A 52,930-nucleotide genomic window follows, 5' to 3' on the forward strand; every position below is an offset into this window, starting at 1 on the left:
AATAACTTACATACTCACTAAACTAAGCATAATTTTTAATTCTTATAAGCATTATTCCATGCAATTTAGATACGATATTAATGGATTACGTGCAATAGCTGTACTTGCGGTTGTTCTATTTCACTTTAATCCTCATTGGCTTACAGGTGGGTTCGCTGGCGTAGATGTATTTTTTGTAATCTCGGGCTTTTTAATGACGTCCATTATTTTTAATGGGATCGAAAAAGATACTTTTAATCTTTTTAAATTTTATACCGCGCGAGCAAATCGTATCATTCCAGTGCTGGCTGTTATGTCAGTAGTTGTACTGGTATTCGGTTGGTTCTATTTATTACCTACTGATTATAAAGCGTTGGGAAAGCAAGTCGAAAAAAGCTTAATTTTTACCTCTAATATCTTATTTTCCGAAGGTGGAGGATATTTCGATACCAATGAAAAGACCAAATGGTTGCTGCATACATGGTCTTTATCGGTCGAATGGCAGTTCTATATTTTCTTTCCTATTATTCTATTGATTTTTAAAAAATATTTAAGCTGGATTAATCTTAAGCGTGTGGTTTTAGGTTTATTCTTACTGAGCTTTATATATTGTATTTATGCGACATATAAAGACAGTAAAACGGCTTATTTTTTATTAACCAGTCGTGCTTGGGAAATGTTATGTGGTGGTCTAGCTTTTTTATATCCCATCTCTATTCAAAAGACTAAATTTCGGATTGCTACTCAGGTTGTAGGTCTTTCACTAATAGTTGCCTCTTATTTCTTGATTTCAGAAAATATGGCGTGGCCAGGATATCTGGCCTTATTCCCTGTATTGGGGGCCTATCTTATTATTTTAAGTAATTATCAAAATAATATTCTGATTAATAATCCTATTTTTAGATATGTCGGTCAATGGTCTTATTCTATTTATGTGTGGCATTGGCCTATTGTGGTTTTGGGTGTATATCTTTCATTTAGCAATTGGTGGATATATGGAATCCCCCTGTCTATATTGCTAGGTTTTTTAAGCTATCAATTTATTGAAAAAAGAAAATCACCCACATTTAATTCATGGAAAGAAATTTTAAAAGTTAAACCTTTTTATATGTTTTTAATCATTGTGTGCTGTGGGTATATCGTCAAAAAAACAGATGGTATGGATTTTCATTACTCAAAAGAAATTTTAAATACACTTGCAGAAGTTGAAAATTCTAATCCCTATAAATGTGATTCAGGTTTAAGAGCGAGAGAGTTTGAAGAGTGTAAAATTGGCAATCAAAACAATGTTAAAGCAATTATTATTGGTGATAGTCATACAGACTCATTAACAACTGCAGTAGCTGCAACTCTCGATTTAAAGCAACAAGGTGTTGTATCAATCGCCACTTCAAGTTGTCCGTTCTTATTGAATATTAAATTCTATGATAGTAAAAATAACTGTTCAGCAATCAATCAAAAACGTTTCGCCTTAATCAAATCTAGAAAATATCAAGATGTACCTATTATCTTGATTTCCCGATTACCAAGTTATATCGAAGGGCAGAATGATCCTGATCGTATAGGCTTAGAAGGCACAGAACCTGCCATTTATTTTGGTAATAAGCAAAAGATGTCACGTGATGAGGTATATGCTTTGGTTTCAAAGGATATGACAGAAACTTTGTGCGAAATCTCCGCATTAAATCCAATCTATGTGATGCAGCCTATTCCTGAATTTCCATTAAATGTTCCAAAAACTGTTGCGAAAAATCAGCTATTGGGAATAAATACCCCAATTTCTTATTCCTATGAAAGCTATTTGAAAAGATCAGATAAGATTAGGCAGATAATCAAGAACAGTGCGCAAAAATGTGGAGTTAAAGTACTTGATCCAGCAAAAATACTGTGTAAAACAGGGCAATGTCTTTCAGAGTATAAAGGTCGACCAATCTATCGTGATGGAGATCATATGAGTGAGTATGGAAATAAATTACTTTCACCCATGTTTAAAGAAGTATTGAAAGATTAAATGTGGTTCTTAAATAATTTACCATTTTCATATGAGTATTTTTAATGCGATGTGAAAAGAGGATTTTTTATTGAATCGCTATCTTTAAGATCAAAATCAGCCATAAAAAAGCCACCGGATCGGTGGCTTTTAATCTTTACGAACTTATTTTGCTGCGGCTTGTTGTTCTGCCTGAATGGCAGTTAACGCAATGGTAAAGACAATATCATCCACCAATGCACCACGGGATAAATCGTTTACTGGTTTATTTAGACCTTGCAACATTGGGCCAACACTGACCACATTGGCCGAGCGTTGTACCGCTTTATAGGTGGTGTTGCCGGTATTTAAGTCTGGGAAGATAAACACGTTGGCACGACCGGCAACAGGGGAATCTGGTGCTTTAGACAGTCCCACACTTTCAACCGAAGCGGCATCGTATTGCAACGGGCCATCAATCAGTAAATCCGGACGACGCTGCTTGGCAATAGCGGTTGCCTGAGTTACTTTTTCGACATCTGCACCGGTGCCGGAGCTTCCTGTGGAGTAAGAGATCATGGCAATACGTGGCTCAATTCCAAAGGCTTTGGCTGAATCGGCAGATTGAATGGCAATTTCAGCCAACTCTTCTGCATTGGGATCTGGGTTAATCGCACAGTCGCCATAGACATAGACTTCATCCGGTAACAGCATGAAAAAGACTGACGAGACCAAAGAATATTCCGGTGCGGTCTTAATCAACTGAAAAGCAGGACGTACGGTATTGGCTGTGGTGTGGATTGCACCCGAGACCAAACCATCCACCTGATCAAGCGCCAACATCATGGTGCCCATAACCACAGTGTCTTGCAGTTGTTCTCGCGCTTGCAGTTCGTTAATTTTACCTTTACGCAGTTGTACCATCTTTTCCACATAATTAATGCGAATTAGATCAGGATCAATAATTTCTAAATCCGGCGGTAATTCAATGTTTCGTGCTTTGGCAATCTCAAGCACCACTTCAGGTTTGGCCAGTAAAACACACTGCGCAATACCACGTGATTGACAGATGGCTGCGGCTTGAATGGTGCGTGGCTCATCGCCTTCAGGCAGAACAATCCGTTTTTTTGCTGCAATTGATTTTTGAACCAGTTCATGGCGAAATGCAGAAGGTGATAAACGTGCTTTATACGAGCCATTTAACAGCAGCGCAATCCAATCGGAGTTAATATGACTTGAAACAAAACGAGTCACTTGTTCTGCGCGTTCTGTGTCATCAATTGGAATTTCATTGCTGAGACTCGACAGATTTTGTGCGGTTTCAAAAGTGGTTAATTCGGTATGTAAAATGGGTAAGCCATTTTTAATTGCAGTCTGACAGAACTCTAAAATCGCTGCATTGGGTTGATGCTTTTCAGTCAAGATCAGACCGGCAAGGGGAATGCCATTACTACTGGCTAAACTACTGGCCAACAGCACATCAATGCGATCTGAGGCACTGATAATCAGCTCACCGGCAACAAATTTATTCAACTCATGTTCAATATTAGAGGCAATTAAGCTGCTGTGTAATACACGGCGTTGTTTTGCTTCACCGCGGTTAATCCATTCACCTGAGATATGCACAGCCAAATCGGAAAAGCGCGGTACGCTTAACGTGTCACTAAATGGCACTAGACCAATAATTGGAAGTTTGGTTGAACCAATATGTGGATGGGTTTTTTGAATCGCGCTGGTAAATGTTTCAGTTTCACTAACTAAGCGTAAATTTGGATCGAAGGTCAGTGGAATCTGCGCGGACTCAGCAGGTAAGCCTTTGGTGCGCATAAACAAGACACCGGCCATACGCGTAGCTGATGTCCCACCAAAATAGCGCAGCTGATTTTCGATTTTTTCAGCGCTACGTTCCGGTGCGTTAATATCTGCATTGCTGACAATCAATACTTTAGCATCGAGTGCTTGCGCCAATGTGGCATTTAATTCATTGGCGAATGAATCACGGCTATTGGGGAATAAACCTTCAACAATAATCAGATCATGATGTTGGGCAATTTGACGATGTAAACGTACAGCATCTTCGAGTAACTCATCACTTTCGCCGCAGTTCATTTGTTGAATTAAGCGTGCATAAGAAATAGGTTCAACAGTTTGGCTTTTAGACAGATGACGATACAGGGCAGTTGAGCGCTCTTCTTCTTGATGTGCTTCTTGAGAAAAAGGTTTCAGAAAACCGGCTTTGACGCCTTCGCATTCCAAAGCATAGACTAAACCTAAGCAGGCAGATGTAAGACCTACGCCTTCCCCAGTCGGGACCAGTAAAATTGTTTTCATAGCGTGATTATTCTAAAGAGAAAGATTTAATAATGTGTAGGATAAAAGAGGTGATGGCTTTAAGCCATCACTACAGCAGATTCAGACTTTTTTTCGGCTGCTTTAGTTACCTCACATTCCACCACATGTTCAGTTTCTTTGGCAATCCGACCTTCTTCATCGGTTGGAATGACCCAAATTTGTGGTCCTGTACCGCTATCAATACGACCTTCAGTACCGCGTTTTAGCTCATTGTTTTTGGCTAAACTTAAGTCAAAACCGAAGTGGGGTAAATAAGATAAAGTTTTCTCACGAATGTAGGCTGAATTTTCACCAATCCCGCCCGTAAAGAATAAACCGTCAAGATGTGGTAAGCCACAGCTGAGCGCCGCCAAAGATTTGGCCAAACGATAGCAGAAGACTTCAATGGCAATAGTGGCATCTTCATTGCCTTGTTCAGAGGCTTCAATCAGTGTACGCATGTCATTGGATAAATCAGATAAGCCCAATAAACCACTTTGGTTATTCAGCATTTTATCAATTTTATAGATATCCCAACCTAAATTGCTGGCCAAGAAACTATGAATACTTGGATCGACATCACCACTACGAGTGCCCATAACCACGCCTTCAAGTGGCGTCAGCCCCATTGAGGTATCTACACTCTCACCATTCCAAATCGCGCAAGTTGAGCTACCGTTACCTAAGTGCGCCGTCAGCCAACCGCCTTGTTTATAACTGCCGGCAAGTTCTGAACCACGTTCAGACACGTAAGCGTGACTGGTGCCATGGAAGCCATAACGCCGTACATTGTGTTCGGTATAGAGGAATTTAGGCAATGCATAACGATAAGCATGTGCCGGCATGGTTTGATGGAATGCCGTATCAAATACAGCCACTTGCGGTAATTCTGGAAATAAACGCATGGTGGCATCAATACCGACCAAATGCGCTGGATTGTGTAATGGCGCAAGCGGTGTGGCTTCGCGGATGCGTTCAATAATCTCGGGGGTAAGTAATTCTGCTTTGGTGAGCGTTCCGCCATGTACCACACGATGACCAATAGCCTGTGGGTTATAATGCGATAAACGTTCTAAAATGGTTTCTAATGCTTTTTCATGGTCAGCAAACGGAATGGCCAATTCTAGCTCTGCACCGCCTGTGGTAATGCCTTTGATGCGTGCTTCTGCTGAGCCTAAATTTTCTGCCAACCCAAAGATTCGTGCTTCGCGGCGTTCAGAAACCAGTGCATATTTAATGGATGAAGATCCGCAGTTAATTACTAATACTGATGTAGACACGTTTTAATACCCGCATTCTAATTGAAATAAGTCGCCCGTAATGATCTTCATGCAGTGCGATTGGATGCAATCTGGATCTGTACTGACGTTTTAACATGTGTTTTTTTTCTGTCCAAGCTAGACTTTAGCCGATTAGACTTAAGCACTATCGACCCATTGGGCAATAATAATTAAAATTTATCGGTTGCTGATCTTCATTTTTTAAATAAATGGTGAGCAGCAAACAGCGTGTTATTTGTCTTAAATTACACCATAACACGGCTAATTCATATGCAGCAGTTTATCCGTGTTGTTTTATGCTTACTTTTGGTATTTTATTTCTGACCAACGCACGACCACATAGGCAATTAACGCCACCATAAAAAATAGCAGCATCATCCAAGCCAAGCCTTGTAATGTCTCAATAATGGTTCGATAAATTTCCAACACCCAACGCTCTTGGGTCAGTTCAATCACCACTTTTTTGTCATTGTCGCTATAACTCAGCGGCGTAATGTATTTTTCCATGTCATAAATACGAATTCCGGATGAGGTTCCGACCACCATGCCGGCAAATTTAGTGTATTTTGCCCATGCTGCATGAATGGGGTCGTGAATAATTCGTGCCAGAATTTGATTAATAGCGCTGGAAAAAACTTTCATGACCACAAAAGATACAATTAACGCCAATAGAAATGTGCAGATCATTAAGTAATAGAACATCGACTGCTCCCGTTATGTTTATTGTTTTGTTATTTAAGGATTCAAGGCAATTAAAAACAGTTGAGCTATATCGCACTGTTCAGCCTTAAGCCTAAGACTGAACAGCACATGTAGATTTGAATGAAAGTTTGGCTTATTGGCGAATTTGCCCATCCCCAAACACGATCCATTTTTGTGAGGTTAAACCTTCTAAACCGACTGGACCACGTGCATGAATCTTATCGGTAGAAATACCAATTTCAGCACCTAATCCATATTCAAAGCCATCTGCAAAACGACTCGAGGCATTTATCATTACCGAACTTGAGTCCACTTGAGCCAAAAACTGCCGCGCCAAGCTAAAGTTTTCAGTAATGATCACATCGGTATGATGCGAGCCATATTTATTAATATGCTCAATGGCTTCATTGATTCCACTGACCACTTTAATGGCTAAAATTGGGCCTAAATATTCGGTGTACCAATCTTCTTCACTGGCCGGTTTTACACTCGTACCAACTATGCGTTGTGTTTCGCGGCAGCCGCGCAGTTCCACTTGTTTTTCTGCATATAATTCTGCCATGCTCGGTAAAAAGTCTTCGGCAATTTTTTCATCCACCAACAAGGTTTCCATCGCATTGCATACACCATACCGATGGGTCTTGGCATTTAAGGCAATGGGTAACGCTTTTTGCAAATCAGCTTGTGCTTCAACAAAAACGTGACAGTTACCATCAAGATGTTTGATCACCGGAATACGTGCTTCATTGCTTACACGTTCAATCAGGCTTTTACCGCCACGAGGCACGATCACATCGACATATTCAGCCATGGTAATTAAATGTCCCACGGCAGCACGATCTGTGGTATTGATTACTTGAACCGAGTTTTCAGGTAAACCGGATACTTTGAGTCCGTGCTGAATGGCCTCGGCAATTGCGCTATTGGAGGCCAACGCTTCAGAGCCACCACGCAAAATAATGGCATTGCCGGATTTTAGCGCCAAGGATGCGGCCTCTAAGGTAACATTCGGGCGCGATTCATAAATCATCCCGACCACGCCCAAAGGCACGCGCATTTTACCCAGTTGAATACCGGATGGGCGATAGGCCAAATCGGTAATTTCTCCAATCGGATCGACCAAGTTCATGACATCTTTTAGGCCATGTAACATATCTTTAAAGCGTGCGGGCGTCAGCGCTAAGCGATCAAGCAGGGCACTGTCTAGATGGTTTTGCTGACCTTTGTGCATGTCCAATTGATTGGCAGCTAAAATAGCGGCTTCACGGTCTTGTAAAGCCGTGTAAATAGCGGATAAAGCATTATTTTTTGTTTGCGTAGAGGCGCTAGACAACACACGCGACGCTTGGCGTGCTTGTTGTCCGACCGTTTGCATATATTGTTCGATGGAATCTTGCATAGCGCGTTGATCACTTAAAAATTACACCTTCGATAGTATCAGTCTGGCACAGCACAATGAAGCATCTAGATAGAAAAATCTTGCAAACTTTTTAGTGGTTTATGGTTAAAAATATTTTGGACGTTAAAATTAGATAAGCGGTACGCGAATGAGTTGCTTGTCAAATCGTCCTCTGTATAAAATAAAAATAGGGACATTGACGTCTGATAATTAAAGTAAACAAGCCAGCCGCAGGTACGCAGCGATTCTATATTTATGTTTCTTGCACAATAACAATAAGGCAAGAATGGAGGAAGGGATATGCATTCCATGATGCAGATGGACGCACAGCAACCATTAATTAAGCCGCATCATCAGTTTTTTGATCTTTATCATAAACACAGTTTTAAACAACCAGCGCGTAGCAGTTGGCTGGATGGCTGGAAAATTGAGTATATGGCCATTGCTCAGCCGGAAACGCTGCATCACACACCGATAGTGATTATTGGTGGCGCGTTTCAAAACTTTAACTCTTATAAATACTGTGTCGAGCAATTGCTGAGTGCCGGGCCGATTATTTTAATTGATTTGCCTTCCATGGGCGCCAATCAACAAATTAGCAACCCTCAAACCGGCGTTTCTGCCGCGCACTTAGAGCTGTCAGATTTGGCAAAAATGCTGGGACAATGGCTAGATAGTGTTCACTTAAGTCAAGTTTCCGTGATGGGCATGTCATTAGGTTCGGTGGTGGCTTCAAGTTTTGCTGTGCAGCGCCCAGAATTGCTCGATCGCATGATTTTAATGGGCGTAATGCAAAAAACCCGTAAAAGTTGGCGCATGTTGCTTGAAGAATCTTTGCATTTAATGAAAGAGCAGCGCATGGATGAATTCGGCCAAGCGGTCATTTTATATTTGGTCAATCATGCCAAAATGGATAAAACGCGGATGTCGGCCACGGCAAAACGTTTGTTCTTTAAACAGATGGCACAATTTACTGCAACCGAACAAGAGCGCTATGAAATTAACTGTAATCGGTTGCTGCGCTTAACTGATGTGCCTATTCCAAGCTGTAAAGTACTGGTGGCGTGTGGGCAATATGACAGTTTTACCTTACCGTATGAAAACGCCAGTTTTGCTTTGCAATGTCCCGATATGGAATTTGCTCTTATTGCCAATGCTGACCATGTGCCGCAATTACAGCGCCGTAAAGAAACCATGAGTTTGTTTGCCAGCTTTTTACAAGGTCAATCGATTCAAGCATTAGACGGTATTATTGCCATGACACGCGCGCAGTTGTTGACTTTAGAGCGCCGCGGAGAAGCGCGAATTCAGGTTAAAAACAAGCAGACACGATTAAGTCATCGTTATTTAGATGTGCAGCTTGCGACACAGATTGTCGATTTAAATTATTTTGGTCTTTTATTACAATTTAGCGCAGATTTAGCCGTTCAAGCTGCGCAGTATCCACGTGATTTGGCGTTGCATTTACACGATGAAGAAGGCACATTTAAAATAGAGTGCCTGCTTTTTGAGCTGCACGCCACGCAAATCCATGCTTTGTTTAAACATGGCAGCTTTGAAATCGCTGAACGTTTAATGCGTTATATTCAAAGGCAGCAAGTCACTGAAACTGCTGCTTTAGAGGTAATCAACTAAAGCCAGATGTGGTAAATTAAAAACAGCGTCAATTGGCGCTGTTTTTTAATTGCGCGTGAATCATCCAGACCAAATCGCCCAAATGTTGTTCGCTTAAGCTTAAAGGCAAAGTGGAATGCGGTAAGTATTGCTGCGGTTGAACAACGCTTACCTTTTCAAAGCCCGCTTGTTTAAAAAAATCTTGTGCTTGCTGCGGCTGAGTGAAATGAAAACCAAAGGCACTTCTTGAAATCCATTTGAGTAATTTGCTGCTGCTCCAAATCAATTTGGCCAATTTGTGTTTAACCGGTTCTGGATAAATGTCAGTCAGATAATGGAGTTCTTTAAAGCCCTGACCATACACACAAATCGCCTGTAACAATTGCAATAACATAGCAGGATCAAAATAGTTAATTAAGCCTTCACTAATCAGCACCAATGGTCGTGCAGGATCAAAAACGTCAAAGGCCTGTTTAAAATCAGTGCTAAATAAATCGACCGATAAAACCGCTGGACTATGCGCATCAAGCTGTTGAAGTGCTTGGGTTTTAATGCGTGCCATATCGGGTAAATCGAGTTCTCGATACTCAATGGTGGGAAATTTCTGCCTAAAATTCCAGCCGCGCGGGGATAAGCCACTGGCAATTTCCAATACTTGTAGGTCTGGATGTTGCTCAATGAGCTGGGTTAGATGCTGATCAATCATGCGGTGGCGCTGTTTTAAAGTGCTGCGCATACTGCCACCGACACATTTTTCTGCCCAGCTTTCTAAGGGATGCAGCACTGTGGCCAATATTTTACCTTTTGAGGTGGCAAAAACCGCATGTGAGATGCCCATGCGATACCAAATATAGCCGGTATAATGGGCCGTAAATGAAATATGGCGATGCTGTGAAAGTGCTTGTGACATGTCATCCTGACCTTTTTTTGTTTTCAATATACAACTGATGGTTAATCACTAAGTGAGTGATGAAATTATTTTAAAATTATTATTCAAGTACGAAACAGTGCTTGCTTGACCTTATTTTTTAGGATGATAAAGAAAAAGGAACACCTTGAGGTGTTCCTTTGGTCGCATTAATGAAAGGATTGCTTAAATTGTTCGATTGTCTCACGAGTTGTATGCCACTCGGGGCCTAAGTCTAAGCTTTGTCCAATCTGTATAGCAGGGATTTTGCCGCGCATACGGGCTAAACGCTGTTGATTGGGCAGTGGTAAATCCGTAATCGCCTGCAAGGCGGTAGATGCTGCTGCACGGTCGTTACAGACCAAGCCCATATCACAACCGGCTTGCAGTGCAACTTGAATACGTACACCTGCATCACCGACCACACATGCCGCTTGCATGGTCAGGTCATCGGAAAACAACACGCCATCAAAGTTTAATTGTTGGCGTAAGACGTGTTGAATCCAATACGCGGAGAAACCGGCTGGATTGGGATCGACTTGATCATAAATCACATGGGCAGGCATTAAGGCATCGAGCTGTGGCATCAGTTGAATAAAGCTTTGCATGTCCTGTTGATAGATTTCCTCATAACTGCGTGAATCTATCGCGGCTGCCACGTGTGAATCTGCTTTGACTGAGCCATGACCAGGGAAATGTTTGCCGGTGTTGGCCATGCCCGCACGTTTCATGCCGTTTAAGAACTCGGCCGCCAAAGGCACAATATCTTGAATATTGTTGGCAAAGGCACGGTCGCCAATCACATCACTAACTGCATTTAAGTCCAGAACAGGGGCAAAGCTAAAATCAATACCCACTGCCAGCACTTCAATTGCCATCAGCCAGCCACATTGTTCAGCCAACCAGAGTGCTTGTTCTGGTTTATGTACATACAGCTCGCCCAAACGTCCCATAGCCGGCAGTGCAGTAAAACCCTGTTTTAAGCGTTGTACTCGACCACCTTCTTGGTCGACGGCAATTAAAATATCTGGTCGTATCCGGCGCATATGATCGGTTAAAGCACGAACTTGCTGCGGTGATTGTATATTTCGAGCAAATAAAATCATGCCACCCACTTGCGGTGCTTGCAATAGTTCAATATCTTCTTGAGTAAGTTCTGTGCCAGCAATGTCAAGCATCAATGCGCCAATCATATCGGTGTCCGTGTTAGATTTTTATAAAGAAAAAACAATACCCGAATTTTGCAATGATTTGCTACATTTTGACAGTATAGAATATGATAAAACTACACGACATACACATATTAAGTTGTTTAAGATTTTGAATATACTGCATTCATGTTGAAAAACGACGCTGTAATATTGGTCAAAGACCAAGGAAATACAAATAATTTATGAAACTTCAATCGTTAGCTTGTGCAGTTGCAATTGCAACTGGCGGATTTTTCTTTTCCCACGTCATGAATCAAGCCATTGCCGCAAATAATACTGTTGCCGTTGCTCAATCTATTCAGCCCACACAAGAACAAGCTTTGGTTTCGCGCCAGTTAGCGACGTTGGTGGATCGTCAACATTATTTAAATATGCGATTAGATGCAGATACCTCTAATCGAATTTTAGATTTCTATCTGGACAGTCTAGATGCCGATCACTCACTGTTTTTAGCCCCTGAAGTTGAAACGTATAAAAAGAACTATGGTGCAACTTTTGGCGCTGCGTTAAAGGCGGGTGATTTGTCTGGGCCGTATTTGATTCATGCACAATATCGTGAGCGCTTAAAACAGTTCTATAGCTTCATGTTGGCAGAATTGAAAAAGCCACAAAATTTAAAACAAAGTAATGTTTATATTGAAACTGATCGTGAAAAGGCCCCGTATTTTAAATCTACGCTTGAGCAACAACAGCATTGGAAAAATATGTTGGTGTCGCAGCTGATTAACTTAAATATTAGTAAAGAAGAAGAAGCAGCCAAACAAAAAGCCCTCAAAGCCGATCCAGCTTTGGCCAATGGACAAGATTTAACCAGCCCAGAAGATTTAACACCGGTACAGACGCTAACCAAGCGTTATACCCGTCAGCTTGAACGCATTACCCGTGTTAAAAGCGATGATGTGCTCGATAAAACCTTAAATGCCATGTTGCTGACCTATGATCCGCATAGCAATTACTTCCCACCGGTCGATGCAATGGAGTTAAACCGTCAAACCACGTTGCAATTAGAAGGCATCGGGGTGTCGATTCGTCCGGAGCGCGGCAATGAAGATTACACCAAGATTGAAATGATTGTAGAAGGTGGTCCGGCCAGTAAATCTGGTCAAATCAAATCTGGTGATCGTATTATTGGCGTGGCACAAGATGGCGATAAAATGGTCGACGTTGTTGGCTGGTCAAGCAATGAAGTAGTCGGTCTGATTCGCGGTAAACGTGGTACCAAAGTAAGTTTGCGTTTACTCGGTGCCGGTGCATCTATGGGGCAAGCGCGTACGGTCAGTTTGACCCGTGATGTGATTCAAGAAGAAGATGCGGGTGTGCGTTCACGTACAGTAGAGATTAAACGTGATGGTAAAAAACATAGCTTTGGGGTGATTGAAATCCCATCGTTTTATTTGAACTATCGTGCACGCCGCGCCGGTACGGATTATCGCTCGGTCTCGGAAGACACCAACAACGCCTTAAAAGCCTTGGCTGCGAAAAACGTAGAAGGAATTATTATTGATTTACGTAATAATCCGGGTGGCTCTTTAGAAGAAGTCGCACGCATGTTAGGTCAAGTGATTAAATCTGGCCCAGTGGTGCAAATTCGTGACGGTAACGGCAATGTCAGCGTCTTTGAAGATGATGATGGCGGTGCACAAACCTATGCTGGCCCACTTGCCGTGATGGTGAACTTGGCATCGGCGTCTGCTAGTGAAATTTACTCGGCTGCCATTCAAGACTATGAGCGCGGGATTGTGATTGGCAGTACCACCACCGGTAAGGGCACAGCACAAGTACAACTGGATACATTGGCGTATGGTCAAGCGACGTTAACGCAGCGTAAATTCTATCGTGTAACGGGTGGCAGTACGCAAAATAAAGGCGTGGTCCCTGATATTAAGTTGGTGGATATCTATAACGAAGATTTTGGCGAACGTAAGGCCAAGAATGCGTTGAAATGGGACACCATTCCGACTGCGCCGTTTAAGCGTGAAGGTGTCGTACAGCAATATGTGCAACCGCTGGCACAAATGTCACAACAACGTGTGACTGCCGATGCGCAATTTAAATATTTGGAACAGCGTAAAGCGATTGCCAAAAAAACCGATGAGCAAAAACGCGTGGTGTTGAATATTGATCTGCGTAAAGCAGAGCTAAATGCCTTAGAGCAAAAAACGCTACAGGCTGAGAACCAGCGCCGTGCTGTCATGGGGCAAAAGCCGTATCCAAACTGGGAAAGCTACCAAGCTTCGCTTGATGCATTGATTGAAGAGCGTTCAAAAATGAAAGTAGCGAAACGTCCTGTTTTGCCAGAAGAAGAAGCTTTTGTAACTGAATCGGCCAATGTTTTGTTGGACTATTCTAAATTACAGTCCGCGAAACCTGCGGCTCAATAAGCTGTTTGAAATCAGCGCACATACGCCGTCATTAAAAAAAACCAGTCAGACGCTCTGACTGGTTTTTTTATATCTCACTGTTTTAATTGTTGAAGTTAAAGCAGCGCTAAAGTGGGCTGAGGTACGTGTACTCAATTGGGTGAGTTCAAGATGACTATAGATTTATCCTCATAAATTTTAAGATGGCTGTGGCGCTATTGATCCAAAGCATCGCGATTCTTGCATAAGCTTTGTGACGATTGATCAAGTTTAGTTCATTTCAAAAGTTGGATGATCTGCTACAATATCGGCAAATTTTATATTGATCAGTTCTGATCTTTTTACGCTGCCTTTCTGCAGTAGGTATCTTTCATGAGTTTTAAAGACGAATTAGTCAAACAGGTAAAGGCGCGTAGAACTTTTGCCATTATTTCCCACCCCGATGCGGGTAAAACCACCATGACAGAAAAATTGCTGTTATGGGGTAAAGCCATTCAGGTGGCGGGTATGGTAAAAAGCCGCAAGTCAGACCGCTCGGCAACTTCTGACTGGATGGAAATGGAAAAAGAACGTGGTATTTCAATTACCACGTCAGTGATGCAATTTCCTTATAATAAGCACGTCATTAACTTACTCGACACCCCCGGACACGAAGATTTCTCCGAAGATACCTATCGCACCTTAACCGCAGTAGACTCTGCATTAATGGTGATTGATGGTGCAAAAGGGGTCGAAGAGCGAACCATTAAATTAATGGAAGTGTGTCGTATGCGCGACACACCTATTATCTCTTTCGTTAATAAAATGGACCGTGAAATTCGCGAACCACTTGAATTGCTAGATGAAATTGAAAATGTCTTAAAGATTCGCTGCGTACCCTTGACGTGGCCAATGGGGACAGGTCGTGATTTCGCTGGTGTTTACAATCTGTTAGAAAATAAGTTTTATGTATATAAAGCTGGTTTTGGTTCGACCATTACCAAGATTGAAATTCGTGATGGCTATGACTATCCCGACCTACGTGAAAAAGTTGGCGATTTGGCCTTTGCAGCCTTTGAAGAGTCTTTAGAGTTGGTGCAAATGGCCAATGATCCGCTGGATCGTGAGCTCTTTTTACAAGGCAAACAAACACCGGTATTGTTCGGAACAGCTTTGGGTAACTTTGCCGTCGACCACGTGTTAAATGCTTTTATTGATTGGGCGCCTGAACCGAAAGCGCATCCGACCAAAGAGCGTACGGTTGAAGCAACCGAAGAGATGTTTACCGGTTTTGTGTTTAAAATTCAAGCCAATATGGATCCAAAACACCGTGACCGCATCGCCTTTATGCGTATTTGTTCAGGCAAATATGAAAAAGGTTTAAAGATGAATCATGTGCGTTTGGGTAAAGATATTCGTATTAGTGATGCATTGACCTTTTTGGCGGGTGAACGTGAACAGCTTGAAGAAGCATGGCCCGGTGACATTATTGGTTTACACAACCATGGCACCATTCAAATTGGCGATGCGTTTACCTCGGGTGAAGATATTCAATTTACCGGTATTCCACACTTTGCGCCGGAAATGTTCCGCCGTGTACGTTTAAAAGATCCGTTAAAATCGAAGCAACTGCAAAAAGGCTTAAAAGAGTTGTCAGAAGAAGGCGCAACACAGGTGTTTATGCCGCAAATCAGCAATGATTTGATTGTGGGCGCCGTGGGTGTACTACAGTTTGAAGTGGTGGCTTATCGTCTTAAAGAAGAATACAAAGTCGATTGCGTGTATGAGCCTGTAAACATCCATACCGTACGCTGGGTCGCCTGCGACGATGAAAAGAAATTCAATGAATTTAAGAAAAAAGCCCATGATCAATTGTCGATTGATGGCGGTGGACATTTAACCTATTTGGCACCGAGTCGGGTCAATTTACAGTTGATGCAAGAGCGCTATCCGGATATTCAATTCCGTGCCACGCGTGAACACTAAGGATTAAGAAAAAACAAAACAGCTTCTTTATGAGGCTGTTTTGTTTTGTAAAAGCCTGTTGATTATTTATTATTTTTAGCAAAAGAGTGCGAGCATGAACGGCAAAATAGTGGCTACATCCATCATGGTCTATGCGCTGATCCTGAGTGCCTGTGATGCTTCTAAACAAGACACTCCAGAAAACGCGTCAGCAAATCCGGTGGCAGCAATTTTTAAAGCAGAGGGTGCTGAGGTATTGCCTTATTTAAGCATTCAAGAGCAAGCTGCAAAAATTGCCTTACCGTTTTGTGAAACTAAAAACTGTATTGATATTAATATTCAGACCGTACAAACCAAAGATAGTTGGTTAAACAGCTGGATTGCCACAAGCCAAGCACAGGTCATTCAAGATCAGATTGGGCTAAAACAAAATATGAGCTTGCAACAAGCCATCAACGCCTATGTGAAAAAGTCCGATGCATGGCAAGCTGAGTTTTCAAAAAATAAAGCCTATGCCTTGTCGATGTATACGCGCATTGCCTATCAACGCAATCAATACGTGTTGATGCAGTTGGGAGTCAATACCCAGCAAGAAGGTGTTCAGGTCAAGGATCGTTATTACTTTTTTGTGGCCGATCGCAAACAGCAAAAGGGCGTGGCTTTGTTGGAATTGGTTGGCTCTAAACAACAAATCAAGATGAATGATATCGTGCAGCAAGCCTATCAAAAATGGTTAAAACAACAAAGTGCAACCGTCAAACAGCATGCACCGAAAAAACTCTATTGGGGCCAAGCCGATTGGTTCTTTGATCAAGAAGGCATAGGTCTGCATTATCGAACCCATGAAATTGTACAAGATGGTACGCAATTGGATATTTACTTAACCAAAGAACAAACACAACAGATCTTGAAACCAGCCGTCTATCAGCATATGTTTTAAGAGATTGTGCTATAGCATGAGAATAGAAACGAAATTCATTTATCTGATAAAAAGGTACAGGTCCAAGCCATGCTAAACCATAAAATCCTCTTGACCACCAGTATGCTGGCCGCAGCCATTGCCTTAAGTGCATGTCAACCCAAACAGGCCGAACCCAAAGAAGAGCCTGTGGCTAAAACTCCTGCTGTGGTAGAAGATCTCAGTTTAAAGTTAATTGGCGACAGTGAGAAGCTCAGCTTGGCTTTACCTGAATGTGATGGCAACAGTTGTCCCGATCTTTCAATCAGTCGACTTTCCAGCAATCAGGCCTTTATTGATGAGGTGATTGATGAGGAAATTCTAAAGAAATTGGCACAGATTTTAGATGTTTCCCCGCAAAATCTAAATGCTGAAGCAGAGCAAGCCGCCTCTGATGCTGTAGCCTCTGAACCGGTAGTAGCGCAAAGCAAAGCTCAATTGGCCTTGGCCAGTGTAGAAACACCGAAACAAAAAATAGAACAAAAAGTTGCTCCTTACTTGGCGAATTTTTTAGCTTTGGATAAAGAGCTCAAAGCCTTAAGTGCCAATCATCAAATCAGTTTAATGATCAAACCGAGAATTTTAAATGCCGATCTGCCATTGGCAACGGTGGTGCTCAATGCCAGCAGTTACTTAGGTGGCGCACATGGTTCTTCTTCACAGCGTTATTATAATTTTGATCTTAAACAGAAAAAACAGGTTAAATTAAACGATATTATTGCTCCGAATCAAAAAGCCGCTTTACAGCAAAAAGCGCACGAGGCCTTTAGAGCATGGATTATTGAATCTAAATTGGCCGATAGTGTAGAGGAGTATGAACAGGCGTGGAAATTTAGTCTGTCGGATAATTTCTATTTATCCAACCAAGGCTTAATTTTGCAATATGCAGAATATGAAATCGGGCCGTATGTGGTTGGCTTACCGCGCTTAACCCTGCCTTATGATCAGTTGCAAAGCATCCTTAAGCCAGCGTATTTACCACAACCTCAGCCCGATGCCGCAGCACCTGCCAGCGCAGCGCTTGTGCCGAACGCTCAACCTTAATGTCGCCACGCTTATTTGACACGCATACTCATTTTGATCTGGCCGATTTCGATCCTGATCGAGACGCCTTGGCCATTGCTGCCAAAGCGCTTGGGGTTGAACGCTTGGTTTTAATTGGATTTGTGCAGTCACGCTTTGCCTCGTTACTGCACACTCAGCAGCGCTTAAATCAATTACCCTATGCTCCACAGAGTTATTTAGCGCCGGGTTTGCATCCGTTTTATATCGAACAACATCAGTGCGCGCATTTAAGTGATTTAGAAGCTTTATTAAGGCATCAAGAGTGTGTCGCGATTGGTGAAATTGGTTTAGATACTTTTTTAAAAGCGCATAAGCAGCCGGAAATTTTTCAAAAACAACAAGATTATTTTTCTGCCCAGCTTGGCTTGGCACAAGATTTTCATAAACCGGTACTGTTACATATTCGTAAGTCACATGCGGAAACGTTGGCGCTCTTAAAACAGCATCGCTTTAAGTTGGGCGGGATCGCACATGCCTTTAGCGGAGGTGTCGAAGAAGCCAAAGCTTTGATCAAAATGGGCTTTAAAATAGGGATAACCGGACAAATCACCAATCCACAAGCCAAAAAATTACACACTGTGGTGCAGGCGGTGGGGGCGCAGCATTTGGTTTTAGAGACCGATTGTCCAGATATGACTCCATTGTGCTGCCAACAACCTGAGCAGCCGCGTACGCGTAATACGCCGGCCAATCTACCGCATGTGTTGACCGGCTTAGCGGCGGCGTTACAGATGAAGCGTGATGTTTTAGCCGCACAATTGTGGCAAAATTCACTACAAGCTTTACAGCTTGAAGATTAAAAAAACTTTTTAGAGTATCTTTTAAGGATCAGTTTGGTTTGTACCCGATTCTTATCAAGTTAAGGGGCTGGCTATAGCGCGGTTAAAAATGCTGAGTCTACAATGATAAGAGCGGCTAGCTAGGCATGTACTTCGTCTACAAAACTAAATTTTCTATGCCTTAGATATGTTTATACTCTTTTAAAAATCTAAATTAAAAAACAATGAGTTGATTATGCAAAGTAACAATCCTATTTTAACCCGAGTGGACACGCACAGTGGCTTCGGCGAAAGCATGACTGTACAAGGTGCGATTCAAAAATCTGTGCTATTGACCGTGATTGCCGCTGTTGTGGGTTTATCACTGTTCTTTTATAGCTTCCTGACCTTAAATTTATCCTTGGCCTATGCGGGGGCGATGGTGGGTGCAATCGGTGGTTTTGTTTTGGCACTGGTGGCCACTTTTAAACCCAATACAGCACGCCTCTTGGCCATTCCTTATGCCTTGTTTGAAGGTGCTTTTTTAGGCGGTATTTCAGTTATTTTTCAATTGAAATTCCCGGGTGTGCCGTTACAAGCTTTACTGGCCACTTTTGTTACCACCTTGGTGATGTTTGCCTTATATCGTTTTCAAATTATTCGTGCAACGGAAAAATTTAAAGCCGTGGTGCTGTCGGCTTCCATTGCCATTGCCATTGTGTTTATGGTGCAAATTGTCATGCGTTTGGCTTTTAGCAGCAGTGTGCCTTATATTTTTGAAAGCAATTGGTTGGGCATCGCATTTGCCGCTTTTGTTGCCGTGATTGCATCATTAAATCTGATTCTTGATTTCGACTTAATTGAAACCTCTGCCGCAGAGCGTGCGCCAAAAGCCATGGAATGGTTATGTGGCATTGCGTTATTGGCCACCTTGGTGTGGATGTATTATTCGTTCTTACGTTTACTCAGCTTGTTACAAGGCGATGATTAGTTGTTAAAAGCTCGATTTTGATTGAAATGAAAAAATGCTCTCAAATTATGAGGGCATTTTTTATCGCTTTTACATAAGCCCTGAAAAAAAGATGCATTATGCAATGTCGTAAATGCTTCAGAGTTGGCATTATGCTTGTAAATTATATTGAGTGAGATTCACATGGCACAAGGACTATTGGCAGGCAAACGCTTTTTAATTGCTGGTGTGGCCAGCAAGCTATCGATTGCATTTGGTATTGCGCAAGCTTTACATCGTGAAGGTGCAGAATTAGCGTTCACCTATCCGAATGAAAAATTAAAAAAACGTGTAGATGGTTTTGCTGAACAATTTGGCTCTACGCTGGTTTTTCCTTGTGATGTGGCGATTGATGCTGAAATTAAGCAAACCTTTAGCGAATTGGCCAAACATTGGGATGGTTTAGACGGTGTGGTGCATTCCATTGGTTTTGCCCCAGCACATACTTTAGATGGTGACTTTACCGATGTGACCGACCGTGAAGGTTTTAACATTGCACATGACATCAGTGCTTATAGCTTTATTGCCATGGCGCGTGCTGCCAAACCTTTGCTTAAAGTCCGTCAAGGCTGCTTGTTAACATTGACCTATCAAGGGTCTGAACGTGTGATGCCAAACTACAACGTAATGGGTATGGCCAAAGCATCGTTAGAGGCGGGTGTCCGTTATTTGGCATCAAGCTTGGGCAGTGAAGGAATTCGCGTTAACGCGATTTCAGCAGGGCCGATTCGTACCTTGGCGGCATCGGGAATTAAATCTTTCCGTAAGATGTTAGACCTGAATGAAAAAGTAGCGCCACTGAAACGTAATGTCACCATTGAAGATGTCGGCAATGCCGCATTATTCTTATGTTCACCATGGGCCAACGGCATTACCGGTGAAATTATGTATGTCGATGGCGGTTTTAATACTGTGGGTATGAGTGCTGATTTAATGGCAGATACTGAATAAGAAATTTTTTGCTGATTTTATGAGCTAAAAAAGACCGCAAATGCGGTCTTTTTTTACTTTAAGCGATTAAGCTTGGCCTTCAGCTGCGACTTGCGCGCGTTGCATATTGGCTTCAAATTCAGCATCAAAGTTAATTGGGGTTAACAACAATTGCGGGAAACTGCCTTTGGTCACCATGTCATTTACGGCTTCACGTAAGAATGGGAACAAAATATTGGGGCAATAAGCGCCTAAAATATACGGAAGGCGTTCTTCTTCTACGCCATCAACCAAGAAAATACCCGATTGAGTCACATCGACAATAAATGCAGTATCACCCGCATTGTTGGCTTGTACGACCACCTGTAATGCCACTTCATAATGCGTGTCATCAATCTTTTCTGCAGAAGAGGACAGATTAATATTTAATTCTGGCTGCCATTCTTTGGTAAAGACCTGTGCCCCAGGAACCTCAAAAGAAATATCTTTGGTGTAAATACGTTCTAGCGCCAATTGTGGCTGAGCTTGTTGTTCACTCATTCTTTAATCCTTAATATGAAGAGGTGACTTAAATAGCGGGTTAAGCTAAAAGTTCGTTGAGTTTTCCTTCACGCTCTAGAGCATAAAGTTGATCGAAACCACCGATAAATTGGTCGTTAATGAAAATTTGTGGCACGGTACGATGATTGGTACGCTGCATTAATTCAAGGCGTACTTCCGGTGCTTCTTTTGACAGGTTAATTTCTTTATATGCCACACCTTTACGCTCAAGCAGTTGCTTGGCGCGAACGCAATAAGGACATACACTTGTTGAGTAAATGGTTACTTCAGCCATTGAAAATCTCCGAGCAAATTATTTGCTTTTAATGAGCGGTAAGCCTTGAGCTTTCCAATTGTTTACACCACCGTCTAAACGATAGCTGTCGGTATGACCCACTTGTTGTAAAGCGGTACCTGCGATTTGTCCAAGATTACAAATGAACACCAACGGACGGTCTGCGGTTTTTAACTCTTCAATATGGCTTGTAAGTTGGCTATATGGAATGTTACGGCTACCACTGATATGGCCTTCACGAAAGTCTTTTGCATCGCGTAAATCAATCAACATCGCATTTTTAGCTTTGACTAATATGCCTAAAGATTGTGCTGAAATCTTACGACCATTGCGTTGTCCTTCTAAGACAAAGAACAACACAATCAACACCCCAAGTGTTCCAAATAAAAAGGGGTGATTCCCCATAAATTCCAACCAACGTTCCACAAGTCACCTAATTTACAATTTTAAAATTGCGTAGAGTATAGCTCATAAATATGGCGATCAAAATCGCCGCTTCAAGGGCTAAGGGTTAAGAAAAATCAATTTTTTTGCTGTGCTTCGGTAATTTCATCGGTTAAACGTAAATAACTGTCTAAACGACGCTGTAAAATTTCACCCGATTGTGCTGCCAAACGCAGTGCACAGAGCTTTTCATGCTTATGGGTACAGTTGCGAAATTGGCAATGGCCGAGTAAGTTTTCAATTTCGGGAAAACCGGTTTGCACTTTGGCGGCATTTAAATGCCATAGACCAAACTCACGAATTCCCGGAGAGTCAATCAGTGCTGCACCTTCACCAAAAGCAATTAAGCGCGTTGAAGTGGTGGTGTGCTGACCCAGTGCTGAGTTTTCTGAAATAATATTGGTTTTTTGCGCAGCATCCGGCACCATGGCATTAATCAGTGAGCTTTTCCCGACACCCGATTGACCGACAAAGGCCACGGTTTCACCGGCCAAACGCTTTGCCAGTGTGGTTAAATCACCATCAGATTGAGTTTGAATCACTTCATAACCTAAGGCTTGGTATTCTTGCATCAAGTTGATAATCGGGTCATGTTCTTGAATAAGATCGGCTTTATTGAGCACCAAAAGGGCGGGAATATCGGCATCAGCACAAGCTACGATATAACGGTCAATCAGACTGGGTGCCACTTCAGGAAATGAAGCAAAAACAATAACAATTAAACTGACATTGGCCGCCACCGGTTTGACTTTATGATAACGATCGGGACGCGTAAGTAACGAGTGTCGGGGATGAATGGCGGTAATAATGCCTAAACCGGTATTCGGATCAGCTTGCCATTTAACGCGATCGCCCGTGACCAACGCTTCTAAGTTGGTACGTGTATGACAACGCCAAACGCTACCGATATCAATCGGTTTCCAAAAAGGATCCGGTTCACCGTCTTTGACCTCAGGTTTAATCGGATGCTCATCAGGCAGTGACAGGGCTTGAACTTCAAGTTGACGACCGTAGTGCTGCACTACCAAGCCCTCTAAATCACTTGAGGTGTCGAGTTCTTCTTGACGTGTTTTCTGTTGTTTCTGAATGCGGCGTTGCTGCTGTTCAGTTAAACGACGTTTACGAATTAAAGCCATTCATATCCTAAAAAAAACCATACACTAAGGATGGCAAAAATAGCATGAAGCGGGGTAGGAGTTACAGCCAAGTTGCAATAAATTTGCTACTATAGCCCTTTTTAAGCCCAATAAGATTGCACATTTATGAGCAGCACGCCTGATACTCGCTTAATTTGGATTGACCTTGAAATGACAGGTCTCGATACCGATAACGACCAGATTATTGAAGTGGCCACCATTGTCACAGATGATAACCTAAATATTTTGGCGGAAGGGCCAGTGCTTGCCATTCATCAGCATGATCGTGTGCTCAATGCGATGGATGAATGGAACACCCGTCAACATGGCCAATCAGGGTTGGTGGAGCGCGTACGCCGCAGCAAGTTAACCGCACAAGATGCGGAACAGCAAACCTTAGATTTCTTAAAAAAATGGGTGACACCAAAATCATCACCAATGTGTGGTAACTCTATTTGCCAAGATCGTCGTTTCTTGCACCGTTTAATGCCAGAAATGGAGCAATTCTTCCATTATCGTAATTTAGATGTTTCTTCGGTAAAAGAGTTGGCAAAACGCTGGCGTCCAGAGATCATGAGTGGCTTGAAAAAGAATGCTTCGCATTTGGCCATGGATGATATTCGAGATTCAATCGTCGAGTTAAAATATTATCGTCAGTATTTCTTTATTACCAATAAATAATACGTTATGAGTTTCAATTAAAAAAAGAGGCTTGGGCCTCTTTTTTGCTGTCTGAAATAATATGCCAAAGCGCTGCATGTTCAAATGTATGCAATCTTATCCAGATGACTGAGCAGATAGATGGTTTAAGCAAGAGAGAATTTGATAAAATGGCTGGCTATTTTTGAGATGCTAAAGAAGCCATGACCGATCTTGTTCAAGATGATGAATATGAACGCCGCTTTGCCGGAGTAGAAAAAATTTATGGCGATGAGGCCTTTATTCAGTATGAACACAGTCATGTGATGGTGATTGGCATTGGGGGGGTGGGTTCTTGGGCCGTGGAGGCCTTGGCGCGCACCGGCATTGCTGAGCTGACCTTGGTCGATATGGATGTGATCGCCGCCTCTAACATTAATCGTCAATTGCCGGCCATGAGCTCGACTTTGGGCCGAGAAAAAATTGAAGTCATGGCAGAGCGCTGCTCTTCCATTAATCCACGGATGAAAATCAATCTGGTCGATGACTATTTAACCCCTGACAATGTTGCCCAGCTGCTCAGTAATCCCCCAGATGTGGTACTGGATTGTATTGATGACGTGAAAGCCAAATTGGCCTTAATGCTGCATTGCCGTTTTAATAAAATTCCCTTGATTGTCTCCGGTGGTGCGGGCGGTAAAATAGATCCGCTTAAAATTCGCGTCGCAGATTTATCCAAAACCGAACAAGACCCGATGTTGGCAAAATTACGCAGTCAGTTGCGCGCCAAAGGCATTTGCAAAAAGAGCAAAGAAAAGTTTGGCATTACCTGTGTTTATTCGATTGATAATCCATTTTCCAGCGCTGAAGTCTGTGCAAGTGCTGGCTTACGCTGCGGCGGTTATGGTTCAGCCGTGGTGGTGACCTCAACGTTTGCGATGATTGCGGTTGCAGAAGTACTGAAAAAAATCGCGCTGAAAAAGCCCAAGCTGATCTAACCCAAAAAAATTATCGGTATTTTAAAACTGAAACTCGATACGCTGTAGCGAGTTTTTTGATCTCTATTTTATTTCCTGCTCTAAATAACTCATTTATATTTTTAAATTGATTGCATGTAGATGGATACCAAAAATCAAGCGGCTTTTTTGTATCCATCGCATTATTTTGTTCTGGTGATTTGTTGTGAGCATTGCGCGTATCTTGTATAGAACAAATGTATGAATTCAGTAAGAAGCGCGACGCAAGCATAAAAATCGCTCTACTCTAGAAAAATAATAACGGTCTCACTTTTGCTCAATAAATAGATCTGGATTCAATCTTCATCTCAGGAGAACAATAATGAACAATAGTCAAAATCGCGAAAAATTATGGGCTTTAATGAAAGATGTGCGCTTTTGCATGATCAGTCACGTCACGGAAACCGACGAATTACACTCACAACCGATGACGATGCTCAATTCTGAGCGCATGAATGAAAGTCAAAATCTGTATTTTTTATTAAAAGATAACAGTGCCATTGCCCATGCCATCAGTGCCGGTCGCAATAAAATTGGTTTATCTTTTGCCAAACCCTCAGACAGTACCTATGTATCGATCAGTGCGCATGCACAAATTAGTCGCGATCAAAGCCTGATTAATGAGCTGTGGAATCCGTGGGCGGACAATTGGTTTGATGGCAAAGAAGATCCGACAGTACGCGTTTTGATTGCGGAAGCGGTCAGTGCCGAATATTGGAACATCAAAGACAACAAAGTCACGCAGCTGTTTAAAATGTTAAAAGGCAGTGTGACAGGCGAGGCAGGTTTAGATTCTGATCATGAAAAATTAGAGCTGTAATGCAGGTTTAACGCGTTGAAGATAAAAAAAGGACAAGTCACAAATAAACTGGCTTGTCCTTTTTAATGCTTAGAATTGATCCTTTTAATTCATGAACGTATTAAAGTCCAAAATAATAGGCACAGACACAAATAATAATCGTCAATAAAATCAGTTTAATCACATTCGAAGCCCCAACTTTTTGCGGACTACCAATTTTTCGAGATTTTAAATCTTTAGCGCTTGAAGCGATATTTGAGGCACCGTCCAAAGGATTGGCCATGACCACAGGTGTGAGCTGTGCAGATTTATAATGATTGGCCACTTTAACAATAAATTTTGTGCTTAAGTCCTCGAGCTTTTGAGAGAAATGCCGCAAATTGAGTTGTTGTTCAGCAGTTAATTCACTGCCATCGGCATGGTATGGTTGTAGCTGTTTATGCTGAATATAATTGGCCAAGGCCTCTAAGCGATGTAACGTGCTATGGGCATAATCGGCTGAATAGTCTGTTGGCAGTAGCGCTAAATATTGACTGTTGCTTAAGGTTGAATCTGTCTCAGCAGTGATTTTTTCTGCTGCAATGCCGTAATAAGGTGAATCGCGTTGTACAGGTTCATTAAAACCTTGACTTAAGGTGCTGTTAAATAATTCATTGTCAGTATACAGCTGAATATCATCCCAATTTGGGGGCTGCAAATCGGCTTCTACTTGTTTGGCCAGTTTAGGACTTAGCTCAAAGCGCCAAAAGATTTCTTGTCGTGCTTGCGCCTGTTGCGACCTCGGGATGTCATAGTCTTGATCTGCGCTATACCATTCCGCCAATTCTTTGCCCAAAATCCATGCGGTTTTCTGCTGTTGCTTATGGCTCACAATAAAGTGCGCAATCGGTAAAAGTTCCACATTGGCATTGGGATTTTTTTCAGCACTTAAAATGCTGGAGCTGTGCAGGCTAATGCGTTGCACGCCTTGTTTTTTTAGAGCTTCAAGCCAAATTTGAAAATGTTGTGCCAGCAAATGTTGTGAGCTCAGATCACGAAAACTTAGACTATGCCGATTAAAAATAGAATGGTTCAGCCAATGCTGAAAGCTTAAATTTTGTTGTAAATACTCATTGCCATAGGTCACCAAAGTAAGTTGTTGTTTCCAAATTGGATCGAGCGCCATCGTGATTGATCTCATGAATATTGGCTTTATCTTATACTTTTTATAAATCTAGATGCCAATCTAATTTTTAGCGCATAGGGAACTTCATCACGGGCCTGAAAAACTGTTAGAATATCGGGTTTTATTATATTTTAAATTGTTGCTTTGAGAGTTAATATGTCACTGGAAGCCTTGACCACTGAAGCGCTTGCTGCCATTGCAGCAGCAGAGGACCTTGCTACACTCGACCAAGTACGAGTGCAATTTACAGGGAAAAAAAGCCAACTTGCCGAGCAATCCAAAGCGCTGGGTAAAATGCAGCCTGAAGAACGTAAAGTATTTGGTGCAGAAATTCACGCCGTTCGTGAAGCGATTACCGGTGCATTAACCACACGCCAAGCGCAATTACAAAAAGTGGCCCTAGAACAAAAACTGGCCAGCGAAATGATTGATATTACCTTACCGGGTCGTGGTCAAACCGTGGGCAGTATTCATCCAGTCACTCAAGTACAAGAGCGCATCTGTCAGTTCTTTACCAAAGCGGGCTTTACCGTGGCCACTGGCCCTGAAGTTGAAGATGATTATCACAACTTTGAAGCGTTAAATATTCCAGGGCACCATCCGGCCCGTGCGATGCACGATACTTTTTATTTTGATGTCAACCATTTGCTGCGTACACATACCTCTGGTGTGCAGATTCGTACCATGGAAACCAGTCAACCGCCTATTCGTATTGTCTGTCCGGGACGTGTTTATCGCTGCGATTCCGATCAAACCCATTCACCGATGTTTCATCAAATTGAAGGGTTGTATGTGGCTGAAAAGACCAGCTTTGCAGAACTCAAAGGTTTGTTGATTAATCTGTTAAATGAATTCTTCGAAGATGAATTAACGGTTCGTTTCCGTCCCTCTTATTTTCCATTCACTGAACCGAGTGCGGAAGTGGATATTATGGATGAACGCGGTCGTTGGTTAGAAGTTTTAGGCTGCGGGATGGTGCATCCGAATGTACTGCAAGCTGCAGGCATTGATCCAGAAAAATACACCGGTTTTGCCTTTGGTTTAGGCGTGGAGCGTTTTGCCATGCTGCGTTATGGCATCAATGACTTGCGTATGTTCTACCAAAATGATGTGCGTTTTTTACGCCAATTTGCTTAAACGAATTTATGATCTCTGCCTGAGCGCTCTGAAAATCCAAGCGACTGTCCGAATGTGCTTCAGGATTTTGCCTTTTTAAATGCAGGGCGTAACAGAGATTTGAAATACTGAAATGATAGGTTTTTATAGACATGAAAATTAGCGAAAATTGGTTACGCACGTGGGTCAATCCCACAATTGACAGTGATACTTTATCCAATCAATTGACGATGCTGGGTTTAGAAGTTGATGAAATGACGCCAGCTGCCAAACCCTTTACTGGGGTGGTAGTGGGTGAAATCTTAACGGTAGAACAACATCCGGATGCGGATCGTTTACGGGTAACCACTGTAAATATCGGTACGACTGAGCCATTGCAAATTGTATGCGGCGCACCAAATGTGTATGTCGGTATGAAAGCACCCGTGGCCACAATCGGTGCAGTATTACCGGGTGATTTTAAAATTAAAAAAGGCCAGCTGCGTGGTGTGGAATCACAAGGCATGCTCTGCGGTGCTTCAGAAATTGATTTAATTGATAAAATTGATGGTTTATTAGAGCTACCGCTTGATGCACCCATCGGTATGGATATTCGTGACTATCTTAATTTAGATGATCATGTGATTGATATTAGTATCACGCCGAATCGTGGTGATTGTTTTAGTATTCGCGGTATTGCACGTGAAATTGCAGTGATTAATCAATTGCCGCTTAACTTGCCGACGATTACAGCGGTTGCTGCCAGCATTGCTGATGAGAAAAAAGTGGCCGTGAGCACCGAGGGTTGTCCGCGTTATTTAGGCCGAGTCATTAAAAACATCAATACCAAAGCTGTGACCCCTTTATGGATGGAACAAGCGCTGGCACGCTCCGGTATCCGCCAACACAGTATTTTGGTGGACATTACCAATTACGTTTTAATCGAGTTGGGTCAACCTTTACATGCATTTGATGCGGCTAAAGTGCAAGGCACGATTCAGGTGCGTCAAGCGCATGCTGCGGAAAAATTGGTTTTACTCAATGAGCAAGAAGTAGAATTAAACCCAGAAATCATGGTCATTGCCGATGATGAAAAAGTCTTGGCTATTGCCGGCATTATGGGAGGATTATCTTCAGCGGTATCAGAGAGCACCACAGAAATTTTCTTAGAATCTGCTTTCTTTGCACCCCTTGCCATTGCCGGTCGTGCGCGCCGTTATGGTTTGCATACCGATGCCTCTCAGCGTTACGAACGTGGTGTTGATTTTGAATTGCCACTGTTGGCTATGAATCGGGCTTCACAGTTGATCTCTGAATTGGCCGGCGGTGACTTTGGCCCGATTACCGTGGTTGAGGATTTGGCGCGCTTGCCACAACGTGATGCCATTACGCTTAAGCAAGCTCAAGTTGATCAATTGTTGGGTTATGCCATTGCTGGTGAGTTTATTGCTGATGCACTACAACGTTTAGGCTGTATTGTGACGGTAACGGCGACCGGTGAGTGGCATGTTGTTCCGCCATCGCATCGTTACGACATGGCCATTTACCAAGACTTGATTGAAGAAGTGGCACGTATTGACGGCTATGACAACATTCAAATTAGTTTGCCGGTGATGGATGTAATGCTGGCCAAGCATCAAGATCAGTTTGAATTGCCCCAATTACGTCAAACATTGGTGACATTGGGTTATCAAGAAGCCATCAGCTTTAGTTTTGCCGATGCCAAATTAGAAAAACAACTCAATCCCGCGGTTCATCCTTTGATGTTGGCCAACCCAATTTCAAGTGAACTGGCAGCCATGCGCTCAACCTTGTTGTCTAGTTTAATTCCTTGTGTGCAATACAATCTAAATCGTCAACAAAATCGGGTACGTTTCTTTGAACTCGGCTTACGTTTTGACTATCAAGATGCACAAAATATTCACGATCTTAAGCAAATTCCAACTTTGGCTTTAATTGCCGTGGGCGCTAAAACCGCAGAATCTTGGCATGCAAAAACGCAAGCGATGGATTTCTTTGATCTCAAAGGTGAGGTGGAAGAAATTTTAGCCGCTGCGCGCGTGCAAGTAGAGTATGTTCGTTCAGAGCGTGATTGGTTGCATCCGGGGCAATCCGCTGAGATTTTAGTTGAGGGTCAATCGATTGGTTACTTGGGCCGTTTACATCCATCTTTAGAAAATGAATTGGATTTGGGCATCACTTGGGTGGCTGAACTGGATCAACAGGCTGTTTTGCAAACTTATGTATCTAATTTTACACAACTATCACGTTTTCCATCGATTAGACGTGATATTGCGCTTTTAATTAGTGATAAGATTAAAGTCAGCGAAATTCAGCAACTTATCGAACAAACGGGTGGAGCGCTCTTAGACTCAACTTGGTTATTCGATGTGTATACCGGTCAAGGTGTAGAACAAGGTAAACGCTCATTGGCATTTGCTTTGTTATGGCAACATCCATCCCGTACACTAGAAGACGCTGAAATTAAATCCGGTATGGATCAAATAATCGAAGTGTTGCAAAACACTTATCAGGCGACATTGAGGGCCTCATGACAGCATTAACAAAAGCAGAGATGGCTGATCATTTAAGTGAGCTTACGAGTTTAAACCGTCGTGAAGCGAAACAAATGGTCGAGTTGTTCTTCGATGAGATCAGCCAAGCGCTCATCTCGGGTGAGCAAGTTAAACTTTCGGGTTTTGGTAACTTTGAGTTGCGTGATAAGCGTCAACGACCGGGTCGAAATCCGAAAACGGGTGAAGAGATTCCAATTTCGGCACGCCGTGTAGTCACATTCCGTGCAGGGCAGAAGTTCCGCCAGCGCGTAGGAAATGAGCAGATCGATTGATCTGCTTTTTTTATTTTAAATTTTTATTATAGATGAATAGAATATTCAATAAGTTGCTAGTCAGCATAGATTGCTCTAAAGGGGCGCTATGTAGTTTAAATGAAGATAGATATCCAATTGTTTAGATTTAGCTTATTTTAGCTGTAAAAAAAGAGAGCCAATGGCTCTCTTTTTTTACTTCATAATCCGTTAGGATTATTGAGCAGGAGTTGCTTCAGAAGCAGCAGTAGCTTCAGCAGCAGCATCAACAGCTACAGCCGCAGAATCAGCAGCTTCAGATGCAGCAGCTTCAGCAGCAGGAGCAGCATCAACAGTCGCAGCAGAAGCAGCAGCTTCAGCTTCAGCAGAAGCTTCTACAGCTTCAGATGCAGCAACGTTAGCATCAGCAGCAGCGTCTTCAGCTTTTTTAGCACAACCAACGAAAGCTAAAGTAGTGGCAACTGCAGCAGCAATAGCGATTTTTTTGAATAACATGGCATCACTCTCTAAAATATGAGATTAAAAGAAACCTTTGTTAGCCTGTTGAGTGCTCTTATTCTTCCTAAAATTTGTTAGGCAGTAACAATGCAGAGGCAGTCTAACTGGTCTGCGAATATGCTATCACTGCGCATTTTGAATTACTACTGGGCAAGAGACGAAAAATGTCGAAAATGAGCTGAATTACGCATATTCTTAACAGAAAATAACAATCAATAGCGTGATTTATATTGGATAAGTACTAAATAACTTACTAAAAACTATAGGTTTTTTTATAGGTTATTTTTAATAATCATAAACTTGCATAAAAAATTACAAACCAAAAGGTTGATTGTAATTTTATGTAATTAAAGTCAACCAAATAAAAAGGCTATCGTTATAGATAGCCTTTTGATAAAAAATATTGATTAACGCAATTTAGCTGGTGGCTTTACGCTTCATTTGATCAAAGAAATCATCATTGGTCTTGGTTTCTTTCATACGATCAAGTAAAAATTCCATCGCTGCCAACTCATCCATTGGATGTAATAATTTACGTAGAATCCAAACTTTACGTAAGTTATCTTCGCTCATCAAACGTTCTTCGCGGCGTGTACCGGATTTTTTAATATTCATCGCAGGGAAGACACGTTTTTCAGAAATGCGACGATCAAGGGTAATTTCTTGGTTACCGGTACCTTTAAACTCTTCGTAGATGACATCGTCCATTTTACTGCCGGTTTCAATTAAAGCCGTCGAGATAATGGTTAATGATCCGCCTTCTTCAATGTTACGTGCTGCACCAAAGAAACGTTTTGGACGCTCTAACGCATGCGCATCTAGACCACCGGTCAAGACTTTACCTGAAGAGGGAATCACGGTGTTGTAGGCACGCGCCAAACGGGTAATTGAGTCGAGTAAAATCACCACATCTTTACGATGTTCAACCAAACGTTTGGCTTTTTCAATCACCATTTCAGCCACTTGAACGTGACGAGCTGGTGCTTCATCAAACGTAGAGGCGATCACTTCACCGCGAACGGTACGTTCCATCTCGGTCACTTCTTCAGGACGTTCGTCAATCAGTAAAACAATTAAAAAGACTTCAGGATTGTTACGCACAATTGACTGGGCAATGGTTTGTAATAACATGGTTTTACCGGCTTTAGGCGGCGCAACAATAATTGAACGCTGACCTTTACCAATTGGGGCAACCAAGTCGACTACACGTGAAGTTAAATCTTCAGTGGTGCCGTTACCCACTTCCATAATCAATTGTTCGGTTGGGAACAATGGCGTGAGGTTTTCAAATAAAATTTTATTACGTGAGTTTTCAGGGGTGTCATAGTTAATTTGATTAACTTTTAATAAGGCAAAATAACGTTCGCCTTCTTTAGGTGGGCGAATGGTACCAGTAATGGTGTCGCCAGTACGTAAGTTAAAACGACGAATTTGAGATGGGCTGACGTAAATGTCATCTGGGCCTGCAAGGTAAGAGCCTGATGCAGAGCGTAGGAAACCAAAACCATCAGACAGAATTTCAAGAACACCATCACCAAAAATTTCTTCGCCATTCATTGCATGGCGTTTTAAGATGGCAAAAATGATGTCTTGCTTGCGGTTACGCGCCATTCCTTCTAGGCCCATAAACTCAGCAATCTTGATGAGTTCGCCAATCGGTTTTTTCTTGAGTTCAGTTAAATTCATAGGTGGTCAGATAGGATCAAAATTCTGGAATACAGATGAGGAAAGGGAGCAACATTCAGCCGCTTGCAGGCAATAAAAGTAACGCAATTGTATTTGCACAATAACAATTCAGAGGTCTGATACATTGTTGAGAAGAAAAAAAGTGTAAAAACAATTTCTATTGCCGAGCGGCGATCTTATGTGTTGTGTCTTTTAAGAAAATGCTGGATTGAAAATCCTTGATTCCTTGAATATGCAATATAAGAGGTAATCGGCTGTTTGTCAATTTATAGAGCAAAAAAATACGCCATCTTAAGACAGCGTATTTAAATGGCTTAAAACCATGCACCAAGAGAGCATTCTATCTGCCTCAATTGAGTGCTTAGGCTCAGCTTAGATATTTTCTTCAATAAAAGCAGTTAATTTCGATTTAGGTGCTGCACCGACTTGTTGTCCGACCACTTCGCCATTTTTAAACATCAACAGCGCAGGAATGTTACGAATGTTGTAGTTTACCGCAGTCGCTTCACACGTGGTTACGTCAACTTTAACAATTTTAACTTTGCCTTCAAATTCAGTCGACAGGACTTCAAGTACTGGCGCAATCGCTTTACATGGTGCGCACCAGCCTGCCCAAAAATCGACCAGTACAGGCACGTCAGATTGTAAAACGTCAGCTTCAAAGTTTGCATCAGTGGTGTTTACGATATTAGCAGACATGGATAAGCTCCAAATAAGATTTTAAGTAAGATAGTTTTATGGCAATAAGTATTACATAGCCGCATTTAACTATGTACTGCGATATGTAAATTTTCAAACATTCTGTGTGCTTTGTCTAATTGATGCTGACGATAATGAGCATCGTGTAGTGCAATTGCAGATATAGAAAGTGCAAAACTCCTGCATTTGCACTGACAAATGACTTTTCAATTATAAGTATGTGAATTACTCTAAGCACAATTCTTATAGGTTTGTTTGAATCATGTCTGATTTTTTGATTGATGAAGAGTTACTTGCTGCCATCGATATGGGGTCGAACAGCTTTCATCTGGCGATTGCCCGTGTAGATCATGGTGAAGTTAAGAAAGTGGCCTCAATGTCAGAAAAGGTTCAGTTGGCGGCTGGTCTAGATGAAAATAAAAATTTAACCGAAGCGGCGCAGCAACGCGGCTTAGCGTGTTTGGCACGTTTTGTGGGACGTTTAAGTTCGGTACAGCCGACGCGTATGCGAATTGTCGCCACCAATGCTTTACGTCAGGCTAAAAATGGACAAGAATTTATTCAAAGAGCCGCCGAAATTCTACCCAAACCGATTGAAATTATTGCCGGTCGTGAAGAAGCGCGTCTCATTTATTTAGGCGTATCACATACCATGGCCAATAGTGGCCGTCGTTTGGTGGTGGATATTGGTGGTGGTTCCACCGAGCTGATTATTGGTGAAGAGTTTGAGCCGATTCATACTGAATCCCTACAAATGGGTTGTGTGGCTTTTACCAGTGCTTATTTTGGCGATGGTCAAATTAATCAGAAAAACTTTGATAAAGCCGTCGTCGCTGCACGTAAAGAACTTTCTGGCGTAGCCAATACCTATAAAGCAGCCGGTTGGGATACGGTAGTCGGTTCTAGTGGTACCATTAAAGCCTGTCGCCAAATTACCGTGAATATGGGCTGGAGTGATGAAAAAGAAAACTTAACCCGTGAAGGTTTAGAGAAACTCAAAGAAAAATTGCTTAAATTTAAACATATCTCTGAAGTAGATTTTGATGGTCTCAAAGAAGATCGTCGAGCAGTTTTGCCAGCCGGCGTAGCCATTTTATATGCGGTGTTTGATGTGTTGGAATTGGATCAGTTGGTCTATTCCGATGGTGCGTTACGCGAAGGCGTGATGTATGACTTGCTGGGGCGTTTTCAGCACGAAGATATTCGTGACCGCAGTGTGCAAGCCTTAATGGGGCGCTACAACGCAGATCCTAAACAAGCTGAGCGTGTGGTTAAAACCGCGCAGCACTTGTTTGAGGGTGTGGCTAAGTCACTGAATTTAAATAGTGAAGATAGTGATTTGCTACGCCGAGCCGCCTATTTACATGAGATTGGTTTGGCCATTAGCCATGGTGGTTATCATCGTCATGGGGCATATTTGTTGCAACATTCAGACATTGCTGGCTTCTCCCAAATTGATCAAAATCATCTTTCGCATTTGGTGGCGCATCATCGTCGTAAGTTACGCAGTGACAGCCGCGTGGATGTGATGAAGGTTGGAGGTAGCAAATTAGTTTACTTAAGTCTATTGCTACGTCTGGCTGTTTTGCTTAACCATAGTCGCAGTGATGAGATGCTTCCTGCCATTGAATTAACGGTGGCCAATGCGCAACAATGGCAGCTTAGTGTTTCTGGCGATGCCAAACAATGGCCTTTGCTTGTGGCAGATCTGCATGATGAACAACTGCAGTTTAAGCATTGGGATATTGAATTAAATATTCAGTCGGAACAATTTATCTATTCATAAGTAATTGGTTAACAATTGATTGTTAATTGAGGGATAAGGGTCGACCCATGAAAAACAAAGCCGCTCAATCTAAAGCATGGACAACCGTTCAAATTGCTCGTCATCCTGAACGTCCGCAGTTCTTGGACTATGTCGGTGAAATTTTCACTGAATTCGATGCTTTACATGGCGATCGAGTATTTGGTGATGATGGTGCCATGATTGGCGGTTTGGCACGTTTTAATGGTCAGCCTGTCATGATTGTTGGCCAACACCGTGGCCGCAGCACACGAGAAAAATTACAGCATAATTTTGGTATGAGTAATCCTGAAGGCTATCGTAAATCCCAGCGTTTACTGAATATGGCTGAACGTTTTAATCTACCGGTATTTACCTTTATTGATACCATGGGTGCTTATCCGGGGGTTGGTGCAGAAGAACGTGGTCAGGCAGAAGCCATTGCCACCAGTCTTGCTCAACTTTCCAGTTTAAAAGTACCAGTCATTGCCACCATATTGGGCGAAGGCGGTTCCGGTGGTGCCTTAGGAATTGGTGTGGCAGATCGGGTGATTATGCTGTCTCACAGTATTTATTCGGTGATTTCGCCTGAAGGTTGTGCCTCCATTTTATGGAAAACGGCAGACAAAGCAGAACAAGCCAGTGAAGCGTTATCTTTGACGGCAGATAAGCTGAAAAAAATGGGTATTGTGGAACATGTCGTGGATGAAGGTGAGGGTGCACATTTACAGCCTGACCAAGTCATGCAAGATCTTAAAGAAGTGTTGCAACAGGTGTTAGCAGAGTTGCAACCAATGGATGCGAATGAGAGATGCGAAGCACGTTACCAACGTTTAATGAAGTTTGGCAGCGACAATTTAGGACTCGCGTCTTAAAACAAATGCAGTGCTTTCCCCCAGAAAGCACTTTGTTAATTGGCTGTAGTGGGGGCATGGATTCCATGCTGCTGCTGCATGTCCTGTCCGCACTGTATCCGCAAAAAATCCGTGCCATCTATATTGATCATCAATTACAAGACAGCAGTGCCGCATGGGGAGCGTTTGTCTCTGCGCAATGTGCTGCACGTGGTATTGATTGTGTGATTGAAAAAGTCGACGTGCAATCTGGAAATTTAGAACAGCAAGCACGCGAAGCACGTTATCAAGCCTACTTAAAACATCGACAAGCGCATGAGATTTTAGTGCTGGCGCATCATCAACAAGATCAAGCGGAAACTTTAATCTTACGGCTGCTATCGGGTGCCGGTGTTGCCGGTTTAAGCGCCATGAAAATCTTGGATGTTCGTGGGCAATTGAGCATTTGGCGACCGCTATTAGATGTTTCGCGTGAACAAATTTGCCAATGGGCCACGCAGCTGAAGGTCGAGCATATTGAAGATCCCAGTAATTTAGATACCCATTATGATCGAGCATGGTGTCGCCGTGAATTGTGGCCACTTTTGCAAAGTCGCTATGCAAAAATGCAACAGGCATTCGCTCGAACCAGTTATTTAATGCAAGATGCCGATGATATTTTACAGCAGGTGTTGGCGCAAGATTTAAGCGCTTGTGGCTCAGATGGAGTGTTGGATTTGCAGGTATTCGCGCAATTGTCTGCTGCGCGGCAACGGCAACTGTTGTCGGCGTGGATGAAAGGGCAAGACAGCTATCGGCCTCATTTTGAGATGGTACAACGCCTGTTCAATGAAGTTATCCATGCAAAAATAGATGCTCAAGCGGCATTGCACTGGAATCAATATTACTATGTTCGCTATCAGCAGCAGCTTTTTCGCTTAAGTGCAGCTGAGTATTTGGCAGAAAAAAATCAATCAGCCGCTACAGTGGTGCATCTGCAATTGAGCTTAAATCAAAAAATTAATCTGTTATCAGGCAGCTATCAAGTGGCACCGGCGCAGATCGGCTTGTCTCACTGTTTGTTGGGAAAAGTGTTAAATGTCACGCAACGTCAAGGCGGCGAAAAAATACATTTATATGCGCGTGTTGGCGCATGGCCGCTGAAAAAGGCGTTACAAGAAGCACAAATTTTTCCTTGGCAGCGTTATACAATTCAAATATTAAGCATAGATAATGTTATGCTTGGCGTCTTTACCCCGAAAGGGTTTTGGTTGGCGCAATCGGACTATTGTGAAGTCGGAGGATGGCAACCGAATTTGAGTTCTTAGCGAATAAATCTCAGTCGAGTGGCATACATGGATACAGCGTTAAATTGTAATATTGGTTTTATCGGTGGTGGTAATATGGCCCAAGCCTTAATTGGTGGGCTAATTTCACGTGGTTTGGCGCCCAACCGTATTACAGTTTCTGATCCGGTAGAACAGATGCGTGCCTGCTTGGCAGAAAAACAGGTACAGGTCACTGAGGATAATTTAGTCGCCATTCAAGAGGCGGATATTGTTCTGTTTGCGGTGAAACCACAAGTTTTAGCTAGCGTATTAAAGCCATTAAAAGGTCTGCTACAAGGCAAATTGGTGATCTCAATAGTGGCGGGTGCAGAAATTAGCACCATCGCTAAGTTACTAGATACCGATCGCATTGTACGGGTGATGCCCAATACCCCAGCCTTGGTACAAACCGGCGCACATGGCTTATATGCAACCGATGCTGTAGATGCACATGACCGGGCGTTGGCCAGCCAAGTCTTGGCTGCAACCGGTTTAACCCTCTGGGTCAATTCAGAAGCACAAATTGATGCGGTTACCGCGGTATCTGGTTCGGGTCCTGCATATTTTTTCTATATGATGGAAAGTATGATTCGCGCGGGAAAAAATTTAGGTTTGGATGAAAAAACGGCCACCGCACTGACCTTACAAACAGCTTTAGGCGCGGCACAAATGGCCATCACCAGTGCCCACAGTCCTGCTGAACTGCGTAAAAATGTCACCTCGCCAAACGGCACGACACAAGCTGCACTTGAAGTGTTTGATCGTGCGCAAATCTCACAAAATATTCAGGCCGCTTTGGCTGCTGCTCAAAAACGCAGCCAAGAACTTGCTCAAGAGCTAAGTGAAAGTAGCAAATAACTCGTTTTTATTTAGGAAAGTTCCACTATGGGTGCAAATTCTGCGCTAATTTTTGGCATTATCATTAACGTAGCGATTTTGCTCGTATTCTTCCGTTTTCTTATGCAGTTGGCTGCCGTCAATGCATATAATCCAGTGGTAATGTCCACCGCTAAAGCCACAAAATTAGTAGACGTCTTTGGGCGTATTTTTCCAACGGTGGGTAAAGGTCGCGTTAATCTCGCCGCTTTGGCCTTGATCGTGGTTCTATATTTGCTCAAAATTTTTGGGGTGATGTATTTGTCCGGCGCGATGCCAAACAGTCCGATTCATTTGGTGATGCTCACCTTTGTCACCATGATTCAAGACTTGATCCGTTTTTGTCGCTATTTGATTTTTGCCACCATTATCTTAAGTTGGGTGGTAATGTTTACCCAGTCGCGTTCACCTTATATTGAAGTGATTCAAGAATTGGCCGAACCATTGTTGGCGCCTTTTCGCCGTATTTTACCCAATATGGGCATGATTGATCTGTCACCGATTATTGCCTTTTTAACTTTATATATTATTGAAATCATTATGAATCAAGTGGCGGTGGTGTTGTTAACCGGCCTGTAAAAATAAAGATTAAAAAAAGGACTCGATTGAGTCCTTTTTTTAGGCTTAAACATTCTATTTTACGATAAGCACAAAGCGCAGATTAATGCGCTTCATCCCAATTCATCCCTTTACCGACTTCAACAATTAAAGGCACAGAAAGTTTGACCACCGATTGCATCACCGTCGCCAATTTCAGCGCCAGTTCATCGGCAATATCGGCGTCCACCTCAAACACCAATTCATCGTGGACTTGCAGTAGCATTTTGGCCTGATCTTTGGGCAGCATTTTATCCACTTCGACCATCGCCATCTTAATAATATCCGCTGCGCTGCCTTGCAATGGCGCATTAATGGCGGCGCGTTCGGCACCTTTACGCACCATCATATTGCGAGCATCAATATCGGGGGTATATAAACGACGCCCAAAAATTGTTTCGACAAAACCTTGTTCTAAGGCAATTTGACGCGTACGTTGCATGTATTCATAAATGCCCGGATAACGCTGAAAATATTGCTTAATATAGTTTTGTGATTCTGCGCGACTAAACCCCAGTTGACGAATCAGGCCAAATTCTGACATGCCGTATAGCAAACCAAAGTTCACCGCTTTGGCTTGACGACGTTGATCGTGAGTCACATCGTCTAAGGCAATACCCAAAACTTCAGCAGCGGTGCGGCGATGCACATCTTGACCATGATTAAAGGCATGAACCAAGGCTTCATCTTGTGACAGATGGGCCATCAAACGTAATTCAATTTGTGAGTAATCGGCGGCCAGTAACACGCGTCCTTCAGGTGCAACAAAGGCTTTACGAATTTGACGGCCAATTTCAGTACGAATTGGAATATTTTGTAGATTGGGATCGGTGGAAGATAAACGCCCCGTTGCTGTTAGTGCTTGATGATAACTGGTATGTACACGTCGGCTGTCAGGATGGGCTTGTTTTTGTAAACCATCGGTATAGGTACTTTTGAGTTTAGAAAGTCCGCGATATTCTAAAATCAATGCACTAATCGGATGCTCAATTTTTTCTAAAATACTTTCGCTGGTGCTGTATTGACCAGTGGCCGTTTTTTTACCACCTTTAAGCCCGAGTGTCTCAAATAAGACTTCACCGACTTGTTTTGGTGAGCTGACATTAAAACTTTGCCCCGCCAATGCGGTAATTTGCTGTTCTAAATCGGCAATGGCAGTTGAAAACTCAACACTCAACTGATCTAAAAAATTCACATCCAGTTCAATGCCATTTTCTTCCATCGCGGTGAGCACACGCGCCACGGGCATTTCAATATTATGCAAAATCCCACTGAGCGCAGGAACTTCTGCCAATTTTTTCGATAAAACTTCAAACAAACGATAGGTCACATGCGCATCTTCTGCGGCATAGGGCGCTGCCTGCTCTAATTCAATTTGATTAAAACTTTTTTGTTTGACGCCTTTACCCGCCACTTGTTCATAGGTCGTAGTGAAATGACTTAAGTATAAGCGCGCGACATCGTCCATACCGTGACGGGTAGCCACCGAATTTAAAACGTAAGAGGCCAGCATGGTGTCGAAATACCAACCGCGTAATTCAATGCCGTGATTATGTAAAATATGTGCATCATATTTTAAATGATGGCCAATTTTTTCAATGGTGGCATCTTCTAAAATCGGTTTGATCTGCGCCAAAATAATTTCACGATTGAGTTGTTCGGGTGCACCCTCATAATCATGTGCCAATGGAATGTAATAGGCATCTTGGGCATCAAAAGCCACAGAAAAGCCGACCATTTGGGCAATGCGATAATCTAAGCTGGTGGTTTCAGTATCAAAAGCAAAACGCTTTGCAGTGCTTAAGCGGCTAAAGAGGTGATCCCAGTCCGCTTGACTAAGAACCGTATGATAGGTTGCTTGTCCGAGTTGATCATCGACACTGGTGAGCGCCGCGTGATCTGCTGTGACCGAGGTTTCGGCGTGGTGTACCGATTTTTCAATCACTTGAGAATTTTGTTTATAGGCTGAATTATTCGGGTTGTTGGGATGATCCAAGGACTGTAATTGATTGCGAAATTCAAGTTCGGTATACAGTTGACGCAGTTGTTCAACATTCGGGTCACGTACTTTTAGATCTTCATAGCTGAGTCCCATATCAAGATCGCAGACAATACTGGCCAATTGATGATCCAGCGCGATACCCTCGACATTGTCTTTAATATTTTGACCGACTTTACCTTTGATCTGATCGACATTTTCTAAAATGTCACCAATTGAGCCATATTCAGTCAACAGTTTGGCCGCAGTCTTGGCACCAACGCCGGGCACGCCGCGAATACCATCGGATGCATCGCCCATCAAGGTTAAATAGTCGATCATTTGATTGGGCCAGACGCCAAATTTCTCAAATACACCATTGATGTCCATCGGCTTGTCTTTAAAGCTGTCCTCTAGGGTGACTTTATCGCTGACCAACTGCGCCATATCTTTATCGCCGGTGGAAATCAGCACTTGATAGCCAGCTGCTTCGGCGCGTTTAGCCAGTGTGCCTATCACATCATCGGCTTCTGCCCCTGGCAAGGTATGCAAAGGAATGCCCAAGGCACGAATCAGGGCGTGCAAATAGGGAATTTGCTGTGAAAGTTCATCCGGCATACTTGGACGATCGCCTTTATAGCTTGCGGACAAGGCATGGCGAAAAGTCGGTTCGGGTGTATCGAAAATCACGGCCATATGGCTGGGTTGAATACGACGCATCAATTTTTGAATGGCAGAGATCGCACCACGAATTGCGTTGGTCTGTAAACCAGTAGAAGTGGTTAGTGGTGGCAGTGCATGGTATGCACGAAATAAAAAATATGAGCCATCGACCAAAACAAATGGTGGCATTGAAAGATTCCTAATCCAAATAACGGTCTTATTGTACGTGATTTTGTCCGTCAATATCGCCACATCATTCAACGGGGCTGTTACTGAATATCTGATGAATGCTTAAAAATCAAAGTCACAGCTGTTGTATGATCGGATCATTCCGCAGCGAGATATAGAAAAGATGCACAACGGGCAGAGCGAAATCCGGATGATTTGGCTAATGACATTGCTGATTGTCGGGGTCGGCGCATGGTTTTTAAAGATTCCGCTATTGAGCTATCTCTGCGCTGCCGCCTTGGTGATGAGCGTGATGCAATATGTAGATGCCATTCAAAAACCGCTTGAAAACATGACGCTGACCAATAGCGCAGCTGCGGCCTTAACCTCTAAAGTTCCATTATATCTGTCGTCTATTGTGGCTGTGGTGGCCGGCCTTATGGGCTGGAATCTAGTGGTGGGCTTGGCGGTTACCGTGTGGATTTTTTTCTTATTTAGATGGCTGCGCCGTTTAGAGTCTTTATTAATCCAACTGCAACGCTCGTCCGTTGGTAGGCTACCTCAGCAGGATTCTGTGCTTGATCCTGTTCTAGCAGCTGTCGTGGATGATCCGTCCAGCGCTGTTGCCAGCACACAGGCGTTGGGCTTAACTGCACAACTTAGACAATGGCTTTTTCACGGCAATCCGGTGTTAAAAGTCGCCATCGTGGTGTTGATTGTGGGCGTGGTGCTGTTGTTACGTTTTGCCACGGAACATTGGCAACTGAGTTTGGCGTTAAAGCTCAGCCTTGTGGCGAGTATCAGTCTTGCTGTGACGGCCTTGGGTTGTGCTTTACAGAGTAAAAATCGAAGTTTTGCTTTGGCTTTAGAAGGCTTAGGGTTAGCGGTATTGTTTCTGACGTTATTCTTTGCATATTACAATGCCGTGATCGCCTCATTTGCTTGGGCGGCCTTGGCTTTTGCACTGATTATGGCGTTAACACTGTATTTAAGTTTAAAACAACAAGCCATTGAATTGGCGTTGATGGCGATGGTCATTGCCTATGCCGCTCCCTTTACCTTGCCGGTTCGTAATGCCAGCGCCATTGAATTGGTGGCCTATTATGCGGTCATTAATCTTGCGGTGGCTATTTTAAGTACGCTTAGACCATGGAAAACCCTCAATCAAATTGCATTTTTAATCACGGTAATTATCGGTGGTGGCTATGCTTTTCAGGTTGGTGATCAATCACAGCGTAGTACCTTAAGCCTATTAATTGTGTTGCACAGCGCGATCTTTATTTGGCTGAGTTTTCGCTTTAGTCAATTGTTGGCCAAAGATGACCTCAGCCAATTTAAACTTAAACCGGCTTTAGATATTGCACTGATTTTTGGTGCACCGATTGTGGCCTATATCTTTATTTATTTAATCTATTTTGAAGAGACCACAGTGCAAGCTATGGCCAGCCTTGGGTTTGCCATTTTATATGCCGGCTTATATCAAGGTGCTAAACGCAATCAAGCTTTACCTTTAATTTCACAAAGCTATTTCAGTTTGATGCTAATTTTCTTGGTGCTCATTCCGCCTATTTTGCTGCCAGAGCAGTGGAGTGTGCTGGGTTGGGCGCTAGAAGGGCTATTGATTTTCAGCTATGCCTTGTGGATCAAGTCATCTATTAGTCGTTATTTGGCCATTGGGCTGTTGATTGTGGCCGGTTTATCCAGCTTGTACTATTGGGTGGAGTTGCCGTACTTTCCTCGTCAGATGTATTGGGGCTTATGTGTGAGCTATTTTGCGGTGGTGCTCATTTCAAACAGCCGTGCCGATTTTAGAGAGCAACTTAGTCCGGCTACCGTAAGCTTTAATGCATTACAAATGCTCTGCGCCACCAGTTTACTGTTTATTTTATTACTCGATCATCTTGATCATGCTCAGAAGTTAACTTTAAGCTTATTGATAGTCTGTGGCACTTATCTGTTGATGAACGAGCTGATGTTGGCCTGTAAAGCCAGCTCATCATGGTTATTTGCCAAATGGTTGGGCTTGGTTCCCATATTTGTTTTTGCCTTAATTCTGGTGATTGATCAAACTCAGCAGGGCATTATTGTATGGCCTTCTACTTTTGAGCGTCTAGGCTTTGCCGCCGCAGGTATCATGTTGGCCATCTTATGGCTGCGTCCACTATTGGGAGTGCGCACCGAAAAAGAATGGGTGAGTTTGGGCGTGTTAATAAGTCTAGCGATGGGCAGTTTAACCCTGCTACCGAGTATGCCGTATATCAGCGTGGTGATTTTACCGCTGCTGTTTTGTGCTTGGTGTTATTGGCAAGTGCATAATCCGGACTGGAAAATATTTTGGCAAGCCCGCAGTAGCTTAATATTGATGGCAACGTGGATCATCTGTTCGCAATTGTTAAGTCAGCAAGCCTTTCAGGCCTATTTGCTGCCGATTCTCAATCCTTTTGATGCGGTGAGTATTGCCATGCTGGCCGGCTTTATTTGGATGCTGTCGTTGCAAGTCAAGTCCGGTTTGGATAAAAGTATCGTGGCGATTTTAATGGTGCTGAGTTTGCTGTGGTTAAGCAGTTATATCCTGCTGCGCGCTTTGCATCTTTATCTGGCTACGCCATTGAATGAATTGGCGGTGTGGACGGATGGTACGGTACAACTGAGTTTGACTTTACTGTGGGTCGGATTGGCCTGCATGACCATGCGTTTGGCCAGTCATAAACAATTGCGTTCGGTGTGGATTTTGGGTGGCAGTATTTTGGTGGTGGTCACCTTAAAACTGGTGCTGTTTGATTTATCGCATATTGGCACCTTAACGCGGGTAATTTCCTTTTTGGGCGCAGGCTTTATGATGCTGATTATTGCTTATATTGCGCCCATTCCGGAACATTCGGAAAGTTAGGCTGAAGCTAACAGCATTTTAAAATACTCGCTTTGCTTTTAACCGATGCAAGAGTCTGTATTTTTTTAAACAGAACATAGGAATGCTGCGCTGAGATGGTCACGTTTCATTCCTATGCTTCTTACAGCGTTGCTGCTGATGTTTCTAGGTTGTAGCGCTTTTTAGGCCCCATCTATTACCCTTTAAAAGCAGTGATGCGCTATTTTGGATGACTTTCTCGTTTCAGTTCTTTGGCATTGGCGTATTGATCAAGATCATCATCAGTTAAAGGCTGCATTGCCGCAGGGCGATCGACAAAACCCATTTTCGGAACCGGAATTTCAATTTGATTATCGACAAAGCCATTACGGATACGCTCTTGCATCTCATCGCGTACTTTTAAGAAATTGTCCTGATGACACCAAATGGCAAACAACAGCTCTATAGAGGATTCACGAAATGCGGTTACCGTCACGGCAGGTTTAGGATCGGCCAAGACCAATGGATATTTGTTCGCGACATCCAGTAACACTTCACGCACTTTAATAATATCTTCGTGAAAGTTAATTGCCAATGTGATCGGAATACGCAGGATTGGAAATTTAGACAGGTTATATACCGGTGCACGAATGAGTTGCTCATTGGGCACGCGAACATAGACATTGTCTTGGGTGAGTAATTTAACTGAGAGTAAATCAATGGAAATGACTTCGCCCTCGACAGTGTGGCCGCGAATCAGCGTCATTTGTATGGTGTCGCCCACTTCAAAAGAGCCTTCACCAATCAAGAATAAACCACTGATTAAATTAGATGCTGAGGTTTGTGAAGCAAAACCCAAAGCCACAGTTAAAATACCGGCTGCACCCAAAAATACACTCAGTTTAAAGCCAGCTTCTTTTAAACTGGTCATGACAAAAATTAAGAAAATAAAATAGAAAATCCCGCGGCCCCAGACCAAACTTTGATGGGCATTGAAGCGCACACCAATGGTGCGAATAAAGGCATTCGAGACCAATCTGGCAATCACAAATCCAATAATCGATAGGATAATCGCCACTAAAATTTCACTTAAGCGTTCGGTGTTAATATTGGTGTAAATACCCTTAAGACTGTCGCTGATCTCTTTGGGGATATTAGACTCTGCCATGCGAACCTCTAGAAAAATGAATCAAACATATTGAATAACGCACTGGCAGGTGCGCGGGGTGGATGTACATACATCACTTCACCAGCATGCGGTGGGGTACGATTTTCAATGCGAATGCGCGGTGGCCGATCGACACTTTCTTGTAATACCTTAATTTGTGAGGTCCATAAGCGACCGGTACTTTCACTATAAAACAAAGGCAGTGCTGAAACGGGCACATTCATACGATCAAAACGTAACTGTTGATGACTGATATTGTGAAACTCAATGGGTGTCACTGCACGAAAAGAACGCGGTTTTAATTGATGTAACTCAGTACGCCCATCTACTGCGGTGGCATAGCAAATCTCACCACTACGATGATTCGGGCCAAACCACGTGTCTTTGGGTAAAATAATCGGAATATCAAACAGCGGGTCTTTTTGTCCTTCGACGAAACCGGCAATCCACAGCGGGGTACTGATATATAACGTGCCGCGTTGGCCGGCTGGAATATAAATGGGATCGACCGGTTTAATCACCACCGAACGATTTGCTAAACGCGGCATCAATTGCAGTTTATTGTGCGTGGCTTTAAACATATAGCGCTCAACTTCCACCGGCAGTGGAAAAGCAAAATGGGCATCTTCAATCAGATGCCATTTTTGTTCATAGTCGTATTGCACTTTCGGGCGATGAAACTCCAAGCGCCACTCTTGTAAACCACGCGTTAAGCGAAATAATAACGAACCAAATTGCCAAGTTTTGGGTTGGTTTAATTCAAAATGATGTTCACCCCACCATTTTAAATGAGCATGCTCAGGTTCAATCACAATATTATTTTTAGACACCAGCATTTTCCTATATTGCTTTAGCAGTAAAAACAGACTTCACGCTGCCATACGCTTAGAGTACACTCAAATTAATTTATTCATCATTATAAACCTTGATGCAAATACTTAAACAATTACAAATTCCGTATAGTTTTGCCAAACGTCATGGTGTGTTGCTGCGATATGACGGTAATCATGTCTTTATCGTACGCCGTGCCAACACGACCTTAATTGCCATACAAGAAGCAAGGCGTTATTTGGCCTATCCAGCCGAACATCAGTTATGTACTGAACAAGAATTTCAACAATTACTCAGCTCAAGCTTTGCCGGCGATACCGGTGAATCGCAGCAAGTGGCCGCAGGACTGGAAGATCATCCCGATTTACTCAGTTTGGCCGATTCTGTGCCCGAAGCTGAAGATTTGATGGATCAAGAAGATGATGCACCGATTGTACGACTGATTAATGCCTTGCTCTCTGAAGCCATTCGGGTGGGGGCATCGGATATTCATATTGAATCCTTTGAAAAAAAACTCTCGGTACGCTTACGTGTCGATGGGCAACTGCGTGAAATTGTGCAACCGCGCCGTGAACTGGCACCGCTGTTGGTGTCGCGGATTAAAGTCATGGCCAAACTTGATATTGCCGAAAAGCGCGTGCCGCAAGATGGTCGTATGTCATTAAGGTTGGCCGGACGCGAGGTCGATGTGCGGGTTTCGACCTTGCCGTCATCGCATGGTGAGCGCGTGGTGATGCGTTTACTGGATAAGCAAGCTGGACGCTTAAACATGATCCATCTGGGTTTAATGCAGCCAGATTATGAGCGTTTAACCCAACTGGTACATCGTCCGCACGGTATTATTTTGGTGACTGGTCCTACCGGTTCAGGGAAGACCACCACGTTGTATGCTGCATTATCAGACTTAAATGATGGCTCAAAAAATATTTTAACCGCAGAAGATCCGATTGAATATCAATTGGAAGGCATTGGACAAACGCAGGTCAATAGCAAAGTCGATATGACTTTTGCGCGCGCCTTAAAAGCCATGTTACGCCAAGATCCAGATGTGGTGATGGTCGGGGAAATTCGTGATTTAGAAACTGCTGAAATTGCGGTACAAGCTTCTTTAACGGGGCATTTGGTGCTTTCAACGCTGCACACCAATACCGCCATTGGGGCAGTGACGCGCTTAAAAGATATGGGGATTGAACCTTTCTTGTTGGCCAGTTCATTGATTGGTGTGGTGGCGCAGCGCTTGGTGCGTACTTTATGTTCGCGCTGTGCCACATGGCATGAAGCAGACAGCTTTGAACGTGATATTTTTCGTCATTTAGAGGCGGGTGCCGCCTTTAAGTTGCCTAAACCGCAAGGCTGTGAACACTGTTCGCATAGCGGATTTATGGGACGAACAGCAATTTATGAAATTGTTCCTGTGGATGATCAAATGCGCCGTTTGATTCATGGACATGCTGCTGAATATGAAATTGAAGCTTATGCGCGTAAACAATCGGGCTCGATTCGAGATGATGGTTTACGTAAAGTCTTGACCGGTAAAACCACCCTAGAAGAAGTACTGCGCGTGACCAATGAATCCGTCGACTAGGCTGATTCATTTTTTATTTATATTAAAATCTAGACGATAACAATGAAAAAAATAATCTTATTACTCAGTTTGAGTGTGGGCTTGTGTTTGAGCAATCTTAGTTTTGCTCAAGCAAATGACTTTAAAGTTTATAAGCAATGCAGCGATGAAACGGAGTGGTCTTGTGATGTGATACGCAAGGTCAATGGTCAAAAAGAGATCTACTTTGAGGGCATTAAATCACCCAATGTGGAACAGCTCAACGCAAATTATTACCATGTTGCTGCATCTTGTGGCAACTCTTGCCAAGTGCATGCTTTTGTTGCACGTGATCAAAAGCATCATGACACAACAGCTAGTTTCATTACGGTAGATTCTAAAACGCAGTGTTTAATTGAAAGTGATGATAAAAAGAATCGGATTACTGCACGACAACTAAGTTCACATAAAAAATTGAATTGGCAAAGCTGAATCAAAAGTCATTTAATGACCTCTGGATTCCTGATTATGGTCAATATATCCCTTTTCAGAATCACTCACATTTTGATGGGCATGGAAATTTAGTGTTAATGGCTGATTATATAGAGCCGATACAAGGCAAATCACAATTTAAACAGAGCTATTTGAATCCATGTAAACTCTAGGAATTACAAGCCAACATTAAAGAAAAGGCACGCTAAAGTTAGCGTGCCTTTTTTTGAGTTAAACCCTTAATTTTTAGAATTAAACAATGACATTTAAAGTGACATCAATATTGCCGCGCGTTGCATTTGAATATGGGCAAACAATATGGGCTGCATTGACCAATTCTTCTGCTTCAGCTTGCTGCAGACCTTCTAAATGAATATTAAGTTTAACTTCAATCCCAAACCCGGTTGGAATCGGACCAATACCGACTTCGCCTTCAATATAGGCATCTGGGGTGATTTTAAGTTTATCTCGGTTGGCTACAAATTTCATTGCACCCAAGAAACACGCAGAATATCCAGCAGCAAAAAGCTGTTCTGGGTTGGTGCCACCGCCAGCGCCGCCCATTTCTTTCGGAACGGCCAGTTTTACATCTAAAATTTCATCTGAAGAAGTCGCACGACCATCACGGCCGCCGGTTGCCTTGGCTTTTGCGGTATACACGGTTTTTTCTAACGACATTTTCTTATCCCTTTGAATTTTATATTAAGTTGTTATCGTGGGGGATTTTACACAAAGAATAATCAGGAGTTTTGTAATTTTATATAGTTACTATTTAAACAACTGATATACGCCCTGTTTATGTTACAGCTTCAGCAGTTGACGGTGTGCCATTAAAGGCATGGAACTGCGTAGATTGCGTTGCTCGCTCAAATCAAACGGCACGGTAATCAGACCACTGCCTTCATAGTCAATACAGGCCAATACTTGTCCACGACTATCGGTTGCGGCTGCATGTCCCCATGTTTGACGCTTTGATCCATGCCATCCTTGTTGCGCTGCGCCCAATACTTGACATTGACTGTCCATAGCGCGTGCTTGCAGCAACAATTGCCAATGCATTTGACCCGTGGTATGGGTGAATGCGGAGGGTGCGGTTAATACATGTGCACCTTGGGCGCGAAGCATTAATGCCAGTTCAGGAAAGCGTAAGTCATAACAGACCATCATGCCAATATTGCCAAAAGGCGTTTTTGCCAGCACCGGTTCTGTTCCGGGTTCAAAGAATTTAGATTCTTGATAGCCGCCCACCGCATCGCCGACCTGAACATCAAATAAATGAATCTTATCGTAACGTGCTTCAGTGCCATCTGGACTAATACACAAACTTGCTGTGCGTACTCGGCCATCTGCAATGCTTGAACCATCGGGACGAAATGGGCACGGCAGCGTACCGGCCACAATCCAAATTTGATATTGATGGGCCAGCTTTTCTAAGCGCTGTTGAATCGTTTCAAACTGCTGTGCAATCTCTTGCTGTTTCGCCCCCGCAAAACAGACAAAATTTTCAGGAAAAACGATCAGCTCTGCACCTTGTGCTTTACTTTGTTGTAGCAATGATTCAATCGTCAAAAAATTGACGTCAATATCATCTTGAGAATTCATTTGTACAACAGAAAATAAAATCATAGAGGGCAGAGCTCGTGAGGGGGAGAGGGTTTAGACGTTATGTGGTGACACCTTTTCAAGGCTCTCTTGTTCTTTTTGTAATTGTTTCACTAATGGCTCAAACATGTTTTGGTTGTTTTCATTCAACCGCATCAAGGTTTTGTGCGCATCTAAAACCGTGGTCAACATGGTGTTTTGCGTAATATGTTCTTCCATTAATTCACGTGTGCATACTTTAGGATCACCACAATAATTTAAAATCACAAACACCTGACCCAAACCCATACTGTTGGCCAAGGTGGTAATATCGGGATTGGTAGACAGCATAACAGCTTGAATATGATGGATTTGCTTAAGTTTTAGCCCAAGCTTTGCCAATATTCCTAATACAGTACTATCAATAAAGGTCGTTTGAGCGAGATCTACAATTGCACCGACAACGTTGGATTGTTGTTCAATTTTACTAAGCAGTTTGTCTAAACTAATACAAGATTGGGCACGCACTTCGCCAATAAGCTTAAAAATATGCGTTCCATTCAAGCTTGCATATTCAACATGACCTGTTGACATATAAATGCCATTTGCAGAGAAGGATCGTAAAATTATCACATAGCGCTACTCTAGACTCAAGTGGTCAACAGTCGTAGATGGCTTACTTGAAAGTTAACGTATTGATTATGTAGTTAATTCATTCTGTGTAAACTTAAGATGGCAATGTCATCTGCCACGTGTTCAGGGGCTTGGAAGGATTGATTTTGTAAATGAAACAGCAATTGTTCAAATTGTTCATTGAGTCCACCATCAAAAGGTTCTAAAGCACCGTCTGAACAAATAATAAACCGTGCATGACGATTCAGCACGCATTCAAACTCTTCAACCTCTAAATCTTCCGTTAAACCCAAAGGGAAGCTGCTGGTATTCAAAATTTTAGGGGCTTGGTTCGGTTCAAAGATAATCGCAGGAGGATAGTGTCCGGCACTCGACCAACGTAACTGATGCGTCTCTAGATTTAAAACCCCTGCAATCATGGTGATGTGTTTTTCAATATTTTCTTGTACCAACATGCCATTCAGCTTTTTAATTAACTCACGCGGTGTTTTCGCACGTCCATGAAAAGCTGCCATCCAAGAGGTCAATAAACTGCTGGTAACGCCATGTCCTGAAACATCAGCCAAATAAAACATGAGCTCTTTATCGCTGATTTTCCAATAATCATACCAATCTCCCGATAAATACGCAGAAGGTTGAAACAAGGTCTCTACTTTATAATTGATTAGCTCAATCGGATTGGGTAATAAACATTGCTGTAAATGCGCGGCAGAAGGCAAATCACGACTGTCCTGATTGCGTTTATATTTGGCATCAATTTTACGTAACGAAGCTTCAGGATCACTGGGTAATTTATTCCACACCCAACCTGCTAAAGCGCCCAACTCCCACGCCTGTGCCAAGGCTGTGCCTTCATTCTCGAAAGCCAAAACCAAAGTCGGAAGTGACCATTGATGGGTTAAATAATCCTGTACATCGGCAATTGCTAAAATAGTTGGATCATATAAATCAATATCATCAATGTGAATCATTTGCACGCAGGGCAGTGTATTAATGACCTGTTCCAGATAAGGAATATCGCGAGTCGGTTGAATGAAATACATAAAGAAGTGGGGTGATCCTTAAGGTGATAAAAGGTATAGCGCAAGATAACCCTGCAATGATCAAGAACGACGCAAGCCAAACTGATCATCGCGTGTATCAAGAAAGCGGCTTATTTGGATGGTTCAGCCTCTTCATCTGAGATGTCATTGTCCAGATCGTCAATAAACATATTTTCAGATTCTAGCCCTTTTTTTTCTGCAATGGCGAAATTTTTACGCTGTAAATAAATATCGCGAATAGCGGCATATTTATCGCCTTGTAAGACATCTTCGATATCTAAAATTTGCGCACGTGTATCTACAGCACGTAACAATTGTTCCCCCCAATACAGACCATCTTGATCATCTAATAGATATTTCTGTGGGCGAGCCTGACTGTCTACCGCTAAGCCTAAGGTGTCTCTTAAAGTGCTCGGTCCTAAAATTGGCAGCACCACATAGGCTCCAGAAGGCACGCCATAATAGCCCAAAGTGGTGCCGAAATTTTCTTCTTCAGAGGATAAACCTATGCGCTGAGCAGGATCTGCAAAACCCAATGTGGTGATGGTATTCACCGTGAAACGACCTAAGGATTTTGCGGCACGAAGCGGCCGACCTTGTACGAGTTGATTGACCGCATTCCAAGGTTCACCTAAATTTTTACGAAATAAGCGATATGAGCCACGAACATCTGAAGGTAATTTTTCTTTATATTGCACAGCTAAAGGGCGGGCAATATTGCGATCGAGTACATCATTAAAGGCAAAAATTTGTCTATTTAGGGGTTGTAGTGGATCTTTTTCACTCTCAGGTTGTGTGGCATTGGCATTTACTTTTAAGTCCTTGGCGGTAACACCTTTTAGCTCTTTTTTTAATTCTTTTAAGCCTTCAAGGCGAGCACGTGGCGCGGTTACACTGTTATCTTCTAAAGCAGATGTTTGTGCAGTATCTGTAGAGGCGGCTTCAGAGCGATCCATTGAGTCATTTGCAAACACTGGAGAAATGAATCCCACAGTTAATAGGCTAGCCCAAATATAATGAAAGTGGCGCATAAAAAATCCTAGAGCCTTGGAATAAGCCGATGCTTAAAGCTCAAAATACGTAATGAAAATATATTAACAGGTCTTTGACTGCGGGTATTAAAACAAATTTTGCCAAAACATGTCGTAAAAAAAGATAAAATGCCTAAAAAATACCCGTCTGATCGTTAAAGTTGAAAAAGGGGGTTGCATGGTAATTTTTTTCACCTATAATGCATATCCATCGGCGGTGATGTTAATTAAAACCTTTGATAAATCAATAGGTTGATTGGATTGTTAAGATTTCGAATG

The 52,930-nt window shown here is 42.7% G+C and carries 45 protein-coding genes; 23 read left to right on the plus strand and 22 right to left on the minus strand.

Annotation, left to right across the window (positions count from 1 at the left end; genetic code table 11):
* Positions 1-1,990, plus strand: a 1,990-nt coding sequence (locus SE27_RS04135) for an acyltransferase family protein (protein ID WP_227504625.1), incomplete at its 5' end; no start/stop codon positions are given.
* 144 nt (positions 1,991-2,134) lie between these two features.
* Here SE27_RS04135 and pta read toward each other — a convergent pair.
* The 4 genes from pta to SE27_RS04155 all read right to left on the minus strand — a co-directional run bounded on the left by pta (position 2,135) and on the right by SE27_RS04155 (position 7,660).
* A complete protein-coding gene (gene pta / locus SE27_RS04140) occupies positions 2,135-4,279 on the minus strand; it encodes a phosphate acetyltransferase (protein ID WP_039621126.1) in 2,145 nt (714 codons plus the stop codon).
* Positions 4,280-4,338: 59 nt separating this feature from the next.
* Entirely contained in the window at positions 4,339-5,559 is a 1,221-nt protein-coding gene (locus SE27_RS04145) for an acetate/propionate family kinase (RefSeq protein WP_039621128.1), read from the minus strand.
* A 300-nt stretch (positions 5,560-5,859) separates the two neighbouring features.
* Positions 5,860-6,261 (minus strand): hypothetical protein, encoded by a 402-nt coding sequence (locus SE27_RS04150; protein WP_039621130.1) that lies wholly within the window; start codon positions 6,259-6,261, stop codon positions 5,860-5,862.
* A 133-nt stretch (positions 6,262-6,394) separates the two neighbouring features.
* On the minus strand, positions 6,395-7,660 hold the full coding sequence (locus SE27_RS04155; RefSeq protein WP_039621132.1) for a glutamate-5-semialdehyde dehydrogenase: 1,266 nt from the start codon (positions 7,658-7,660) through the stop codon (positions 6,395-6,397).
* Positions 7,661-7,960: 300 nt separating this feature from the next.
* Here SE27_RS04155 and SE27_RS04160 point away from each other — a divergent pair, with 300 nt between their 5' ends.
* Positions 7,961-9,295 carry an alpha/beta fold hydrolase gene (locus SE27_RS04160; RefSeq protein WP_039621134.1) on the plus strand — a complete coding sequence of 445 codons (1,335 nt, stop codon included), beginning with the start codon at positions 7,961-7,963 and terminating at the stop codon, positions 9,293-9,295.
* 28 nt (positions 9,296-9,323) lie between these two features.
* Here SE27_RS04160 and SE27_RS04165 read toward each other — a convergent pair whose 3' ends face one another.
* Both SE27_RS04165 and nagZ read right to left on the minus strand, forming a co-directional pair.
* Positions 9,324-10,184, minus strand: coding sequence for a class I SAM-dependent methyltransferase (locus tag SE27_RS04165; RefSeq protein WP_039621135.1), 861 nt, complete (start codon positions 10,182-10,184; stop codon positions 9,324-9,326).
* A gap of 167 nt (positions 10,185-10,351) precedes the next feature.
* Positions 10,352-11,374 (minus strand): beta-N-acetylhexosaminidase, encoded by a 1,023-nt coding sequence (nagZ, locus tag SE27_RS04170; RefSeq protein WP_039621137.1) that lies wholly within the window; start codon positions 11,372-11,374, stop codon positions 10,352-10,354.
* 200 nt (positions 11,375-11,574) lie between these two features.
* Here nagZ and SE27_RS04175 point away from each other — a divergent pair, with 200 nt between their 5' ends.
* From SE27_RS04175 to SE27_RS04205, 7 genes are all read left to right on the plus strand, one after another.
* Positions 11,575-13,773 (plus strand): carboxy terminal-processing peptidase, encoded by a 2,199-nt coding sequence (locus SE27_RS04175; RefSeq protein WP_039621139.1) that lies wholly within the window; start codon positions 11,575-11,577, stop codon positions 13,771-13,773.
* 351 nt (positions 13,774-14,124) lie between these two features.
* Complete coding sequence (locus SE27_RS04180) at positions 14,125-15,717, plus strand: peptide chain release factor 3 (protein WP_039621141.1); 1,593 nt, start codon at positions 14,125-14,127, stop codon at positions 15,715-15,717.
* Positions 15,718-15,811: 94 nt separating this feature from the next.
* On the plus strand, positions 15,812-16,636 hold the full coding sequence (locus tag SE27_RS04185) for a hypothetical protein (protein ID WP_039621142.1): 825 nt from the start codon (positions 15,812-15,814) through the stop codon (positions 16,634-16,636).
* A 69-nt stretch (positions 16,637-16,705) separates the two neighbouring features.
* The gene (locus tag SE27_RS04190; RefSeq protein ID WP_039621145.1) at positions 16,706-17,698 is read left to right on the plus strand and encodes an RsiV family protein; all 993 of its coding nucleotides are present in this window, start codon (positions 16,706-16,708) and stop codon (positions 17,696-17,698) included.
* A complete protein-coding gene (locus SE27_RS04195) occupies positions 17,698-18,519 on the plus strand; it encodes a TatD family hydrolase (RefSeq protein ID WP_039621146.1) in 822 nt (273 codons plus the stop codon). Before SE27_RS04190 ends, SE27_RS04195 begins: the two co-directional genes overlap by 1 nt.
* 214 nt (positions 18,520-18,733) lie before the next feature.
* Positions 18,734-19,468, plus strand: a complete 735-nt coding sequence (locus SE27_RS04200; protein WP_039621148.1) for a Bax inhibitor-1/YccA family protein — start codon at positions 18,734-18,736, stop codon at positions 19,466-19,468.
* 162 nt (positions 19,469-19,630) lie between these two features.
* Complete coding sequence (locus SE27_RS04205) at positions 19,631-20,437, plus strand: enoyl-ACP reductase FabI (RefSeq protein ID WP_039621151.1); 807 nt, start codon at positions 19,631-19,633, stop codon at positions 20,435-20,437.
* Positions 20,438-20,503: 66 nt separating this feature from the next.
* Here SE27_RS04205 and secB read toward each other — a convergent pair whose 3' ends face one another.
* The 4 genes from secB to rsgA all read right to left on the minus strand — a co-directional run bounded on the left by secB (position 20,504) and on the right by rsgA (position 22,831).
* Positions 20,504-20,956, minus strand: a complete 453-nt coding sequence (gene secB / locus SE27_RS04210; protein WP_039621152.1) for a protein-export chaperone SecB — start codon at positions 20,954-20,956, stop codon at positions 20,504-20,506.
* 40 nt (positions 20,957-20,996) lie between these two features.
* Complete coding sequence (gene grxC / locus SE27_RS04215; protein WP_039621155.1) at positions 20,997-21,251, minus strand: glutaredoxin 3; 255 nt, start codon at positions 21,249-21,251, stop codon at positions 20,997-20,999.
* A gap of 18 nt (positions 21,252-21,269) precedes the next feature.
* Positions 21,270-21,677: a rhodanese-like domain-containing protein gene (locus SE27_RS04220; protein WP_039621157.1), complete on the minus strand. Its 408-nt coding sequence runs from the start codon at positions 21,675-21,677 to the stop codon at positions 21,270-21,272.
* Positions 21,678-21,772: 95 nt separating this feature from the next.
* A complete protein-coding gene (gene rsgA / locus SE27_RS04225; RefSeq protein ID WP_039621159.1) occupies positions 21,773-22,831 on the minus strand; it encodes a ribosome small subunit-dependent GTPase A in 1,059 nt (352 codons plus the stop codon).
* Positions 22,832-22,957: 126 nt separating this feature from the next.
* Here rsgA and orn point away from each other — a divergent pair, with 126 nt between their 5' ends.
* From orn to SE27_RS04240, 3 genes are all read left to right on the plus strand, one after another.
* Positions 22,958-23,512, plus strand: coding sequence for an oligoribonuclease (gene orn / locus SE27_RS04230; RefSeq protein ID WP_039621160.1), 555 nt, complete (start codon positions 22,958-22,960; stop codon positions 23,510-23,512).
* A 182-nt stretch (positions 23,513-23,694) separates the two neighbouring features.
* Positions 23,695-24,468, plus strand: a complete 774-nt coding sequence (locus SE27_RS04235) for a tRNA threonylcarbamoyladenosine dehydratase (RefSeq protein ID WP_039621163.1) — start codon at positions 23,695-23,697, stop codon at positions 24,466-24,468.
* Between the two features lie 340 nt (positions 24,469-24,808).
* Positions 24,809-25,306 carry a pyridoxamine 5'-phosphate oxidase family protein gene (locus tag SE27_RS04240; protein WP_039621165.1) on the plus strand — a complete coding sequence of 166 codons (498 nt, stop codon included), beginning with the start codon at positions 24,809-24,811 and terminating at the stop codon, positions 25,304-25,306.
* Positions 25,307-25,406: 100 nt separating this feature from the next.
* Here the strand turns inward: SE27_RS04240 and SE27_RS04245 are convergent, their stop codons facing one another.
* The gene (locus tag SE27_RS04245) at positions 25,407-26,450 is read right to left on the minus strand and encodes a hypothetical protein (protein ID WP_039621166.1); all 1,044 of its coding nucleotides are present in this window, start codon (positions 26,448-26,450) and stop codon (positions 25,407-25,409) included.
* A gap of 156 nt (positions 26,451-26,606) precedes the next feature.
* On the opposite strand from SE27_RS04245, the gene pheS reads away from it, so the two are divergent.
* From pheS to SE27_RS04260, 3 genes are all read left to right on the plus strand, one after another.
* Positions 26,607-27,587, plus strand: a complete 981-nt coding sequence (pheS, locus tag SE27_RS04250; protein WP_039621168.1) for a phenylalanine--tRNA ligase subunit alpha — start codon at positions 26,607-26,609, stop codon at positions 27,585-27,587.
* 131 nt (positions 27,588-27,718) lie between these two features.
* Positions 27,719-30,100: a phenylalanine--tRNA ligase subunit beta gene (pheT, locus tag SE27_RS04255; RefSeq protein WP_039621170.1), complete on the plus strand. Its 2,382-nt coding sequence runs from the start codon at positions 27,719-27,721 to the stop codon at positions 30,098-30,100.
* Positions 30,097-30,393: an integration host factor subunit alpha gene (locus tag SE27_RS04260; protein ID WP_004649746.1), complete on the plus strand. Its 297-nt coding sequence runs from the start codon at positions 30,097-30,099 to the stop codon at positions 30,391-30,393. The genes pheT and SE27_RS04260 overlap by 4 nt, the downstream gene beginning before the upstream one ends.
* A 195-nt stretch (positions 30,394-30,588) precedes the next feature.
* Here SE27_RS04260 and SE27_RS04265 read toward each other — a convergent pair whose 3' ends face one another.
* The 3 genes from SE27_RS04265 to trxA all read right to left on the minus strand — a co-directional run bounded on the left by SE27_RS04265 (position 30,589) and on the right by trxA (position 33,255).
* A complete protein-coding gene (locus tag SE27_RS04265) occupies positions 30,589-30,867 on the minus strand; it encodes a hypothetical protein (protein WP_039621172.1) in 279 nt (92 codons plus the stop codon).
* Between the two features lie 420 nt (positions 30,868-31,287).
* On the minus strand, positions 31,288-32,556 hold the full coding sequence (gene rho / locus SE27_RS04270; RefSeq protein ID WP_039621174.1) for a transcription termination factor Rho: 1,269 nt from the start codon (positions 32,554-32,556) through the stop codon (positions 31,288-31,290).
* Positions 32,557-32,928: 372 nt separating this feature from the next.
* The gene (trxA, locus tag SE27_RS04275) at positions 32,929-33,255 is read right to left on the minus strand and encodes a thioredoxin (RefSeq protein WP_039621176.1); all 327 of its coding nucleotides are present in this window, start codon (positions 33,253-33,255) and stop codon (positions 32,929-32,931) included.
* A gap of 262 nt (positions 33,256-33,517) precedes the next feature.
* Here trxA and ppx point away from each other — a divergent pair, with 262 nt between their 5' ends.
* Genes ppx through SE27_RS04300 form a run of 5 tightly spaced genes read left to right on the plus strand, consistent with a single transcriptional unit; the run spans position 33,518 to position 38,654 of the window.
* On the plus strand, positions 33,518-35,041 hold the full coding sequence (gene ppx / locus SE27_RS04280) for an exopolyphosphatase (RefSeq protein WP_039621178.1): 1,524 nt from the start codon (positions 33,518-33,520) through the stop codon (positions 35,039-35,041).
* A gap of 47 nt (positions 35,042-35,088) precedes the next feature.
* The gene (locus SE27_RS04285; RefSeq protein WP_039621179.1) at positions 35,089-35,913 is read left to right on the plus strand and encodes an acetyl-CoA carboxylase carboxyltransferase subunit alpha; all 825 of its coding nucleotides are present in this window, start codon (positions 35,089-35,091) and stop codon (positions 35,911-35,913) included.
* Positions 35,850-37,199 carry a tRNA lysidine(34) synthetase TilS gene (gene tilS, locus SE27_RS04290; RefSeq protein WP_081406871.1) on the plus strand — a complete coding sequence of 450 codons (1,350 nt, stop codon included), beginning with the start codon at positions 35,850-35,852 and terminating at the stop codon, positions 37,197-37,199. Before SE27_RS04285 ends, tilS begins: the two co-directional genes overlap by 64 nt.
* A gap of 27 nt (positions 37,200-37,226) precedes the next feature.
* Complete coding sequence (gene proC, locus SE27_RS04295; RefSeq protein ID WP_039621182.1) at positions 37,227-38,057, plus strand: pyrroline-5-carboxylate reductase; 831 nt, start codon at positions 37,227-37,229, stop codon at positions 38,055-38,057.
* Positions 38,058-38,084: 27 nt separating this feature from the next.
* Positions 38,085-38,654, plus strand: a complete 570-nt coding sequence (locus SE27_RS04300; protein WP_039621184.1) for a YggT family protein — start codon at positions 38,085-38,087, stop codon at positions 38,652-38,654.
* Between the two features lie 82 nt (positions 38,655-38,736).
* On the opposite strand, the gene polA is transcribed toward SE27_RS04300, so the two are convergent.
* Entirely contained in the window at positions 38,737-41,502 is a 2,766-nt protein-coding gene (gene polA / locus SE27_RS04305; RefSeq protein WP_039621186.1) for a DNA polymerase I, read from the minus strand.
* Positions 41,503-41,665: 163 nt separating this feature from the next.
* Here polA and SE27_RS04310 point away from each other — a divergent pair, with 163 nt between their 5' ends.
* Positions 41,666-44,371: a DUF2339 domain-containing protein gene (locus tag SE27_RS04310; RefSeq protein ID WP_039621188.1), complete on the plus strand. Its 2,706-nt coding sequence runs from the start codon at positions 41,666-41,668 to the stop codon at positions 44,369-44,371.
* Positions 44,372-44,570: 199 nt separating this feature from the next.
* Here SE27_RS04310 and SE27_RS04315 read toward each other — a convergent pair whose 3' ends face one another.
* Both SE27_RS04315 and SE27_RS04320 read right to left on the minus strand, forming a co-directional pair.
* A complete protein-coding gene (locus tag SE27_RS04315) occupies positions 44,571-45,497 on the minus strand; it encodes a mechanosensitive ion channel family protein (protein ID WP_039621190.1) in 927 nt (308 codons plus the stop codon).
* An 8-nt stretch (positions 45,498-45,505) separates the two neighbouring features.
* Complete coding sequence (locus SE27_RS04320) at positions 45,506-46,327, minus strand: hypothetical protein (protein WP_406564539.1); 822 nt, start codon at positions 46,325-46,327, stop codon at positions 45,506-45,508.
* Between the two features lie 98 nt (positions 46,328-46,425).
* Between SE27_RS04320 and gspE the strand changes: the two genes are divergently transcribed.
* Together gspE and SE27_RS04330 are read left to right on the plus strand one after the other, a co-directional pair.
* Positions 46,426-47,913 carry a type II secretion system ATPase GspE gene (gspE, locus tag SE27_RS04325; protein ID WP_039621194.1) on the plus strand — a complete coding sequence of 496 codons (1,488 nt, stop codon included), beginning with the start codon at positions 46,426-46,428 and terminating at the stop codon, positions 47,911-47,913.
* A gap of 42 nt (positions 47,914-47,955) precedes the next feature.
* Positions 47,956-48,363, plus strand: a complete 408-nt coding sequence (locus tag SE27_RS04330; RefSeq protein WP_052251702.1) for a hypothetical protein — start codon at positions 47,956-47,958, stop codon at positions 48,361-48,363.
* Between the two features lie 252 nt (positions 48,364-48,615).
* On the opposite strand, the gene SE27_RS04335 is transcribed toward SE27_RS04330, so the two are convergent.
* From SE27_RS04335 to SE27_RS04355, 5 genes are all read right to left on the minus strand, one after another.
* A complete protein-coding gene (locus tag SE27_RS04335) occupies positions 48,616-49,041 on the minus strand; it encodes an organic hydroperoxide resistance protein (protein ID WP_039621196.1) in 426 nt (141 codons plus the stop codon).
* 123 nt (positions 49,042-49,164) lie between these two features.
* Complete coding sequence (locus SE27_RS04340; RefSeq protein ID WP_039621198.1) at positions 49,165-49,989, minus strand: carbon-nitrogen hydrolase family protein; 825 nt, start codon at positions 49,987-49,989, stop codon at positions 49,165-49,167.
* A gap of 30 nt (positions 49,990-50,019) precedes the next feature.
* Positions 50,020-50,538 (minus strand): anti-anti-sigma factor GigB, encoded by a 519-nt coding sequence (gene gigB / locus SE27_RS04345; RefSeq protein WP_039621200.1) that lies wholly within the window; start codon positions 50,536-50,538, stop codon positions 50,020-50,022.
* A gap of 113 nt (positions 50,539-50,651) precedes the next feature.
* Positions 50,652-51,620 carry an RsbU family protein phosphatase GigA gene (gigA, locus tag SE27_RS04350; protein WP_039621201.1) on the minus strand — a complete coding sequence of 323 codons (969 nt, stop codon included), beginning with the start codon at positions 51,618-51,620 and terminating at the stop codon, positions 50,652-50,654.
* 110 nt (positions 51,621-51,730) lie between these two features.
* Positions 51,731-52,651, minus strand: a complete 921-nt coding sequence (locus SE27_RS04355; RefSeq protein ID WP_039621204.1) for an MlaA family lipoprotein — start codon at positions 52,649-52,651, stop codon at positions 51,731-51,733.
* Positions 52,652-52,930: the final 279 nt, after the last annotated feature.

The organism is Acinetobacter harbinensis, assembly GCF_000816495.1.
Lineage (GTDB): Bacteria > Pseudomonadota > Gammaproteobacteria > Pseudomonadales > Moraxellaceae > Acinetobacter > Acinetobacter harbinensis.

What these genes read in the sequence shown, in the direction of transcription:
- grxC (WP_039621155.1), bottom strand. Translation starts at nt 21,251, where the DNA reads ATGGCTGAAGTAACCATTTACTCAACAAGTGTATGTCCTTATTGCGTT.
- SE27_RS04330 (WP_052251702.1), top strand. Translation starts at nt 47,956, where the DNA reads ATGAAAAAAATAATCTTATTACTCAGTTTGAGTGTGGGCTTGTGTTTG.
- trxA (WP_039621176.1), bottom strand. Translation starts at nt 33,255, where the DNA reads ATGTCTGCTAATATCGTAAACACCACTGATGCAAACTTTGAAGCTGAC.
- SE27_RS04190 (WP_039621145.1), top strand. Translation starts at nt 16,706, where the DNA reads ATGCTAAACCATAAAATCCTCTTGACCACCAGTATGCTGGCCGCAGCC.
- SE27_RS04175 (WP_039621139.1), top strand. Translation starts at nt 11,575, where the DNA reads ATGAAACTTCAATCGTTAGCTTGTGCAGTTGCAATTGCAACTGGCGGA.
- SE27_RS04285 (WP_039621179.1), top strand. Translation starts at nt 35,089, where the DNA reads ATGAAAAACAAAGCCGCTCAATCTAAAGCATGGACAACCGTTCAAATT.
- pheS (WP_039621168.1), top strand. Translation starts at nt 26,607, where the DNA reads ATGTCACTGGAAGCCTTGACCACTGAAGCGCTTGCTGCCATTGCAGCA.
- rsgA (WP_039621159.1), bottom strand. Translation starts at nt 22,831, where the DNA reads ATGGCTTTAATTCGTAAACGTCGTTTAACTGAACAGCAGCAACGCCGC.
- SE27_RS04165 (WP_039621135.1), bottom strand. Translation starts at nt 10,184, where the DNA reads ATGTCACAAGCACTTTCACAGCATCGCCATATTTCATTTACGGCCCAT.
- SE27_RS04195 (WP_039621146.1), top strand. Translation starts at nt 17,698, where the DNA reads ATGTCGCCACGCTTATTTGACACGCATACTCATTTTGATCTGGCCGAT.
- SE27_RS04300 (WP_039621184.1), top strand. Translation starts at nt 38,085, where the DNA reads ATGGGTGCAAATTCTGCGCTAATTTTTGGCATTATCATTAACGTAGCG.
- SE27_RS04340 (WP_039621198.1), bottom strand. Translation starts at nt 49,989, where the DNA reads ATGATTTTATTTTCTGTTGTACAAATGAATTCTCAAGATGATATTGAC.
- secB (WP_039621152.1), bottom strand. Translation starts at nt 20,956, where the DNA reads ATGAGTGAACAACAAGCTCAGCCACAATTGGCGCTAGAACGTATTTAC.
- pta (WP_039621126.1), bottom strand. Translation starts at nt 4,279, where the DNA reads ATGAAAACAATTTTACTGGTCCCGACTGGGGAAGGCGTAGGTCTTACA.
- SE27_RS04315 (WP_039621190.1), bottom strand. Translation starts at nt 45,497, where the DNA reads ATGGCAGAGTCTAATATCCCCAAAGAGATCAGCGACAGTCTTAAGGGT.
- SE27_RS04235 (WP_039621163.1), top strand. Translation starts at nt 23,695, where the DNA reads ATGACCGATCTTGTTCAAGATGATGAATATGAACGCCGCTTTGCCGGA.
- SE27_RS04205 (WP_039621151.1), top strand. Translation starts at nt 19,631, where the DNA reads ATGGCACAAGGACTATTGGCAGGCAAACGCTTTTTAATTGCTGGTGTG.
- proC (WP_039621182.1), top strand. Translation starts at nt 37,227, where the DNA reads ATGGATACAGCGTTAAATTGTAATATTGGTTTTATCGGTGGTGGTAAT.
- polA (WP_039621186.1), bottom strand. Translation starts at nt 41,502, where the DNA reads ATGCCACCATTTGTTTTGGTCGATGGCTCATATTTTTTATTTCGTGCA.
- SE27_RS04335 (WP_039621196.1), bottom strand. Translation starts at nt 49,041, where the DNA reads ATGTCGTTAGAAAAAACCGTGTATACCGCAAAAGCCAAGGCAACCGGC.
- gspE (WP_039621194.1), top strand. Translation starts at nt 46,426, where the DNA reads ATGCAAATACTTAAACAATTACAAATTCCGTATAGTTTTGCCAAACGT.
- nagZ (WP_039621137.1), bottom strand. Translation starts at nt 11,374, where the DNA reads ATGATTGGCGCATTGATGCTTGACATTGCTGGCACAGAACTTACTCAA.
- tilS (WP_081406871.1), top strand. Translation starts at nt 35,850, where the DNA reads ATGCGAAGCACGTTACCAACGTTTAATGAAGTTTGGCAGCGACAATTT.
- SE27_RS04310 (WP_039621188.1), top strand. Translation starts at nt 41,666, where the DNA reads ATGCACAACGGGCAGAGCGAAATCCGGATGATTTGGCTAATGACATTG.
- SE27_RS04155 (WP_039621132.1), bottom strand. Translation starts at nt 7,660, where the DNA reads ATGCAAGATTCCATCGAACAATATATGCAAACGGTCGGACAACAAGCA.
- orn (WP_039621160.1), top strand. Translation starts at nt 22,958, where the DNA reads ATGAGCAGCACGCCTGATACTCGCTTAATTTGGATTGACCTTGAAATG.
- SE27_RS04200 (WP_039621148.1), top strand. Translation starts at nt 18,734, where the DNA reads ATGCAAAGTAACAATCCTATTTTAACCCGAGTGGACACGCACAGTGGC.
- SE27_RS04240 (WP_039621165.1), top strand. Translation starts at nt 24,809, where the DNA reads ATGAACAATAGTCAAAATCGCGAAAAATTATGGGCTTTAATGAAAGAT.
- gigB (WP_039621200.1), bottom strand. Translation starts at nt 50,538, where the DNA reads ATGTCAACAGGTCATGTTGAATATGCAAGCTTGAATGGAACGCATATT.
- SE27_RS04355 (WP_039621204.1), bottom strand. Translation starts at nt 52,651, where the DNA reads ATGCGCCACTTTCATTATATTTGGGCTAGCCTATTAACTGTGGGATTC.
- gigA (WP_039621201.1), bottom strand. Translation starts at nt 51,620, where the DNA reads ATGTATTTCATTCAACCGACTCGCGATATTCCTTATCTGGAACAGGTC.
- SE27_RS04160 (WP_039621134.1), top strand. Translation starts at nt 7,961, where the DNA reads ATGCATTCCATGATGCAGATGGACGCACAGCAACCATTAATTAAGCCG.
- SE27_RS04260 (WP_004649746.1), top strand. Translation starts at nt 30,097, where the DNA reads ATGACAGCATTAACAAAAGCAGAGATGGCTGATCATTTAAGTGAGCTT.
- SE27_RS04150 (WP_039621130.1), bottom strand. Translation starts at nt 6,261, where the DNA reads ATGTTCTATTACTTAATGATCTGCACATTTCTATTGGCGTTAATTGTA.
- pheT (WP_039621170.1), top strand. Translation starts at nt 27,719, where the DNA reads ATGAAAATTAGCGAAAATTGGTTACGCACGTGGGTCAATCCCACAATT.
- SE27_RS04265 (WP_039621172.1), bottom strand. Translation starts at nt 30,867, where the DNA reads ATGTTATTCAAAAAAATCGCTATTGCTGCTGCAGTTGCCACTACTTTA.
- ppx (WP_039621178.1), top strand. Translation starts at nt 33,518, where the DNA reads ATGTCTGATTTTTTGATTGATGAAGAGTTACTTGCTGCCATCGATATG.
- SE27_RS04185 (WP_039621142.1), top strand. Translation starts at nt 15,812, where the DNA reads ATGAACGGCAAAATAGTGGCTACATCCATCATGGTCTATGCGCTGATC.
- SE27_RS04245 (WP_039621166.1), bottom strand. Translation starts at nt 26,450, where the DNA reads ATGGCGCTCGATCCAATTTGGAAACAACAACTTACTTTGGTGACCTAT.
- SE27_RS04180 (WP_039621141.1), top strand. Translation starts at nt 14,125, where the DNA reads ATGAGTTTTAAAGACGAATTAGTCAAACAGGTAAAGGCGCGTAGAACT.
- rho (WP_039621174.1), bottom strand. Translation starts at nt 32,556, where the DNA reads ATGAATTTAACTGAACTCAAGAAAAAACCGATTGGCGAACTCATCAAG.